The sequence below is a fragment of the Streptomyces sp. NPDC096013 genome, assembly GCF_044763565.1.
GTDB lineage: Bacteria > Actinomycetota > Actinomycetes > Streptomycetales > Streptomycetaceae > Streptomyces.
Genome location: NZ_JBIWGK010000020.1, coordinates 1 through 54788 on the forward strand (window position 1 = coordinate 1; position 54788 = coordinate 54788).

63 protein-coding genes and 1 pseudogene (1 of these 64 running past the window's edge) are annotated in these 54788 nt (G+C 68.5%); 44 read left to right on the forward strand and 20 right to left on the reverse strand.

Features of this window, described 5'->3' with window-relative positions:
* Nucleotides 1-466, forward strand: a 466-nt coding sequence (locus ACIRB1_RS40570; protein ID WP_403469033.1) for a GNAT family N-acetyltransferase, incomplete at its 5' end; no start/stop codon positions are given.
* Between the two features lie 37 nt (nucleotides 467-503).
* Here the strand turns inward: ACIRB1_RS40570 and ACIRB1_RS40575 are convergent.
* Complete coding sequence (locus tag ACIRB1_RS40575) at nucleotides 504-713, reverse strand: hypothetical protein (protein WP_403469034.1); 210 nt, start codon at nucleotides 711-713, stop codon at nucleotides 504-506.
* Between ACIRB1_RS40575 and ACIRB1_RS40580 the strand changes: the two genes are divergently transcribed.
* Complete coding sequence (locus ACIRB1_RS40580; RefSeq protein WP_403469035.1) at nucleotides 714-917, forward strand: hypothetical protein; 204 nt, start codon at nucleotides 714-716, stop codon at nucleotides 915-917. It abuts the gene before it with no gap.
* Nucleotides 918-974: 57 nt separating this feature from the next.
* Here the strand turns inward: ACIRB1_RS40580 and ACIRB1_RS40585 are convergent, their stop codons facing one another.
* Nucleotides 975-1490 (reverse strand): hypothetical protein, encoded by a 516-nt coding sequence (locus ACIRB1_RS40585; RefSeq protein WP_403469036.1) that lies wholly within the window; start codon nucleotides 1488-1490, stop codon nucleotides 975-977.
* A gap of 442 nt (nucleotides 1491-1932) precedes the next feature.
* Between ACIRB1_RS40585 and ACIRB1_RS40590 the strand changes: the two genes are divergently transcribed.
* On the forward strand, nucleotides 1933-2136 hold the full coding sequence (locus ACIRB1_RS40590) for a cold-shock protein (RefSeq protein WP_329240861.1): 204 nt from the start codon (nucleotides 1933-1935) through the stop codon (nucleotides 2134-2136).
* 492 nt (nucleotides 2137-2628) lie between these two features.
* On the forward strand, nucleotides 2629-3297 hold the full coding sequence (locus ACIRB1_RS40595; RefSeq protein WP_403469037.1) for a hypothetical protein: 669 nt from the start codon (nucleotides 2629-2631) through the stop codon (nucleotides 3295-3297).
* Nucleotides 3298-3538: 241 nt separating this feature from the next.
* Here the strand turns inward: ACIRB1_RS40595 and ACIRB1_RS40600 are convergent, their stop codons facing one another.
* From ACIRB1_RS40600 to ACIRB1_RS40620, 5 genes are all read right to left on the reverse strand, one after another.
* Entirely contained in the window at nucleotides 3539-4183 is a 645-nt protein-coding gene (locus ACIRB1_RS40600) for a hypothetical protein (protein ID WP_403469038.1), read from the reverse strand.
* A gap of 301 nt (nucleotides 4184-4484) precedes the next feature.
* Nucleotides 4485-4694: a hypothetical protein gene (locus ACIRB1_RS40605; RefSeq protein ID WP_403469039.1), complete on the reverse strand. Its 210-nt coding sequence runs from the start codon at nucleotides 4692-4694 to the stop codon at nucleotides 4485-4487.
* A 1132-nt stretch (nucleotides 4695-5826) separates the two neighbouring features.
* Complete coding sequence (locus ACIRB1_RS40610) at nucleotides 5827-6210, reverse strand: hypothetical protein (RefSeq protein ID WP_403469040.1); 384 nt, start codon at nucleotides 6208-6210, stop codon at nucleotides 5827-5829.
* Nucleotides 6207-6413 (reverse strand): hypothetical protein, encoded by a 207-nt coding sequence (locus ACIRB1_RS40615; RefSeq protein ID WP_403469041.1) that lies wholly within the window; start codon nucleotides 6411-6413, stop codon nucleotides 6207-6209. Before ACIRB1_RS40615 ends, ACIRB1_RS40610 begins: the two co-directional genes overlap by 4 nt.
* Before the next feature lie 717 nt (nucleotides 6414-7130).
* Entirely contained in the window at nucleotides 7131-7730 is a 600-nt protein-coding gene (locus ACIRB1_RS40620; protein WP_403469042.1) for a cation transporter, read from the reverse strand.
* Nucleotides 7731-8413: 683 nt separating this feature from the next.
* Between ACIRB1_RS40620 and ACIRB1_RS40625 the strand changes: the two genes are divergently transcribed.
* Together ACIRB1_RS40625 and ACIRB1_RS40630 are read left to right on the forward strand one after the other, a co-directional pair.
* Entirely contained in the window at nucleotides 8414-9604 is a 1191-nt protein-coding gene (locus ACIRB1_RS40625) for an FAD-dependent oxidoreductase (protein WP_403469043.1), read from the forward strand.
* Between the two features lie 112 nt (nucleotides 9605-9716).
* A complete protein-coding gene (locus ACIRB1_RS40630; protein ID WP_403469044.1) occupies nucleotides 9717-10022 on the forward strand; it encodes a PadR family transcriptional regulator in 306 nt (101 codons plus the stop codon).
* 17 nt (nucleotides 10023-10039) lie between these two features.
* Here ACIRB1_RS40630 and ACIRB1_RS40635 read toward each other — a convergent pair whose 3' ends face one another.
* On the reverse strand, nucleotides 10040-11317 hold the full coding sequence (locus ACIRB1_RS40635; protein ID WP_403469045.1) for an APC family permease: 1278 nt from the start codon (nucleotides 11315-11317) through the stop codon (nucleotides 10040-10042).
* Between the two features lie 313 nt (nucleotides 11318-11630).
* Here ACIRB1_RS40635 and ACIRB1_RS40640 point away from each other — a divergent pair, with 313 nt between their 5' ends.
* Nucleotides 11631-11879, forward strand: a complete 249-nt coding sequence (locus tag ACIRB1_RS40640) for a hypothetical protein (protein WP_403469046.1) — start codon at nucleotides 11631-11633, stop codon at nucleotides 11877-11879.
* Entirely contained in the window at nucleotides 11876-12277 is a 402-nt protein-coding gene (locus tag ACIRB1_RS40645; protein WP_403469047.1) for a DNA-binding protein, read from the forward strand. Before ACIRB1_RS40640 ends, ACIRB1_RS40645 begins: the two co-directional genes overlap by 4 nt.
* Nucleotides 12278-12730: 453 nt before the next feature.
* Here the strand turns inward: ACIRB1_RS40645 and ACIRB1_RS40650 are convergent, their stop codons facing one another.
* Together ACIRB1_RS40650 and ACIRB1_RS40655 are read right to left on the reverse strand one after the other, a co-directional pair.
* Entirely contained in the window at nucleotides 12731-12898 is a 168-nt protein-coding gene (locus tag ACIRB1_RS40650; RefSeq protein WP_403469048.1) for a hypothetical protein, read from the reverse strand.
* 255 nt (nucleotides 12899-13153) lie between these two features.
* Entirely contained in the window at nucleotides 13154-13837 is a 684-nt protein-coding gene (locus tag ACIRB1_RS40655) for a maleylpyruvate isomerase N-terminal domain-containing protein (RefSeq protein WP_403469049.1), read from the reverse strand.
* 232 nt (nucleotides 13838-14069) lie between these two features.
* On the opposite strand from ACIRB1_RS40655, the gene ACIRB1_RS40660 reads away from it, so the two are divergent.
* From ACIRB1_RS40660 to ACIRB1_RS40695, 8 genes are all read left to right on the forward strand, one after another.
* The gene (locus ACIRB1_RS40660) at nucleotides 14070-14213 is read left to right on the forward strand and encodes a hypothetical protein (RefSeq protein WP_403469050.1); all 144 of its coding nucleotides are present in this window, start codon (nucleotides 14070-14072) and stop codon (nucleotides 14211-14213) included.
* A 265-nt stretch (nucleotides 14214-14478) separates the two neighbouring features.
* Complete coding sequence (locus ACIRB1_RS40665; RefSeq protein ID WP_403469051.1) at nucleotides 14479-15090, forward strand: hypothetical protein; 612 nt, start codon at nucleotides 14479-14481, stop codon at nucleotides 15088-15090.
* A 144-nt stretch (nucleotides 15091-15234) separates the two neighbouring features.
* Nucleotides 15235-15453: a hypothetical protein gene (locus ACIRB1_RS40670; RefSeq protein ID WP_403469052.1), complete on the forward strand. Its 219-nt coding sequence runs from the start codon at nucleotides 15235-15237 to the stop codon at nucleotides 15451-15453.
* 1144 nt (nucleotides 15454-16597) lie between these two features.
* The gene (locus ACIRB1_RS40675; RefSeq protein ID WP_403469053.1) at nucleotides 16598-17056 is read left to right on the forward strand and encodes a spore-associated protein A; all 459 of its coding nucleotides are present in this window, start codon (nucleotides 16598-16600) and stop codon (nucleotides 17054-17056) included.
* Between the two features lie 586 nt (nucleotides 17057-17642).
* On the forward strand, nucleotides 17643-17798 hold the full coding sequence (locus ACIRB1_RS40680; protein ID WP_403469054.1) for a hypothetical protein: 156 nt from the start codon (nucleotides 17643-17645) through the stop codon (nucleotides 17796-17798).
* Nucleotides 17795-18175, forward strand: coding sequence for an RICIN domain-containing protein (locus tag ACIRB1_RS40685; RefSeq protein ID WP_403469055.1), 381 nt, complete (start codon nucleotides 17795-17797; stop codon nucleotides 18173-18175). The genes ACIRB1_RS40680 and ACIRB1_RS40685 overlap by 4 nt, the downstream gene beginning before the upstream one ends.
* Before the next feature lie 244 nt (nucleotides 18176-18419).
* Nucleotides 18420-18944, forward strand: a complete 525-nt coding sequence (mscL, locus tag ACIRB1_RS40690) for a large conductance mechanosensitive channel protein MscL (RefSeq protein WP_403469056.1) — start codon at nucleotides 18420-18422, stop codon at nucleotides 18942-18944.
* 24 nt (nucleotides 18945-18968) lie between these two features.
* Nucleotides 18969-19877, forward strand: coding sequence for an aminoglycoside phosphotransferase family protein (locus ACIRB1_RS40695; protein ID WP_403469058.1), 909 nt, complete (start codon nucleotides 18969-18971; stop codon nucleotides 19875-19877).
* On the opposite strand, the gene ACIRB1_RS40700 is transcribed toward ACIRB1_RS40695, so the two are convergent.
* A complete protein-coding gene (locus ACIRB1_RS40700; protein WP_403469179.1) occupies nucleotides 19866-20375 on the reverse strand; it encodes an NUDIX hydrolase in 510 nt (169 codons plus the stop codon). The two genes, ACIRB1_RS40695 and ACIRB1_RS40700, sit on opposite strands and share 12 nt — an antisense overlap.
* Nucleotides 20376-20657: 282 nt before the next feature.
* Nucleotides 20658-20909: pseudogene (locus ACIRB1_RS40705) on the reverse strand (phytanoyl-CoA dioxygenase family protein); the annotation flags it as partial.
* 58 nt (nucleotides 20910-20967) lie between these two features.
* On the opposite strand from ACIRB1_RS40705, the gene ACIRB1_RS40710 reads away from it, so the two are divergent.
* The 20 genes from ACIRB1_RS40710 to ACIRB1_RS40805 all read left to right on the forward strand — a co-directional run bounded on the left by ACIRB1_RS40710 (nucleotide 20968) and on the right by ACIRB1_RS40805 (nucleotide 38747).
* Complete coding sequence (locus ACIRB1_RS40710; protein ID WP_403469059.1) at nucleotides 20968-21351, forward strand: zinc ribbon domain-containing protein; 384 nt, start codon at nucleotides 20968-20970, stop codon at nucleotides 21349-21351.
* Between the two features lie 545 nt (nucleotides 21352-21896).
* Entirely contained in the window at nucleotides 21897-22895 is a 999-nt protein-coding gene (locus ACIRB1_RS40715) for a ParB/RepB/Spo0J family partition protein (protein ID WP_403469060.1), read from the forward strand.
* A 330-nt stretch (nucleotides 22896-23225) separates the two neighbouring features.
* Entirely contained in the window at nucleotides 23226-24392 is a 1167-nt protein-coding gene (locus tag ACIRB1_RS40720) for a beta-ketoacyl-[acyl-carrier-protein] synthase family protein (RefSeq protein WP_403469061.1), read from the forward strand.
* Complete coding sequence (locus ACIRB1_RS40725; protein ID WP_403469062.1) at nucleotides 24389-25090, forward strand: hypothetical protein; 702 nt, start codon at nucleotides 24389-24391, stop codon at nucleotides 25088-25090. Before ACIRB1_RS40720 ends, ACIRB1_RS40725 begins: the two co-directional genes overlap by 4 nt.
* A gap of 5 nt (nucleotides 25091-25095) precedes the next feature.
* The gene (locus tag ACIRB1_RS40730) at nucleotides 25096-25833 is read left to right on the forward strand and encodes an SDR family oxidoreductase (protein WP_403469063.1); all 738 of its coding nucleotides are present in this window, start codon (nucleotides 25096-25098) and stop codon (nucleotides 25831-25833) included.
* A complete protein-coding gene (locus ACIRB1_RS40735) occupies nucleotides 25830-26597 on the forward strand; it encodes an SDR family oxidoreductase (protein ID WP_403469064.1) in 768 nt (255 codons plus the stop codon). Before ACIRB1_RS40730 ends, ACIRB1_RS40735 begins: the two co-directional genes overlap by 4 nt.
* 122 nt (nucleotides 26598-26719) lie before the next feature.
* The gene (locus tag ACIRB1_RS40740) at nucleotides 26720-27529 is read left to right on the forward strand and encodes an ACP S-malonyltransferase (protein WP_403469065.1); all 810 of its coding nucleotides are present in this window, start codon (nucleotides 26720-26722) and stop codon (nucleotides 27527-27529) included.
* Nucleotides 27526-28431, forward strand: a complete 906-nt coding sequence (locus tag ACIRB1_RS40745) for an LLM class flavin-dependent oxidoreductase (RefSeq protein ID WP_403469066.1) — start codon at nucleotides 27526-27528, stop codon at nucleotides 28429-28431. Before ACIRB1_RS40740 ends, ACIRB1_RS40745 begins: the two co-directional genes overlap by 4 nt.
* A complete protein-coding gene (locus ACIRB1_RS40750) occupies nucleotides 28431-29516 on the forward strand; it encodes a Gfo/Idh/MocA family protein (protein ID WP_403469067.1) in 1086 nt (361 codons plus the stop codon). Before ACIRB1_RS40745 ends, ACIRB1_RS40750 begins: the two co-directional genes overlap by 1 nt.
* Complete coding sequence (locus ACIRB1_RS40755; protein ID WP_403469068.1) at nucleotides 29509-30759, forward strand: beta-ketoacyl synthase N-terminal-like domain-containing protein; 1251 nt, start codon at nucleotides 29509-29511, stop codon at nucleotides 30757-30759. The genes ACIRB1_RS40750 and ACIRB1_RS40755 overlap by 8 nt, the downstream gene beginning before the upstream one ends.
* Nucleotides 30760-30772: 13 nt before the next feature.
* The gene (locus ACIRB1_RS40760) at nucleotides 30773-31153 is read left to right on the forward strand and encodes a hypothetical protein (RefSeq protein WP_403469069.1); all 381 of its coding nucleotides are present in this window, start codon (nucleotides 30773-30775) and stop codon (nucleotides 31151-31153) included.
* Nucleotides 31150-31719, forward strand: coding sequence for a hypothetical protein (locus ACIRB1_RS40765; RefSeq protein ID WP_403469070.1), 570 nt, complete (start codon nucleotides 31150-31152; stop codon nucleotides 31717-31719). Before ACIRB1_RS40760 ends, ACIRB1_RS40765 begins: the two co-directional genes overlap by 4 nt.
* Nucleotides 31719-32651 (forward strand): NAD-dependent epimerase/dehydratase family protein, encoded by a 933-nt coding sequence (locus tag ACIRB1_RS40770; protein WP_403469071.1) that lies wholly within the window; start codon nucleotides 31719-31721, stop codon nucleotides 32649-32651. Before ACIRB1_RS40765 ends, ACIRB1_RS40770 begins: the two co-directional genes overlap by 1 nt.
* Before the next feature lie 67 nt (nucleotides 32652-32718).
* A complete protein-coding gene (locus ACIRB1_RS40775) occupies nucleotides 32719-33624 on the forward strand; it encodes a hypothetical protein (RefSeq protein ID WP_403469072.1) in 906 nt (301 codons plus the stop codon).
* Nucleotides 33617-34270 (forward strand): histidine phosphatase family protein, encoded by a 654-nt coding sequence (locus tag ACIRB1_RS40780; protein ID WP_403469073.1) that lies wholly within the window; start codon nucleotides 33617-33619, stop codon nucleotides 34268-34270. The genes ACIRB1_RS40775 and ACIRB1_RS40780 overlap by 8 nt, the downstream gene beginning before the upstream one ends.
* A complete protein-coding gene (locus tag ACIRB1_RS40785; protein ID WP_403469074.1) occupies nucleotides 34267-35775 on the forward strand; it encodes an alkaline phosphatase family protein in 1509 nt (502 codons plus the stop codon). Before ACIRB1_RS40780 ends, ACIRB1_RS40785 begins: the two co-directional genes overlap by 4 nt.
* Nucleotides 35772-36533 (forward strand): 3-oxoacyl-ACP reductase FabG, encoded by a 762-nt coding sequence (fabG, locus tag ACIRB1_RS40790; protein ID WP_403469075.1) that lies wholly within the window; start codon nucleotides 35772-35774, stop codon nucleotides 36531-36533. Before ACIRB1_RS40785 ends, fabG begins: the two co-directional genes overlap by 4 nt.
* Nucleotides 36523-37467: an ABC transporter ATP-binding protein gene (locus tag ACIRB1_RS40795; RefSeq protein ID WP_403469076.1), complete on the forward strand. Its 945-nt coding sequence runs from the start codon at nucleotides 36523-36525 to the stop codon at nucleotides 37465-37467. Before fabG ends, ACIRB1_RS40795 begins: the two co-directional genes overlap by 11 nt.
* Complete coding sequence (locus ACIRB1_RS40800; RefSeq protein WP_403469077.1) at nucleotides 37454-38218, forward strand: ABC transporter permease; 765 nt, start codon at nucleotides 37454-37456, stop codon at nucleotides 38216-38218. The genes ACIRB1_RS40795 and ACIRB1_RS40800 overlap by 14 nt, the downstream gene beginning before the upstream one ends.
* Before the next feature lie 85 nt (nucleotides 38219-38303).
* On the forward strand, nucleotides 38304-38747 hold the full coding sequence (locus tag ACIRB1_RS40805; protein ID WP_403469078.1) for a TIGR03618 family F420-dependent PPOX class oxidoreductase: 444 nt from the start codon (nucleotides 38304-38306) through the stop codon (nucleotides 38745-38747).
* Here the strand turns inward: ACIRB1_RS40805 and ACIRB1_RS40810 are convergent.
* From ACIRB1_RS40810 to ACIRB1_RS40830, 5 genes are read right to left on the reverse strand one after another with little or no spacing between them, the layout of a single operon-like run.
* Nucleotides 38706-39440, reverse strand: coding sequence for a PIG-L deacetylase family protein (locus tag ACIRB1_RS40810; protein ID WP_403469080.1), 735 nt, complete (start codon nucleotides 39438-39440; stop codon nucleotides 38706-38708). The two genes, ACIRB1_RS40805 and ACIRB1_RS40810, sit on opposite strands and share 42 nt — an antisense overlap.
* The gene (locus tag ACIRB1_RS40815) at nucleotides 39440-40813 is read right to left on the reverse strand and encodes a glycosyltransferase family 4 protein (protein ID WP_403469081.1); all 1374 of its coding nucleotides are present in this window, start codon (nucleotides 40811-40813) and stop codon (nucleotides 39440-39442) included. Before ACIRB1_RS40815 ends, ACIRB1_RS40810 begins: the two co-directional genes overlap by 1 nt.
* A gap of 9 nt (nucleotides 40814-40822) precedes the next feature.
* Nucleotides 40823-41842, reverse strand: a complete 1020-nt coding sequence (locus ACIRB1_RS40820; RefSeq protein ID WP_403469082.1) for a radical SAM/SPASM domain-containing protein — start codon at nucleotides 41840-41842, stop codon at nucleotides 40823-40825.
* 49 nt (nucleotides 41843-41891) lie between these two features.
* On the reverse strand, nucleotides 41892-42233 hold the full coding sequence (locus ACIRB1_RS40825; RefSeq protein WP_403469083.1) for an acyl carrier protein: 342 nt from the start codon (nucleotides 42231-42233) through the stop codon (nucleotides 41892-41894).
* Between the two features lie 30 nt (nucleotides 42234-42263).
* Nucleotides 42264-43127, reverse strand: a complete 864-nt coding sequence (locus tag ACIRB1_RS40830) for a phytanoyl-CoA dioxygenase family protein (protein WP_403469084.1) — start codon at nucleotides 43125-43127, stop codon at nucleotides 42264-42266.
* A gap of 247 nt (nucleotides 43128-43374) precedes the next feature.
* Between ACIRB1_RS40830 and ACIRB1_RS40835 the strand changes: the two genes are divergently transcribed.
* Complete coding sequence (locus ACIRB1_RS40835; protein WP_403469085.1) at nucleotides 43375-44313, forward strand: NAD-dependent epimerase/dehydratase family protein; 939 nt, start codon at nucleotides 43375-43377, stop codon at nucleotides 44311-44313.
* A gap of 8 nt (nucleotides 44314-44321) precedes the next feature.
* Here ACIRB1_RS40835 and ACIRB1_RS40840 read toward each other — a convergent pair whose 3' ends face one another.
* Nucleotides 44322-45116 (reverse strand): 4'-phosphopantetheinyl transferase family protein, encoded by a 795-nt coding sequence (locus ACIRB1_RS40840; RefSeq protein ID WP_403469086.1) that lies wholly within the window; start codon nucleotides 45114-45116, stop codon nucleotides 44322-44324.
* Between the two features lie 227 nt (nucleotides 45117-45343).
* On the opposite strand from ACIRB1_RS40840, the gene ACIRB1_RS40845 reads away from it, so the two are divergent.
* Nucleotides 45344-46282 carry a phytanoyl-CoA dioxygenase family protein gene (locus tag ACIRB1_RS40845; protein WP_403469087.1) on the forward strand — a complete coding sequence of 313 codons (939 nt, stop codon included), beginning with the start codon at nucleotides 45344-45346 and terminating at the stop codon, nucleotides 46280-46282.
* A gap of 506 nt (nucleotides 46283-46788) precedes the next feature.
* Nucleotides 46789-47736, forward strand: a complete 948-nt coding sequence (cysD, locus tag ACIRB1_RS40850; protein ID WP_403469088.1) for a sulfate adenylyltransferase subunit CysD — start codon at nucleotides 46789-46791, stop codon at nucleotides 47734-47736.
* A gap of 70 nt (nucleotides 47737-47806) precedes the next feature.
* On the opposite strand, the gene ACIRB1_RS40855 is transcribed toward cysD, so the two are convergent.
* Nucleotides 47807-49180 (reverse strand): arylsulfotransferase family protein, encoded by a 1374-nt coding sequence (locus ACIRB1_RS40855; protein ID WP_403469089.1) that lies wholly within the window; start codon nucleotides 49178-49180, stop codon nucleotides 47807-47809.
* A gap of 357 nt (nucleotides 49181-49537) precedes the next feature.
* On the opposite strand from ACIRB1_RS40855, the gene ACIRB1_RS40860 reads away from it, so the two are divergent.
* The 5 genes from ACIRB1_RS40860 (at nucleotide 49538) to ACIRB1_RS40880 (ending at nucleotide 54701) form a co-directional block, all read left to right on the forward strand.
* Nucleotides 49538-50587, forward strand: a complete 1050-nt coding sequence (locus tag ACIRB1_RS40860) for a PhlD (protein ID WP_403469090.1) — start codon at nucleotides 49538-49540, stop codon at nucleotides 50585-50587.
* 121 nt (nucleotides 50588-50708) lie between these two features.
* On the forward strand, nucleotides 50709-51350 hold the full coding sequence (locus ACIRB1_RS40865) for a sulfotransferase family protein (RefSeq protein WP_403469091.1): 642 nt from the start codon (nucleotides 50709-50711) through the stop codon (nucleotides 51348-51350).
* A 253-nt stretch (nucleotides 51351-51603) separates the two neighbouring features.
* Nucleotides 51604-52443, forward strand: a complete 840-nt coding sequence (locus ACIRB1_RS40870; RefSeq protein ID WP_403469092.1) for a helix-turn-helix transcriptional regulator — start codon at nucleotides 51604-51606, stop codon at nucleotides 52441-52443.
* 889 nt (nucleotides 52444-53332) lie between these two features.
* Complete coding sequence (locus tag ACIRB1_RS40875; protein ID WP_403469093.1) at nucleotides 53333-53902, forward strand: carboxymuconolactone decarboxylase family protein; 570 nt, start codon at nucleotides 53333-53335, stop codon at nucleotides 53900-53902.
* Nucleotides 53895-54701, forward strand: coding sequence for a helix-turn-helix domain-containing protein (locus ACIRB1_RS40880; protein WP_403469094.1), 807 nt, complete (start codon nucleotides 53895-53897; stop codon nucleotides 54699-54701). Before ACIRB1_RS40875 ends, ACIRB1_RS40880 begins: the two co-directional genes overlap by 8 nt.
* Nucleotides 54702-54714: 13 nt before the next feature.
* Here the strand turns inward: ACIRB1_RS40880 and ACIRB1_RS40885 are convergent, their stop codons facing one another.
* A protein-coding gene (locus tag ACIRB1_RS40885; RefSeq protein ID WP_403469095.1) for an STAS domain-containing protein crosses the window boundary here: on the reverse strand, nucleotides 54715-54788 show its 3' end. It continues 289 nt past the right edge of the window; the window shows 74 of its 363 coding nt (coding positions 290-363); its start codon lies off the right edge, out of view; it ends in the stop codon at nucleotides 54715-54717.

The following is a 54788-nucleotide window of genomic DNA, read 5'->3' on the forward strand; positions in this document are numbered from 1 at the left end:
CGGACAGGCTCGGCCACCGCGCCTCCAGCGATCGGATCGGACGTCACCCCACATCCAACCGCCACCCCGGCGAACCAACGCGGTCACAGCACTAGGCCTGTTCGCCGCGCACGAGAAGGACGACGGCGCGTTCGTCGGCTGGTTCTGCCTGCGTCCGCTCCGCAACGGCCCGCGTGAGGAGGCCGAACTCGGCTACCGCCTGCGCCAGGCGGCCTGGGGCCGGGGCTACGCCACGGAGGTCTCGCAGGCGCTGCTGGCGAAGGGGTTCGCCGAACTTGGCATCCGCATGGTCTGGGCCGAGACGATGACCGTGAACCGCCCTTCGCGCAACGTCATGGAGAAGCTCGGGATGACGCTCGCGGAGAGCATCCCCACGCCGGACGACATGATGGCGGTTGAGGGTTCCGAGCACGGGGGTGTGCGGTACGAGATCACGAAGGAGCAGTGGGAGCGGCGGCAGGCCTAGGCGGCGCGAGGCGCGGCGCCCCGTGGATATGAAGTCATCAGTCCGCGCGGCCTTGTCTCATCCTGCCCTGTCGGGCATATCCCGACAGCATCTTGCCGAACTCGTCGCTGAGCTCGCCCCGGCATGCGAGGCGTAGCAGGAGTCTGCGCTGCGGGAGCGGCGCGGCGATGATCGCCGCCGCGAGGCCGGCGCCGGCCCGAAGCATCGTCTGGGGCTCGTCGACCGGGTGCTGGTCACGCTGGCGCACTTGCGACACGATCTTCCGCACTCGGCCCTGGCTGTGCTGTTCGAAGTGGACCGCTCCACGGTGTCCACTGCGATCTGGCAGGTCTGGCCGCTGCTGGCGGCGCGCGGGTTCGCCGTGTCCGGCCAGCCCGCCATCCGGCTGCGCACCATGGACTGGAACGACGAGTTCGGCGTAGGCATGTTCCGCCCAGTCGGCGGTGAGTGATCGTGGCGGTGCCGGTGAGGTAGCTCCCGGGTATGTGCGCCGGGCACAGCCGCATCCTTACGCCGCCGCGTTGTAGGCGGCCCGCAGCCGGACGTCGCCGCCGCTCGGGCGCTGTGGGGTGTCCTCGGTGAACACCGCCAGGCGCAGTACGAGATAGCGGCCTGTTCCGACGAGCGCGGTGGCCGACAGGTACACCGTCTGCTGCAGGACGAGTCCGGCGCCGGGGCGGAGTGCGGTCAGCGCGCCGGCTGCGGCGGAGGTGACCAGCCAGCCGGCAGCGATGGTGGCCGCGCTCTTGAGGTGCCCGGCAAGGCCGGGCCGTCCGTGGCCGAAGGAGACGCGGGCGTGCAACTCGGTGGCGACCAGAGTGGAGGCGACGGTGGTCAGCGCGTTCGCCGCCATCCACGGAATCCACTGCGACAGCAGGACCAGGGCTGCCGAGGCCGCCAGGGTGACCCCGCCGCCCAGCCCGGCGAAGCGCCCGAAGGCCGCCGCGTGCCGACGGATCAGCCGCAGGCCGTTCATGGTGTTCCCCTCCCCGTCCGCTGCCCCTGACGGGGCCGTCGTCGTCATGCCGCAGAGCGTGACCGGCCCTCCCTTCAGAACGGTTTCAGCGCGGTCTCAGATACATAGACGGTGGTGGAACCGGTGCTGTGACACGCAGCCTGCCCCGACCGTGACCACCTGCCCAACGGGTCGGAGCTGGGCACGCACGCGCAGCGGGCCGGCCGTGCCCACGAGCTGAACCACCGTCACCGTCAAAGCCGCTCCGCAACGATGACGCCAGAGGAGTGAGGCGGCGGACCAGGGATCCTCTGGTGACGTGGCGCTGTGCAAGGCTGTCACTGTCTCTGGTGGGTGCTGGTTTCGCCGTGTAGCGTTACTGCCAGATGTCGTGGTTCGCAGTACCTGCCCGCGCTGCTGCGCGGGCGTTTTGCTGTGCGGTGGCCGGACCAGGACGATCACCTGCGGGGTCGCGCGGTGCGGCCCCTGATATCGACTGAGAGGCACCAGCATGGCCAGCGGAACCGTCAAGTGGTTCAACGCCGAAAAGGGTTTCGGCTTCATCCAGCAGGACGGCGGCGGGCCGGACGTCTTCGCGCACTACTCCAACATCAACGCCTCCGGCTTCCGCGAACTGCAGGAGGGCCAGACGGTCACCTTCGACATCACCCAGGGTCAGAAGGGCCCGCAGGCGGAGAACATCACCCCCGCCTGACCTCTCGTCACCAGGGCCCGGAAGCAGCTTTCCGGGCCCTGGCGCGTACGGACAGCACGATCGAGACGAAGCTGCCGACGGGTGAAGAACGGCGGACCGCCACATCCGAACCCCGGAGGGGCCGACTGCGTGGGCCGGACCCTCCTCGTTCTTGTGTGTTCCGCTGCAGGCTGTGCCAGCCGATTTTGCTCCACGTGCAGGTGGTTGAAGGCCCTGCCCAGTTTTTCAGGACGGACGGCGCAGCGCTATCACGCCGTAGGCCGGGCGCGGCACGGTCGTTGCCGCGCTCACGCGGTGGTGATGCGTCATGTCCCGCCCTCCCACGCGTGGTTCACGGGCAGGGGCAACATGCGGGGGGCGGTTCCTGTGCTGCGCGCCGATGGCGCTGGGCGTGCGGCATCCGTGCGTCCGTACGCCCTACCCCCGCGCGGTAGGCCGGCAGGCGGGTAGGGCAGCATCTGCTCAGCTTCCGCCTGCCCATGAGGGGTCATCATGCGTTCCATCCACCGTGTCGCATCATCCGTGCTGTTCACCTGTCTGGTGCTCGCGGGCTGCTCGCCTACGTCGCCCGGAAGCCCGGACGCGGGCGCGTCAGGGAGCGGGAGTTCTTCGGCGGGTCCCTCGGGCGCGGCCGGGGCCGGGCGGCCGATCGCGGTGGGGGCGGGGCCGCAGAGGACGTACACCGTGGAGAAGCAGCCGGCCGCGGGCAGTTGCCACTACCGGTATCTCAAGGGCGAGCCGTTGGAGGACCCGGCGTGCACGCCGGGCGCGATCTCCCCGGCGGTCACGCAGGCGAATCTGAAGTCGACGATCTGCCGCAAGGGCGGCTACACCTCCGGCATCCGGCCCTCCACGTCCGTCACTGGCAGGGAGAAGAGGCTGAATGCCGCCTCCTACGGGTTCACCGGCAGCATGCGCGATGCCGAGTACGACCACCTGATCAGCCTGCAGCTGGGCGGGGACCCGAATGACTACCGCAACTTGTGGGTGGAGCCGGCCGACCCTGGCCACAAGAAGGGTTCCGGGGTCAACAACGCGAAGGATCCGGTGGAGACGAAGCTGCACACCGCGGTCTGCAAGGGCCAAGTCACCCTCGCCGCCGCGCAGAAGGCCATCGTCACCGACTGGACCACGGCCCTCAGCCGCCTCGGGCTCGGCTGAGACACGGCATACAGCAACCGGCCAGGCATCGACGCCTCGATCGGCACCGCCGGCGATGCGCTCACGGAATCCCCCACAGGCATCCACGCGATGGAGCCGGTCAGGCTGCGCATGCCCTGGCACACCTTTTGCCGATGCCGGACTCGCTGCCGCGGAAGGGCGCGGGCGGCGGCGAGTACGTGCCGGACGTGCTGGTTCAGACCGTGGGTGGCTGCTGGTGTGCGGTTGCCGCCGTGTGGCTTCAGCGGCCGGTGTCGTCGGGCTTCTCCCCGGCCTGGGGCGCGGCCACCGGCTCTGGTGCGGCGGGGGCGGTGTAGAAGACGGAGGCGCCCTGCTTGGTGCGCTGGGCCTGGCTCTTGGCCACGAGGCCCTCGGTGGTGACGCGGACGACCTTGGTCTTGATGTTGCGCTCGGGGTGGGCCTGGCTGAGCGCGGTGGAGATCTCCGCGGCCGAGCGCGGCTCGCTCTGCTCGGCGAGGTGACGGCGGATGAGTTCCACCAGGGTGGGCCGGGCCGTCGGTGCATCAGCCTTGGATGCGGGCTTGCGGGCAGCCGGCTTCTTGGCCGTCGCGCTTTCCCGCGTAGCTGTGCTCTTCCGCGCCCGTCGCTTGCCGGGGGATGCGACTTCGGTCTTCTGCTGAGAAGAGGGCACCGTGGCGTTTTCGACTGCGGCCGACGGCTCATGCGGTTCGTGTGCGACGCCGAGTGCTTGCTGGATGTTGACCAGCACGCTGTGGTCCTGCTGCAGGGCAGTCAGCTGTTGCTGCAGGGCGGCGATGTCCGCGCCGATGCGTTCTTGCTCTTTGAGGTTGCTTTCGAGGTCGCCGGCCACCTGGGCGGTGTACTGGGATGTCAGTTCTGTGGCGGCGGTCGTGGTCTCGGACATGGTGCTTGCCTTCCCTCGGTGTGCGGTGATGATCCAGGCGAGAGGTCTCGAACCGGGCAGCGATCCTGCTGTGTTGTACCGGCGATGCAGCCGCCGTGACTGCCGCACAATGCCTTGGCGTCGTACACATACTACGGACAGGCGGAACCATTTGTTCCCTTCGAGTGGTGTCCGTTGTGTGGCGCGGACGTCAGGCCACGCTGTCTGACCCCTTTTGGGCCCGGTCCCCGGAGGGTTCGTGTGCGGAGGTGGGGCGGTTGCCAGACTGCCTCGTTGGTCTCGTGGTTATGGCGACAGGATGTCAGGGCGCCGGTTGCCACCAGCCGGTCGAGGGTTCCAGGTTGGTGCTGTGCCGGATGTCGACCGAGGCGTGTGCGGCCGGCATGAGGGCGGTCAGTGTCAGGGCGAGCGGTGCCACGGGCAGGGCCAGTGGGGCGGGGTGCGGCGTCCGATGAGCGGTGCACCAGCGGGGTGCGGCGGCCTGGCGCCTGGCCCAGGACCGCGGCGTCAAGCAGCTGCAGTTGCACGGGAGTAGATCCGGTGTCCGAGCGGCTTCAGTCAGGCGCACGCCGCGTCTTGGCTCCGTCGGACGAACGGTGCGCGGGTCGGTGTTCGCACCCAGTCACAGACCCTGTGGGTGCTGGGGTGAAAGGCAAGCTGGTGTTCGTCGACCGGCTCTTTGCCACTCTCATCCACCTCCGTCATGGCGCCCCCCTATGATGTCCTGGCCTGGTGGTTCGGTGTCGACCGCTTCACCATCACGTGCGCAATCGGCGCCAGCTACCTGCTGATCCCTCACGCCCGTGTCCTGGCCCGTACCGCCCGGCCGCCACGCGCACGCCGGACGGACGAAGGACGGACCGCGCCCCCAACTCCGGTGACAGCAGGGCATCCCCGGCGGCTTCTCCTCACCGGGCCAGCCCGCCGAAGCACCCTCCCGCCAACCCTGGCGCCCACGACGCACCCCACGCCCCCGCGCACCACCGCGGCCAGGGGCGCTGATTCCGGCGCGTACGGCCGGGGCACAGGACGACCGGAAGGACCCGACGGCGCCCGCCTGTACGAGGAGCCCGCCACCCGTCCGCACCGTGATCACGGTGACCGCCATCCGGCCACCGTGGGTGTGCAGAGCAGGTGTCGAGGGACGGCATCGCCCGGCGGCCTCCTATGGTGGACCAGCCGATGCTGTTCGCTGCCCAGCGAGTAGCCCCAGAGGGGCTCCAGGATTCCTGGGGCCCTTCTGGCGCCGCGCCCTGCCGACCGTCTGGGCGAGTGGGCCGGTCGTTGCGTGTGCCGGTGCAGGTTGTCCACGACTGCCTGCAGGAGAGCCTGCGCGACGTGAGCTGAGACGGGACACGGTCATGAACGGACAGAGCCTGGCGCCACAGAGGGTTTCGTCATGCCCGATTCCGGCATTGCTCCGGGTCTAGCGCCGCCGTGCGCGATCCCGTGGCGAGAAGGCAGGGGTGAGGGCGGCTTCGCTCAACGGACGCCCTGGCCAGGGGGGTGAGGACTCGGAGACGGAAGTCCCGCCGAGCCGGGCATACCACCCTCGGTCGCGTCGCAGCCGCCGAGCTCCTTCCGGAGACCGCCCGAGGCCTCGCTGAAGGCGCCGGTATCTGTCCGAGGCCGGCGCGGGCAGTTCACTCGCTGCGCCAGGACTCCAGGCGCTGCGCGACGGTGCGCAGATCGGCTTGCTGGGTACGGACGGCCTGGGCGAGTTCGTACAGGTCATCGTCCTTGGCCTGGAGGGGCTGGCCGGAGACGTGCATGTACTGGCTGGCGCAGGCCCAGCCGATGACCAGGTTGTAGTCGGTGAAGGGACGCAGCAGAAGCGCGGTGTGCAGGAAGGTCGCGGCCCGGGAGGCCGCCTCCTCGTAGTACAGGACGCCGCGCTCCCGCTCGAACGTGTGCCGGCCGGCCATAAACCCCAGGGCGCCCCAGTCCGCGATGGGCACGTTCAGCGGGGAGATCGCCGACTGGATCTGCAGGACCCAGCCGACATCGACACGGATGACCGCACTCACCGCTGTCCCTCGGGAAAGCGGGCCATAACGCCGGGCAGTACCCGGGCGGCTTCCTCCACAGCTCCCTCCACGAAGGTGATCCGGTCGGCCTCTTGCACGGTCACGTCGTGCACGTGCTGCTTCAGGCTCCGGCCCGCCAGGGCCGCCCGACCGCGCAGCCGTGTCAGTTCCTCTTCGGTGAATTCCACATTGAGTGCAGGCATAGACCCAAGGTACCCCGACAGGTACCGGATGCGGTACCAAACTTTGCGATGCAGGGAGAGGCATGAGGTCTCATCAATGCTGCTGCAGCATCCGGGGGCTGTGACCTGCGATCCTGCGGCCGTGCTGAGACCGCTTTGAGGGGCGATTCGGGGGAGGGAGCACGCCGGAACTGCGATCCTGCAAGCCGAACAGGACTGCCGCACGCGGATGGGGTCGTGGTTGGCAGACGGACATCCCCTCTGCCCCCCATCCACGCCCTGCAGCAGGAAAGAGAGTGGCGGCGGGTGGACAGGACGTGGGCGGCGGCGAGGGGATCGGACCTCCCGCCGCAGCGGCCAGCCCGCCCCTCGGGAAGCCACACGGGACTGACCGTCGGCGTCAAGGACAACGTCATCTCCTTGACCGGCTGCTCCGGCGCGAACGCGCGACCCCGAGCACCCCTTATCCACCGTCGTCGGCGCCTGTCGGCGTCGCGCAGCTGTGTGACCGCCCGCTGGAGATCATCGAACGCGCGCTGCTCTTCCTGCGGTAAGGGCCGGGCGGAGTCGAAAACGCTGTCGCGCCGTCCCCGCAGCCTGGCATAAGCGTCGAAGCGGGCGAGGACTTCCTGGACCAACGGCTCCTGCGACGGGGCGGGGGACCGCCGGGAAGGAGTGCTGCTGGGAGGCATCGGCGGCGCCTTCTCGGCTGCGGGGCTGTCGGAGCCTACTCGCATTTCAGTGGTCTCCGAAGAAGATCTTTTTCACTTCGCGGACCGCGTAGTACACGAGCACATAGCCAGCAGCCGGATCCGCCCACCACAGCCCGGCCACGGTGTTGAGGACCAGGCCGAGCAGCACCGCGGCGGCCAGCAGCCCATCGATCAGCGTGACCCGGCCCTCCGTCCTCAGCACCGGGTTGTCCAGCGCGGCACCGGTGCGGGCCTTGCCGAGGGCGAGGACGAACATCACCACCGCGGTCACCGCGGTCCACATGATCCCCAGTGGCGAGTGATGCGGACGGAAACCGCCGGCCAGCGCCCACGTCGACTGCACCAGCAGATACACAGCCAGCAGTGCGAAGCCCGCACCGATCATCCGCAGGGCACGGCGCTGCCGGTCCTCGCCCGTGCCGGACAACTCCCAGATCACCACCATAGAGGCGCCGATCTCGATCAGGGAGTCCAGGCCGAACCCGGCCAACGCCACCGACCTCGCGGCAACCGCCGCCACGGCCAGCACCACGATGCCGACCGCATTCCAGCCCAAGGTCACGTACTCCAGCACGAAACCCCGGCGCAGCACGGACCGGCGGGAGATCTCATTCACGTCGCTCACCAGGCGAGTCTCCCAGGGCCAGCGAAATCCCACCCCGGCCGGTCCCGCAACACCAGGACACTCTCCAACAAGCACATGAAACCAGCACCGTTCGATTCCTGAGCTGGGCAAACGCACGCCCGAGGTTCAGACATAGGTACTCAGGGTGATCGCGGGGGTGGAACAGAGCGAGTCGGCGTGTGTTCCGGGTGCCCAGGACGCGGTACGGGGTGGCGTACGGAAGGAAGGCCGTCCCGGACGGGGGCCTTTGCTGTACGCGAGGCGGCGGTCGGCGTACGGGCAGGCGATCCGGTCTTTCTGCCGCCGCCGGGTTGCAGCGTTCCTCCGGCCCGGACCGGAGGAACGCACTGAGCGGCGCCCCGCTGTCCGCCGTCCGTCCCGGGGGAAAGGCCGCGTCCCGTGGGTACCGGGTGCCTGGTGGGAAAGCCCGCTCCACGGTTGGGTCCTAATTCAGTCAACATATGCCGATATCGTCGACCGATACCGGCTGACCCGTCACACTGGCCTGCGGAGGGGGGACGGGTGCGCCGGGCTGGTGACGGTGCGCCATCCCGCAGTGTCGCGCTGCCTTGGGGAAGGCGGCGAGCGGAGCGGTGGGGGGATGTATGGCGCAGTCGCTTCCGGGGCAACGCCCTGCGCAGAGGCGGGCGTTGAGGGGGAGTGGGGGGCTTCCGGTCGTCGTGGTGGGCGCCGGGCCGTACGGGTTGTCGGTGGCCGCGCATCTGCGGGGCGCCGGGGTGCCGGTGCGGGTCTTCGGTGAGGTGCTGGGCAGTTGGCGGCACGCCATGGCGACGGGCATGTTCCTCAAGTCGACTCCGGCCGCCACCGATCTGTCCGCGCCGGAGCCCGGCGGCCGGCTGGCCGACTTCCGCCGGGTGCACGGCGAGCCGGAGCTGACCGAGCTGACCCCGATCCCGTGCGAGGTGTTCGTGCGCTACGGGCAGTGGTTCCAGAAGCAGTACGTCGGCGAGGTCGACCCCGCGCGGGTGGTGGCCGTCGTCCGTGACGGTGCCGCCTTCGCCGTCCATCTGGACGACGGGCAGCAGCTCACCGCCGCGGCCGTCGTGGTGGCCACCGGCCTGAACGGACTGGCCCATATTCCGGGGCAGTTGAGGGCCCTGGCCCCCCAGGAGCCGGGACCTGACGCTCTGGTGTCGCACACCAGCCACCACACCGACCTCTCCCGCTACGCCGGCCGCCGGGTCGCGGTCATCGGGGGCGGCCAGTCGGCCCTGGAGAGCGCCGCGCTGCTGCACGAGGCCGGCGCCGCGGTGCAGGTGCTGGTCAGGGAGCGGCGCGTGCTGTGGGGCAGGACGCCGGACCTGGCCCGGCCCTGGATCCAGCGGCTCGCCCAGCCCGCCTCTCCGCTGGGCACGGGCTGGATCCTGGCCGCGGTGTGCACGGCGCCGGGCGGGGTCCGGCAGCTGCCCGCGTCCGCCCGGCTGCTGCTGTTCACCCGGGCGTTGGGGCCGTCGGGCGGGTGGTGGCTGCGGGAGAGGGTCGAGGGCGTCGTACCGGTCCGCACCTCGTGCCGGGTGACCGGTGCGGTGGCGGACGCGGGCGCTGTGCGGCTGGAACTCGGCGGTCCGGCGGGCGGTCCGCAGACCCTCGCCGTCGATCATGTACTGGCGGCCACCGGCTACCGTCTCGACCTGGACGCCGTGCCCTTCCTGAGCGACGCGGTGCGTACGGCCGTGGCGTGCGTGCCGGGCACGAAGGCACCCCACCTCAGTGGCGCGTTCGAGTCCTCGGTGCCCGGCCTCTACTTCACCGGATCGCTCGCTGCCCCGATGTTCGGGCCGATGATGCGCTTCGTGGCCGGCACGCAGTACGCCGCCACCCGCATCGCCCGGCATGCCGCCACCGCGCCCTGACCGCCCCCGATCCGCCCGTCGCCAACCGCCCGCCCTCCACCGTGGCGTGGCATAGGATCGGGAGCCGATATCGGTTTCGTGACAGTCGCCCTGACGCGCGGAGGTGGACGGGGTGCGGGAGTTCCAGCGCGGCGCGGTACGGCTGCACATCCTGCACCACGCGGCCGAGGGCGAGATCCACGGCGCCTGGATGACGGAGGAACTTGCCCACCACGGCTACGGCATCAGCCCCGGCACCCTGTATCCCACGCTGCACCGGCTGGAGGCCGAAGGTCTGCTCGTCTCCGAACAGCGGGTGGTGGACGGCCGTACCCGCCGCGTCTACACGGCGACGAAGGCGGGCACGGAAGCCCTGGCCGAGGACCGCAGAGCGCTGGCAGAACTGGCCCGCGAGATCCTCGGCGCCGACACCCTCTGAGCAAAAGGGGGGCGGGACTACGGCGCCGCACGGCGCGCCGACAGACCGCGCCGCACCCCGTACACCGCGGCACCCGCCGCCAGCACGGCCGCACCCCACACCACCGACGCGGCCGGCAGCGTGAAAGCCAGCACCAGGCACCCGGCCAGCCCGAGAACCGGGATGACGCGCAGCGGCCGGTTCTCTTCCGGCGTCAGCGTCCACGCGGAGGCGTTGGCGACGGCGTAGTAGACCAGCACCCCGAAGGAGGAGAAGCCGATCGCACCGCGCACGTCGGCCGTCGCGGCCAGCACGGCGACCACGGCGCCGACGAGAAGTCCAGCACGGTGCGGGACACGGAAGCGGGGGTGGACGGCGGACAGCGCATGCGGCAGATGCCGGTCGCGGGACATCGCCAGCATGGTGCGTGAGACACCGAGGACCAGGGCGAGCAGAGAGCCGAGCGCCGCCACAGCCGCACCCACCCGTACCACCGGTGCCAGTCCCGGCACCCCGGCCTGCCGGACCGCCCCGGCCAGCGGCGCCGCATCGCCCGCCAGCCCCCTCGGGCCAAGCACCGCGAGCACGGCCACGGCAACCACCGCGTACACCACCAAGGTGATGCCCAGCGCGAGCGCAACGGCCCGGGGAATCGTGCGCGCCGGATCGCGCACCTCCTCACCCAGCGTGGCGATCCGGGCGTAGCCGGCGAAGGCGAAGAACAGCAGACCGGCCGCCTGCAGCACCCCGCTCACGGACGCGTCCGACCCCACGTCCAGCCGCCCGGCATCCGCCACACCCGAGGTCAGACAGGTCACCGCCACGGCCGCCAGCACCGCGAGCACCACGGCGACGATCGCCCTGGTCAGCCAGGCCGCCTTCTGCACCCCCACGACGTTGACGGCGGTCAGGGCCACCACGGCGGCCACCGCGACGGCATGCGCATGCCCCGGCCAGACATACGACCCGACGGTGAGCGCCATCGCCGCGCACGACGCGGTCTTGCCGGCCACGAAGCCCCACCCGGCGAGGTACCCCCAGAACGCGCCCAGCCGCTCACGGCCGTACACATACGTCCCACCGGACTGCGGATACCGCGCGGCCAGCCGGGCCGAGGAGGTGGCGTTGCAGTACGCCACGACGGCAGCGACACCCAGCCCCACCAGCAGCCCGGAACCCGCGGCCCGGGCCGCGGGCGCCAGCGCGGCGAAGATTCCCGCACCGATCATCGAGCCCAGGCCGACGACCACGGCGTCGAACACCCCCAGCCGCCGCTCCAGCACAGCCGGTTCGCCGCTCTGTATCTGCCCGCCCATGCCCGCACCATCCGTTTATCGTCATCCGATATCGGATGACGATATCTGGCGGATGTGAACGACAGATGGAGTGCAGCGCTGCGTTGCGGACGGCGAGGGCGGCTCTCCTCCTGAGGGTGAGGTCAGGCGGAACCCGCCCCCGAGGGATGGCATTGGATCGAGGCATACCGCCACTGGACTCGCTGAACTGCCGCGTCGTACAACTGCCTCGCTGAGCCCCTGCTCGACGGACAGGCGCCCCGACTGCCGCTGACCGGACCGACTGCGGGAAACAAAGAGCACGTGGTGCGCATACCGCGGTATGCTTGTCACTATGGCTGACACCACGCGCATCACGGTGACACTCCCCACCGAGCAGGTGGCGGAGCTGAAGAAGATCACGGACAACATCTCCGGCTACGTGGCCGAAGCGGTCGCCAGACAGATCCGGCACCAGCTTCTGGGGGCCGACCTGCGCAGCCACACAGACGAGCACGGGGCCTTCAGTGAGGAAGAGCTGACCGATGCGCGGGCGCGGATCTTCGGTCCGACGTCGGCCGCCGGCGGCGCGAGCGCCGCGTGAGCGGGCACATCGAGACTGTCGTCCTGGACAGTGAGGGGCTGTCGGCCTGGGTGGCGCAGGACCGGAAGGTTCTGGCGATGTTCCAGGTGTTCCACGACATGGGAGCGGACCTTGTCGTCAGCGCCAACACCATCGTGGAGGCGAGCCACGCCAGGGTGAACCTGCCCCGACTGCAATGGGCGCTCTCCCGGATCAAGGTGGAGCCGGTCACGGAGGCAGCCGCCAAGGCTGCGGCACAACTGCTCAAGGGCGCCGGTCTGCACGGACACAAGTACGCGATCGACGCCACCGTTGCGGAAGCGGCCTTGCGCCAGCCTGACCCGGTCGCCATCCTCACGTCGGATGTCGATGACATGACCCGGCTGTGCGGCAGCAGGGTCCGGATGATCGGACTCTGACCGCGACCTCGTCCCGGGACCATGGACAGATCCGCGTGGATCCGACGAGACCACAGTCGCCGCAGGCCAACCCGTGAGGGGACGCCTGCTGGCGGCTTGGGGCGGCGACTGCCTCTTCGTCTATGCCGGTGAGGACGGCCAACTCGTCGTGTGGGTCCTGGCGGCCGGTAACCGTCGTGACGTATCCGTCAGATGGTTTGGCTCCCCGCAGTCTGCGCCGGTCACCCCCAGGACGTGAGCGTGCGCCATCCTGCTTGAAGCAAATGCCCTGAATGTCGCCTATAGATGCAACCCTGTGGTGGTGGGGTCCCGGGCTGTGTACGGGGGCGTTCACCCGGGTTCATCGGCGGCTCGTCACCAGGCTGGGATCGGTGCCGGGTCTTGGCTGAACGCCGGTGAACCGTGCTGAATGAGACGGAAACTGAGACGGGCAGCAGCGGCGTTGGCCGATGCTCACCAGCCACGCTCGCGGGCCATGGTGATGAGCGTTTCGGCCTCGGAAGAACGGTCGGCCAGTTCGCCAGCGTTGCGGATCTGCTCTTCGCTCATGCCGCGCTTCACCAGTTGGATCGCTTCGTGGATCCCGTTGCCGCTGTCGAGCATGGCCAGGAACCAGCGCACGGCCTGGACTGGGTCCGGCGCTGCGCCCAGGCCGTCTCGGTACCGGCAAGCGGCGGCGAACATCGCATCCGCGTGGCCTCGCTCCGCGGCATGCAGGTATCAGCTCAGCGCTTCGGTGTCTTCATCGATCGCGGCGAGGCGATCGCCGAGTACGGCAGCGGCCTGTGTCACGCCTCCATCGACTGCTTGGCGCAGCAGACGTAGGCACTTGTCGTGGAGTGTTGGACCTTTCGGCGAGGGCAGTCGGTGGCTGGTCTATGCGAACAGGGGGAAGCGATCGGCGTCCGCGCCCAAGCGGTCTCGGTCGGCATCGGACAGCGGTGCGCGCCCGGTCGCGGCGCGCGCGTACTGCGCGTCGTCCCACGGCACTGGGACTGGGCGGCCGAGTAGCCCGTCCAGCGTGCGGCGCACTTGGCCGAGTCCTTCTGGTGAGGGGCCTGGCGCATCGGGAAGAGACACGACGAGGTCGAGATGGTGGATCGTCGCCTCGACAGCCAGCGTGCAGATCAGATCGCCGGCGTTCAACACGTGGCCTTGGGTGGCGACCGGCTGGTCGACCGCAGCGCTGGCCGCGGCGTTCACCACTGCGGCAGCGGTCTCTGAATACAATTCGCATAGTTGGTCCACGCGCAGGAACATGCTGGCGACGACCCGGGTGAACCTCCGGCCGTTGGCCGCGCCCACGGGGTCCGGGCGCCAATCCTCCCAGTAGGTGACCGCGTCACGGTCCTGCGTCCGTTCGGCAGGCGTGTGCAGTGCCACCAGGCCGCGTTGCGCGTCGCCGAGGCAGTGGAAGACAAGGTCGCGCACCGACCAGCCGGCACAGCCGGTCGGCAGCCAGGACTGCTCATCCGTGATGGTCATGACGACGGCGTCGAAGGCACCGTAGGCTGCGCGCAATACGTCGGCCGGCTGTGGCACTTCCTTGTCCTGAGGCATGCTGGCGAGGGTAAGGCGGTTGCCCGTTCACGGACAATCACCGATGGGGCGTACACACCGAGACGGCAGAGGGACCCGGCACGTCGTCATGGCTGCCGACTTCCGCTGATGCGACGTCATGACCGCGGGCCGTCCCTGCGGGGCTGGGGAAGTGCGGGCTCGCGTGGCGCACTGGCGTGATGCTCTGCCCACCTTCAAAAGCTCCTGCTCAGCGGCCGTGAACTCGCCTTCGATGTCGACCCACATGCTCGAACTCCTCCGGCTGTTCTTCATCATCCTGCTCGGCGAAACCGTCCTCACTGCCGGCCGCACCATGTCCGAAGCCCCCGTCGACATCCCCACATGTGCCTGCGACCGCGGTTTCGCCGTCCCCTGAACCTCGGTTACATCCCCTGGGGGCCGGCGTGAGTGGTGAAATGCCCCCGATCCCGCTCGTACGTTCCAGCCCTGGCACAACCAGCCCATCCACCCCGAGTCCTGCTCCGCTTCGGCGGTGACGACCTGTGCTCCGCCTACGACTCGGACCCGGGCCACGACGACTGGCGCCCGAGAGGCACCCAGGACGTGGACCCATGGGGCGCGCCGACAGGTCTCGGGGCGGCCGACGAGTAACCGGGGTGCGGTCTGCACAGACAGTAGGTGTGACCGGTTCTCTGCTCCTCTCGTTCATGGGAATGTTCGGAACCCTGATCGGCAGTGGTCTGACGGGTTTCCTCGCTTTGCGATCGGAGCGTGCCAATCAACGGGCTCTGGAACAACAGGAGGAACGCCAGTCACGTCGGCGGGAAAGGCTTCAGGACCTCGATCTCCGCCTGGAGCACCATCGGTGGCGTCGCGAGCATCGCAGGGCGATCTACGAGGAGTTCGCCGTGAAGTCCCAGACAGCCCGGATCGCCGCTCTCGACTATCACCGTTGCTGCCTGCCCGGTGCTCCGGAGGCCGCGCAGCGGGAGGAGATCCGGCTGCGCGCCAGAATGGCGTACCGGGAGGCACTGCAGACGTCGTACGCCGTCGAGTTGCAGGGCCCCGAGGAGGTGGGCGCGCGCGTGGATGACTGTCTAGCCAGCCTCCGGGACCTGCTGAACTGCGCTGAGGAGCATGAGGCAAGGGCGACGGCGGGGCCACTGAACAGTGCTGATGCCGTGGACATCGGCGAGCAGATCACGGCGTGCTTCGACGACGCACAGCGCGTGCTGCGGCTCTTCATCCGGGCTGGACGCGAGGCTCTGGACCGGCCCACACCGCCCGGCTGAATCCGGCGCCCAGGGCTCCTGGGACAGCCGTCCATGGCGGCTTCCCTCTCCGCGCCGCTGCCGTTGGCTGGAGCGCTCCACAGGCGCACTCCTGTCGCGCGGTCGGGGCGGGACGGGGGCTGCTGTTGGTGGGGACAGCCGCCGATGGCCCGCCGTATACCGCCTGCGGTCGACGGATTCCGTGTCTGCGGTCCGGTCCCGGAGAACGCTGCGGGGACGTTCCCTGAGCTGGACGCCGTGATGCTGGGCAGACAGACGGTCTTCTACGGCACCGTCATCGAGGAGGCGCGTCTGTTCGGCCTGCTGGCCCGCTTTCGCATGCGGGGACTGCTGGTCACGGACATGCGACCGCAGCCGCATTGATCCCGTGGACGGGCGGGGTGGTGGCGGCGCGGATGCGGCGGGGATAGGGACACGCGCACACCGTGTTGCGCGTCGGCTCCCCGCGGCCCCACGTGAAGAGGAACGTGCCCGCGCCGGGCGTCGACCCACCACGCCCCAGCGACGGCCGTGAGGTCTTTTTTTCTTAGCCCGGCGGTGACATTGAGAATGCGATACGGGGGCACAGGAATCCGGCACGGTCCATGCGTCCGGCAGGAGGAACCAGTGGCCGGTCATGAGATGTACGCCGCCAGCGCGTTGTCTGCGGTGGCAGCGGTTCTGCTCGCGCGATGGTGCCTGGCGGGCCGAAACAGCAGCCCCCGTACTGCCGCTGCATACCGCCGTGCCTCACGTCGGGCGACGCTGAGGGCTGCCTGGCGCATGGGTTCCGCCGCCGCCCAGGTCGGGCAGGGTCTGCCGACGGACGCGCCGTGCGCTCAGCGCGCGGTGCAGGAGGCCGAAGGCCTCGTGCACGGCTACTGGCGTCAGATCAGCCCCCTCTACCCGTCCCAGCACGATCGCCATCATCACTGAACTCGTTTCGGAGTGCAGCTCGGGCTGAGTGCCTGATTGGAATCCTCAGAAGCGCAGGTCAAAGCAGTTTTGTGATCCGTGGGGGCAGAAGTTGCCGTTCCGAAGAAGCGTCACGGTGACGGCAGTTCCGAACGGCTCGCGCATCCAGAATGAGCGCTTTGCCGGGAAGGTCGATGATCACGGTGGCGCTTCTGCTCCTCCAGGCCGATTGTCCTGTCCCGCGCAAGTCCGGGCTGTCTCAGTTAAGTCGAGGCATCTGCCCTGGATGACTCGACTTAACTGAGACAGCGCAGGTCGCAGAGCTGGGCGAGTAGCCGGACCGGCAGAGCCGCCTCGGGTTGAGTGAGACTTTCCGCCCGACGGCGTCTCACTCAACCCGAGGCACCGCAGGTTGGACGGCCGCCGTGGGCGGCGCCACCTGCCGTTCATCGTGCTGTTTCACGTTGATGACATGTGGCACGGAGCCGTTGCAGTGAGGCGTACAACGGGTGGGGTGGCCGGGTGGTCGTACTAGGCATCGGAAGCGGTGTCCGATCGGACGATGACCAAGTCCGCGGACTGAACCAACTTGAGCTCTGAAACGGGGAGAAACATGTCAAGGACGAAGCGTGTGCTGCAGGGCATGATGGTTGCCGGCGCGGGTGCTGTCGCCCTCACGACTCTCGCGCCGACGGCGTCGGCTGCGCCCGCCACCACGAAGACCGCGGCGGCTACGGCGACGACGACTGCGGCGGCGTACAACGGTGCCTGCGGCAGCGGCTACAAGGTCGTCAACTCCACGCCGATCGGCGACATCGGCACGGCCTACCTCACCTACAGCTCCGCCACCGGCAAGAACTGTGCGGTGGCCATCCGGAACGTCGCGGGTGACCCGGTGTACATGGACCTGCTCATCCGGCGCAGCAGCACCGAGATCTTCGACGACCAGGACGGCGGCAACTTCCGTTCCTACGTGGGCCCGGTCTATGTCAAGGCCGCTGGGTCCTGTGTCGACTGGTGGGGTTCGATGGGCGGGGTGTACTTCGGGGAATACGGCACCAACTGCGGCTGATCCTGGCCGACGTCCCTCCGTTTCGAGCGGCTCCGACCGCAACGACTGCGACGATCTCCTGACCGGCCTTGCCCAGGTCGGCCGCGGAACCGCCGCCGACGTCCTGACCGAGGCCGGCTTCAACCCGGCCGCCCTCGACGCCACAACTGCCGACGCCTCAGCCCATCACGACCCCGACGACCACTGCCCCCGGACAGCGAGAGAACGGCTCACTGCCCGGACTTGAGCGAGACACAGCGACGACTCCCGTCTCACTCAAGTCCGGGCGCCGCAGGTCAGCGGGGCGCGATGCCCGGGCTTATCCGAGACAGGACACCGATCCGGCGACCAGTACAGCCCCTCCCGTGCGCGCTCCGGCAAGAATGCGGCCGCACTGCGGCGGAGGTTATCCAATCAGGTCCGTACATGCGTCACGGTGATGGCAGGTCGCAACCATCACCCGTACGCAAGCATGACCCACATAGCCCGAATGCTACGTGTTGCGAGTTTGTGCAACGTTCTGATCCCCTCCTGCCGCATGATCATTTCGTAAATGATCATGCGGCAGGAGGGGATTGCTCCGCTGCCGCTGGCGCAAGGAGCGTGTATGACCGGCAGGATCGCCATCGAACTACTGAGGCGCCCGGCACAGGTCGCGGCCATCGTGACCATCGCCCTGGCCCCCTGGCGGGGGCAGCTCAGGCCACTGCGGCGCCGGCGTCCGGCGCCGAGCAGGCGCCAGAGCACAGCCTCCGTATCATGACCAGGTACCACCAATGTCTGACCATCGATCACGAACGGATCCGGCAGGCCGGGTGCGGACGCGAGAACCAGGTCTTCACCGTCAGCAGAGCCGCAGATGGAACCTTCGAATTCCGGGCCTCTGGCGACAAGTGCCTCACAGCGGCAGACCAGCGCTCTACCTGGGTCGGGATGGCGGCCTGCGGGAATATTTCCGCCCAGAAGATCGAGCTCGGCCCGGCTCCCATGCTCGACGGCCAGCCGGCGTACCAGCTCAAGACCGACACGGGCCGGTGCCTGACCGTGCAGGGGCGCGACGACAGCAAGGACATCGCGCAGGCAGAGTGCGAGACGGACAACCGAGACCAGCACTTCGTACTGGACCGCCAGAACAGCTGATCCTGGCGTGAGGACGCGGCGGGGCGGGCACAGTGCCCGCCGCGTCCTCCAGATCTCAAACACACACTGAGCGACGGTTGCGATGGCGTGCTGGCGCACGTGGCGTCGGTGGCCGGCACATCACCGTGCCGCGCGGCGCAGCCGGCATGGGGGAGGGGCGGCAGGGCATCCGAGGCGAAGGGAGCGGGCTGACCACGCTTTCGGTGCCGCCCCTTGACGTCAAGAACCTCTTAGGAGTGAGAAGGTGAAGGGCTTCCGCAGCTTCATCCTGCGCGGCAACGTGGTCGACCTGGCCGTCGGCATCGTCATCGGGGCAGCGTTCACCGCCGTGGTGAACGGCTTTGTCAGCGCCTTCCTGACGCCACTCGTCGGGTTGGCCACCGGCGCCACCGGCGACATGAGCCGCAAGGCCTTCACCGTAGGCGCCATCAAGTTCCCCTACGGCGCCTTCATCAACGCGGCGATCAGCTTCCTTCTCCTCGCCGGCGCCCTGTACTTCCTGGTCGTGCCCCCGGTCAACAAGCTCCACGAACGCCTTGAGCAGCTCGCCGCCCTGCCCACCGTGCGTTCGTCCGGGCCACAGACGGTCGGCGGCGTGTCGGCCACTCGGCAGGCCACAGAGTGTCGACGGAGCCAGCCGAAACCGGCAGGTAGCCGTCCCACCCCTTCGGGCCGGTCACGCCGCTGGGAACTGCGAGGTCACCGGATTGCCGATGGCTGGGTTCTGGGAGGCCGCGGTTCCCCACCTGGTGAACCGACCGGCCCATGAACGAATCGACGCTAGGGTGCTCCGGTGATCCAGATCCCGGAGACATTCGCGCGACGCACCATCGACCGAGAGGCGGATGAGGGGCGGGCCTGGCTCGCATGTCTGCCGCATCTTGTTGATGAGATTCTGGAGCGTTGGAGTTGCAGGCCCACCGGGCCGGTCAGGCATGGTCAGGTAGGGGTGATCATCCCGGTGCAGTCCGTGCAGGGCACAGACCGAGCGTCCGCGGTGCTCAAGGTGTCGTTCCCCCACCCCGGTAACGTTCATGAACCAGACGCACTCGATGTCTGGGGCGGGCGAGGCGCTGTCCGGCTGCACAAGCGGGACGACTCGTGCTTTGCCCTCTTGTTGGAGCGGGCCGGAGACGGCACCCTGGCCGATCTCGACGACATCGACGAGGCCATGGCCATGGCGGGCGGACTCTCCCGCAGGCTCGCCGTTCAGGCTCCTCCGGGTCTGCCGCGTCTCGGTGATCGGACCGCGGAATGGGAGGACGACCTTCGGAAGGACGCTGAGCGGTTGCCGCGCTCGCTGCCACCCCGGGTGATCCAGGCTGCGATCGCAACCGTCCGTGAGCTGGGCCGTGACCACCCGGACACGCTGGTCCACGGCGACCTGCACCTCGGTAATGTGCTGCGGGCCGAGAGGGAGCCGTGGCTGGCCATCGATCCCAAGGGATATGTGGGCGACCCGTCCTACGACGCGATCACGCTCGTGCGCAGCCGATGGGACGCTCTGTCGGGCGCCCTCGACCTGAAGGCAGCGCTGCTGCGGCGACTGACGATTTTCGCCGACGCGGCGGAACTGGACCGGGAGCGCGTCCGCCGCTGGACGCAGGCGCGGGCGGTCATGGAGGCCTATTGGGGCCGAGACCACGGTGATCCAGCATGGCTCGTCCAGGCATCCGACCACATCGCGGAGTCACTGACCTGAGTGAATCCTGTCGCCGTGGTCCCCGCCGGTCGGCGGACTAGCGAACCAAGGAGTCATCTCCTCCCGTGCTTTGCTGAGCAACAGTTGGTCGTTTCGGCGCAGTTCAGGAAGCGAGTCCAAGGGGAACCAGCGGACTTCGAGCGATTCGTCGTCGTTGACGCGGGCGTGGCCGGCGACCGGACGACACTGGAAGGCGATGTTGAGGTACTGCACCTGGTCCCCGTTGGCGCACACCCCAGGGGGCAGAGTGTAGACACTGGTGATCCGCTCGGGCACGACGAGGACGCCGGTCTCTTCTCGTACTTCACGCACCGCGGTCTCGGCAGGCTGCTCGCCCGGTTCCATCACTCCGTGCAGAAGTGCCCATGCACCGTTGTCCGAACGGCGGTTGAGCAGGACCTGACCTTCGTGCAACACGACGGCGGTGACGCCGGAGAGCCACAAGGGGTCGTGGCCGATAAACTTCCTCAGGCGCAGGATGAATTCAGGCGTCGGCATGGTGCCACCTCGGCGCGTTGTCGCGGAACAAAACACCACGGGATCATGCCATGCGCCGCGGCGTGCCCCTCGCGTGGAGACGACGCTCCGACCGTGGCGTAAAAGCCTAACTCCTGCGGGGTGCGCTGACGAAGGGGGCGCGCATGAGGCTGTGCTGCTCCGGCGTGAAGCGCTCGCCGGGCGCCACGCCCGGCGACGACCGCTCCCACTGAATGTAACTGGGGCAGTACTTGTACAGCAGTGCGCGACGCTCGCCGCGCCCCTGCCAGAGGGGAAGGCGCCGTGGGTGGTGGCCTCGGTGAAGATCACTGCATCCCCGGCATCCAGGGGCACATGCGCCACGAGCCAGGCGGCCGCCGCCTCCTGGACGGGCGGGCGCAGCGGAAGGTTCGCTTTGTGGCTACCGGGCATTACGCAGAACCCTCCATCGCCGGGTGCCACCGGGGGGAGTGCGTAGGGACCGCCACAGTCCGTCGTACATGACGCCGTCGCGCAAGTGGTAGGACTGCGACGGGTCGTGGGGTGTGCCGCCATGGCGGAGCGACATGCATCTCGCGTTGGTCGAGTCGGCCCGGCAGAACACTCCGTAAGCGTGGTCGAAGCGGACTTCCGGCCGAAGGAGTTCCTTGAGGTGCGGGAGGATCCGCTGATGGCCGATCATGCGGCGGAACTCCGGCCCCCAGTCCAGCAGGCTTCCGTCGGCGTGGTCAACCGGGCCTGCAGCGGGGACGTCGTTTCCCAGTATGACGGCGGGAAAGCCAGTTGGGAGTGGGCCGTGGAATCCATCCCTGATCTTGCGTGGGTGTCCCCGGCTTCAGTCGGGGAGGGAAACGCATCTCACGTCAGCGCGGAGAACCGGCCCACCCAGGAGAAGTTCCACTGCGTTAGCTGCGGCCACCTGGCGCACGCCGACACGGTGGGCGCCCTGAACGTTCTACGGGCCGGGCTGGTCCGTCGCGAAGCCGCACCGGCATAGCGAGGAGCCCCCTCGTTCACGAGGGGGAGGAGTCACGATCCGGCCCGTGCTCCGTGAGTCCACGGCGTCGTTGAGGCGTGCGTCCTCCTCCTCGTCGAGTGCTCGTTTGACGACCAGATAGCCAGTCAGGTCGAGCAGTAGTTCTCATGATCACGCCCAGCGATGGCACGAGCCTCTGAGACCAGGGGTCGACAACGGGCCCTCCCGCGTCGTTGCCCCAGAGCCCCAGGGGCCGGGTGAGGTACCCAAGTCGGCACCTATGAGGGAGAGTTGTTGAACAGTCCAGGGCGCCCCGGTGAGGGGTGCAGCAGCGGCAGCGCCCTCCGCATAACCCCCGTAACGGCCCAAAACGGCCGAAATGCTGATACATGCAGACTTGATGGGTGTGTCACTCTGTCAACCTCACGCGACTTGAGCGTCGCTGACAAACCTCCTCGGTCGGCCGAGTGGCGGGGCGGGGGACGGCCGCCCACGGTACATGCGCGCGGCGGCCCGCTATCGGGAACGCGGCACAGCATAAAAGTCCATTCGGGAGGCGTTCGGTCTTGCGGTCACAGGAAACCACAGGCACGGGCACGGGCACGCCAAACATCGAGGATGTAAAACGATTACCCGTAACCAGAGTCCCCATCGCCACGCTGCTGGCGGGCAATACTCCCCGACTCTCCGGCGAAAGCGAAGAGCACATCCGTTCCCTCGCCCAGTCCGAGGAAATGTTGCCGCCCATTATCGTGCACCGCTCCACCATGCGCATCATCGACGGTATGCACCGGGTCCGTGCCGCCCAGCTGCGGGGCCAGAAGCACATCGACATCCGGTTGTACGACGGTGATCAAGCGAGCTGTTTCGTCCTGGCGGTACGGGCGAACGTTGCCCACGGACTGCCGCTGTCCCTGTCCGACCGCAAAGCGGCGGCAGCTCGGATCATCGACCTGCGTCCTGAGTGGTCGAACCGGGCGATCGCCGAGATGAGCGGCCTGGCGGCGAAGACCGTCGCGGCCATGCGTAACTGTCCGACCGGGGAGAAGAACCAGTTGGACACCCGGATCGGACGTGACGGCCGGTCCCGGCCGGTGAACCCGGAAGACCGCCGCAAAAAAGCCGCTGAACTGCTCGCCGCCAAACCGGAGGCATCGCTGCGCGAAATCGCCAGAGAAGTAGGCATGTCACCTGAGACGGTGCGCGACGTTCGCTCCTGCATGGCGCAGGCCGGCCAGCCGGCCACGCGTCCTCGGCAGACTGCGGACAACGCTGTCGCAACGGGCTCCGAGGCGGGTCAGGGTCAGAACGGTGAGGACCGGACAGTCGCCGACGATCAGGCCTCGGCCGTGTACGCGCTCCGGGCGGATCCGGCCTTCCGGTCCTCCGAACGGGGGCGGTCGATGCTGCGCATGCTCGCGGCATGCCAGGTGATCCGTCGGCACGGCAACCGATTGATCGAAGCGGTACCCCAGCACTGCCGGCCCACTCTGGCCAAGGCCGCACACTCCTGCGCCAGTGTGTGGGAAGAGTTCGCCACCCAGGTGGAACGCTCCACGAGCTAATGCGCGCCGACGCCTCGACAGGTGTGGTCCAGGCTCCGGGCCGCCTGGACCACACCTGTCGAGGCTCATTTCCCCCGCGCCGCCGGCAGCCTGTGGACAAAGCGAATCCACGGATATAGGAATGTGAGTTGGGCGGCCTTTGCTTCGGCCGAATTCGATGGGCAGAGGCGAACTTGCAGGGGGCGCGCCTGAAAAGTCCACGAACCGGGTGAACGGCGCGGCGTGCTCATTCTTGTTCGCCCAGGTGAATTCTTTGCAATGCCCGTTTACCTACCCTTCGCAGGGCGCCTGGTACGCATTCGGAAGATTTCGTGGTGGGAAGGGGCTGTCATGGTGCAGCATCGGCGAGTCGTCATTACGGGAATGGGTGCTGTCTGCCCCGGCGGCCTCGATTCCGAAGCGACCTGGAAGACCGTCGCGGCGGGCATCTCGGTCGTGCGGCCGATCGAGCGATTCCGCCCCCTCGCGGCGGCCAAGGCGGGAGCAACGGTCCCCGGCTTCGAAGGGCCGGTGGACCAGGACCGTTCCCTGGCCGCGGAGTTCGGCGCGACGGCCCTGCGGGAAGCGCTGGGCGACGCCGGACTGAGCACCGGCGCCACCGTCGACTTCGTAGCCGTCGCCCACCACGGTGAACGCACGCTGCGCTCCCACGGCGGCCGCAACGGCGTTTACGGGATAGCCGAACTGGTGCGCATGCTGGCCGACATGGCGGGCGCCGCCCGTTCCGCGGCGGTGTACGGAGCGTGTGCGGGGGGCGGGCTGGCGATCGGTGGGGCCTACGAGTTCGTACGCTCCGGACGCGCCGACGTGGCGGTGGCGGGTGGGGTGGACTGCCTGCTGCGGGAGTTCGACTACGCCCAGTTCTCCAGCCTCTACGCCATGAGCACGCGTGACTGCCCCCCGGCCGAGGCGTCCTGCCCATTCGATAAACGCCGTGACGGATTCGTCATGGGTGAGGGAGCCGCGTTCCTCGTCGTCGAGGCGGAGGAGCATGCCCTGGCGCGGGGCGCCGTCCCCCGAGCCGTGCTCGAAGGGTACGGCTCCAGCCAGAACGCGTACGACCTGATCGCCTCGCCACCCGACGCCCGCGGCCCCTCGCTCGCGATGCAGGCCGCGCTGGCGGACGCCGGCGTCCAGCCCGAGAGCGTCGACTACATCAACGCGCACGGCACCAGCACCCGCGACAACGACTGGTGCGAGACGCTCGCCGTCCGGCAGGCCTTCGGCCCGTGTGCGGACGTGATCCCGATGAGCAGCTCCAAGAGCATCCTCGGCCACGCCATGGGCGCCGCCGGTGCCATCGAAGCGGTGATCTCCGTGAAGGCGCTGGAGGAAGGACTCATCCCTCCGACGATCAATCTCAAGGAGCCCGATCCCATGTGCGACCTCGACTACGTACCCGACACGGCGCGCCGGGCCGAGCTGCGACGGGTGATGTCCAACAGCTTCGGGTTCGGGGGGCACAACACCGCTGTGATCCTGGGCAGGGCCTCGTGAGCCCGGCGCTGCTCGGCGCCCGTACGGTCAGCGGCAGCTCCGCCGAACTGCGCTCCCGGGCCAGCTCGTTCACCACGCGCAAGGTGCTGCGGCTGCTCGCCCCCTGGTCCTTGGCGCCGTTCGTGACGGTGATGGAGCTCAAGGCGGCATGGCCCACGGGGTGGAACGGGGACCGTACGGGACTGATCACGATCAGTGGATTGGAGCCGGGCTTCGGCGTGTTGGTACCGGCGCGGGACGCCGGGCCCGCCACCGTGGAGGAACACCTGGCCCAGGTCCTGGAGCGCAAACCGACCGAGTGGCTGAGCGAGATGGTCAACAATCCGGCTTGCCAGGCGTCGATCGTTTCCCAGCTCCACGGTCCGTCCCTGCACTATGTCGGAGATGCCGACACATGCAGGCTGGCGCTCCTGGAGGCCGCGGCCTGGCTGGAGTCGGAAACGGTCGACGGCGTCGTCGTCGTCGCCTTCGACGACGGGGACCACCCGACGGACACGGCCACGGACGCAGCCACGGCCGATGCGACCGAGCCGCCGCTGCGGCAGTCGGCCGGCGTGGCCCTGGGCCGCGGCGACCTCGCTGCGATGAACGACATCGACCGTCTCACCGGCGGCCGCGGCGCCCCGGGCACCGCCATCGAAGCGATGACCGCCCTCATCAGCGCTCTCGAAGCGACCTCACCCCGACAGACGGATTGACCGCCGTGACCGACAGGGATACGACACGACGCCGTGTGGCACTGGTGACCGGAGCCTCCGGCGCACTGGGCGGGGAGATAGCTCGATCCCTCGATGCCAAGGGGTTCAGCCTCGCCCTGCACTTCCACCAGAACGCCGACCCGGCCGAGCGGCTGCGGTCCACGCTGCACCACCCCGCGGTACTCGTCCGCGCCGACGTTACGCAATGGGAGCAGGCCAAGGCGGCCGTGGAGGAGGCGCAACGCCTGGGCCCGGTGGACGTCCTCGTCAACTGCGCCGGAGCGCGCTCCGACGGACTCATGGCCACGCAGAACACCAAGGAGTGGCGGGAGGTCGTCGAGGTCAACCTCTTCGGCACCTTCCACATGTGCCGGGCCGCCGTACCGCAGATGCTACGGGGGCGCTGGGGACGGATCATCAACGTGGTGTCGCCCGCCGCACTGGTCGCATCCCGCGGCCAGACGGCCTACGCCGCGGCCAAGGCCGGCGTCGTCGGACTGACCCGGACCCTGGCACGGGAGTGCGGGCGCCGCGGCGTCACGGTCAACGCCCTGTCCCCGGGTTTCATGCGTACCGCAATGACCCGGGACGTCGAACCGGAGGACATCAAGGACCTCTGGCTGCGCCTGGCCGTGCCCCGGGAGACCGAGCCCTCCGAAGTGGCCCCGGCCATCGGATTCCTCATCGACAACGCGTATGTGACGGGCCAGACGATCAGCGTCGACGGAGGTATCTCGCTATGAAGGCCAGTTGTCTCGTCATCGGCGGCAGCGGAGGCATCGGCTCGATGCTCGTACGGCGATTCGCCGAACAAGGCAGGGACGTTGCCTTTACCTACTTCAGGGCAGCCGACTCCGCCCAGCGGCTGGAGGAGAGTTGTACGGGCCTGCGTGGCACCGTCTACGCCCACCGTCTCGACGTGCGCGACACGGCCCGCGTCCAGGAAGTCGTCACCGAGTGCGGCCCCGACTTGTCCGCCGTCGTCTTTTGCGCCGCGTCGGGCGTGGCGCGCCGGGTCAGCGACCACCGCCCGCGCCACGTCGACTTCACCCTCGACATCAACCTCAAGGGCTACGTGACCACTTACCAGGCCGCCCTGGCACCGCTGTCCCGCAACCGCGGCTGCCTGGTCGCCTTCACCTCGCTCGGCAGCCGACGAGCCCTGCCCGGCTACGGGTTGATCGGCGCGAGCAAGGCAGCTCTGGAGTCCCTGACGCGCTACATGGCCATCGAGAGCGCCGACCAGGGAATGCGCGTCAACGTGGTCAGTGCCGGCGCTGTGGACACCAAGGCGCTGAGGTCCAAGGTGGCGGGTGGTGACGAGGGCGTCGACGCGATCACCCGGACCCCGCTCGGCCGGCCCCTGCAGCCCGACGACGTCGCCGATGTCGTCGGCTGGCTGCTCAGCGACGCCGCGAGCATGGTGACCGGTCAGGTCGTCACCGTCGACGGAGGGATGGGCATCGGCGTCAGCGCCAGCCCGCTGACCGCGGGGATGAGGACATGAGCAGCGAAGCCCAGGAACTTGCCCGGTCCGGCCTCCCTGCCCCGGATGCCGGCCCCCCAACAACCGGGACAGCCCTGCTCTTCCCTGGTCAGGGGGTGCCGCCGGAGACGGTCGCTGAGACCTTGAGCGCCCGCACGACGGACCCATTGGCGGTCCGGCTCGCCCGCCACATCGGCGGGAACGACTGGAACGGCCACGACTACGCCGACCCGCGGGTGTTCCAGCCGGCCCTGTTCGTGGCGAGCCTCCTGAGGGCCCGGCACGTCGACCCGGGACGAGTAGCGGTCGTCCTGGGCCACAGCATGGGTGAGCTGGCCGCGATGACGTATGCAGGCGCACTGCCCGACGAGGACGCCCTGGAGGTGGTCGTCCGCCGCGCGCACCTGTGTCACGAACAGAACGCCAGGCGGCCCGGCGCCATGGTCGTCCTCATCGGAGCCGACCCGGCCCGGGCGGAGTGGCTGCGACGCAGCGCGGTCGCCCGCACCGGCGGAGTCCTGGAGATCGCGGCCTGGAACAACGCCCGGCAGGTCACACTGGCTGGCGACCTGGACTCCATCACCGACGTCACCACACGCGCCGACAAGGACGGGCTGGCCGTCGTGCCACTGGCCATCGCCGGCGCCTACCACTCGCCGCTGATGGCGGAGGCAGCCGACCGGTTCGCCGCATACCTGGCTGATATCCCGCTGCGGCCGCCCAAGGTGGAGGTGATCTCCACGATCCTGTGCCGAACCGCCAGCACGCCTGCCGAACTGCGCTCGGTACTGGCGATGGGCCTCGTGGCCCCGGTCCGTTGGATGGAGTCCCTGACCGCCGCGCACGCCCGCGGTATCACCCAGGGCTACGACGTCGGGCCCGGCACGATCCTCGCCAAGCTCTCCCGACGTCACGGCCCCACCCGCGTCCACCCCCTGAAAGGTGTGTCATGACGGTCTCCGCCCCCGGCATGAAGGTCGGGCTGATCCTCCCGATGACCGAACACGACGACGGTGGCATGCGGCCGTACCGGGAGGTGCGGGAGCTGGCCCGTCATGGCGAGGCAGCGGGACTTGACTCCCTCTGGGTGTGCGACCACATGCTCTTCCGGCACCCGGACAGCCCGACACGAGGCACCTGGGAGGCGGCCACATTCGCCGCCGCAGTGTGCGAGGCAACCTCGCAGGCACAGGTCGGGACGCTGGTGATGTGCACCGCGTTCCGCAACCCGGTGCTGCTCGCGAAGACCGCGGTCACCCTCGACGAGATCAGCGACGGTCGGCTCATCCTCGGTCTGGGTGCAGGCTGGCACACCCCCGAGATGACCGCCCTCGGACTGCCCACCGAGGAACTGGTCTCCCGCTTCGAGGAGTCCGTCACCGTCACCCTCGCCCTGCTGCGGGACGGTCATGTGGACTTCCGCGGCCGGTACTTCACCATCCCCGACTGCGAACTGCGCCCGCGCGGCCCGCGCCCTGGGCAGATCCCCGTCCTGATCGGCGGGGAGGGGCCGCGTCTGATGCGCGTGGCCGCCCGGCTCGCGGACGGGTGGAACACCGCCTGGCACAAGGACACCAGCCGGCTGGACGAACGTCTGGAGACATTTGCTTCCCAATGCCGACGGACCGGACGCGACACCGCGGCCATCGACGCCACGGTCGGACTCGACGTCACCCGAGAACTGCCGGACGACACCCGCTCCACCGAGGACCTGCTGCGCGTCCTGTCAGGACTGCGCCAGCGCGGTGTGCGGCATGTGGTGTGCGATCTGAAGCCGCTGACTCCCGACACCGTGGCATGGCTCGCCGACACGGTCGCGAGCGACAGGAAGAACGCCGTCAAGGAGGACGCGTGATGCCAGACCCGCTGCTGCGCGCCGAGGACTACCGCCCCCAATACACGTCTCCGCACGCGGACGAACTGGGCATCGCCGTCGTCGGCTGCGGGAACATCGCCGTCGAGGCACATCTGCCCGCTTACGCCCGTTACGGCTACCGCGTGGTGGCCGTCTGCGACATCGTGCCGGAGAAGGCGCGTGCGGCGGCGGAGCGCTTCGGTGTCCCGGTATGGACCGACGACCTCGACGTAGTCCTGGCCGATCCCGCGGTCCACGTCGTCGATCTGACGGTCCAGCCCCACCAGCGCCTGGATCCGATCAAGCGTGCCGCTGCGGCAGGCAAACACGTGCTGACCCAAAAGCCCCTTGCCGTCTCCTTCGACGAAGCGCAGGCCGCGGTAGAGCTCTGCGAGAGCGCGGGCGTGGTCCTCATGGTCAACCAGCAGGCCCGATGGGCGGCACCGCACCGGGCGCTGCGGGTGCTCGTCGAGCGGGGCATGCTCGGCCACCTGTACTCGGTGCTGCACTTCTACCGCGACTTCCAGGACTTCACCGGCTCGTGGTTCGTCCGGATGCCGTACGCCACCACCCTCGAACACGGCATTCACTACTTCGACCTGACACGCTACTTCACCGGACGGATGCCGGTGCGGGTCAAGGCCGCGATGACGATGACACCGGGTCAGCTGGCCGTGACACCGATGATCCACACGGTGCTGTGCGAGTACGAACCGGACGCCGACCTGGTCGCCACCCTGCACTTCAACAACATCGTGCGGGCGGCCGCCTCACACCGCTACGAATGGCACCTGGACGGCACCCACGGCTCGGCCAGCGCAACCTTGGACGAACTGCGCTTCACCCGGGCGGACGCCCCCGACGTCCAGCACGTGGTGCCGATCGAGGGACGCTGGTACATCGACGCCTTCGCGGCCTCCATGGCCGAGATGCTCGACGCCGTAGCCACCGGCCGGCCTCCGGTCACCTCCGGACGCGATCACCTGCAGTCGCTGCGCCTGGCCTTCTCGGCGATCCGCTCCTTCGAGTCCGGCGCCGCGGTGGAACCCCTCCCAGGCGGATCCGAGGGCGATCGGGATGCCTGAACTGCGCACGCGCGTCCTTGCCCAGGGGATCGTCGCCCCCGGTGCGGCCGACGCCGATGAACTGGCGCGGCTGATCGCCGGGGGACCGGCCGCCGGGCCGACGTTGATCGACCGCTTCCCCGTTGAGGGTGGCCGCTGCGACCGCGCGTTCCAGACAGACGCCCAGCTCAGGGACCCCGCCCGGGCGCAGCGGGCCGTCGAACGCCTCGCCGCCCACGTCGGCGCCGCCACCGGATGCACCTTCCACGTCGACATCGACCCCGTCGACCACGCCACTCGCATGCTCTTCGCATGCTGCGATCAGGTCGAGAACGAGCTGGGAGGCCCGCTGCCGCAGCTGCTGGGTGACCGCGTCGGCATCTTCCTCGGCACCTGCTCGGCACACCTGCCCAGCGCCGGCTACATGTTGACGCACGCGGTGCGGGACGCGGACGACCGGTCCGTGCGGATCCTGCTGGGCATCCCGGAGTACACCGGGGTCCTCGCCAAGCTCTACTTCGGCTGGGAGCCGGACGACCCGGTGTCCGCGCACGTCACCACCACCGGGTGCTCCGCAAGTCTGGACGCCATCGGCCGGGCCGCGGCGGCGGTGGCCTCCGGACGGGTCACCCATGCCGTCGCCGGCGGCATGGACGTCGTCAACGAGCCTCTGCTGCGCGGCTTCGAGGCACTGCAGAGCATGACGAACGCCGCCTGCCGCCCCTATGACACCGCGCGTCAAGGCTTCCAGCTCGGGGAGGGCGCTGGGCTCGTGCTCCTGGGGGCCGCCGTGCCCGGCCGTAGCGGCCCAGGGGTGTCGGCATTCGGCACAGGGCTGGACGGGTACCGCCTGACCGTGCCGCATCCGGACGGGGCCGGGTTGCGCACGGCTCTGATTCGGGCCGTGGACCAGGCCGGTGCCCCGCCGGGCGGCGTCATCGGCCACGGCACCGCCGTGCCAGGCAACGATGAAACCGAACTCGGCGCGTACGCCGCCGAGTTGACGCCGGACACCCCGGTGACGTCACTGAAGAGCCTGTTCGGGCACTCACTCGGCGCGGCAGGCGCGCACAACGTACTCGCCGGTCTCCAAGCACTGCGCATCGGCGCTTTGCCCGGCACCCGCAATCTGGAGAATCCGCTGAAGACCCCGCTGCGGCTCTCCGCGGATCCCCTGCCATTGCGCGGCCCGAGCGTGGCGGTGTGCTCTCCCGCCTTCGGGGGCAACAACGCCGTCCTCGTGCTCGGCACAACGGGTTCCTGACGCTGGAGGAACGATGACGACCACCGACGAAGACCTCATCCGACGACTGACGGACCTGATCAAGGAGCGCATCGCGCAGACAGCGGGCATCGACGCCGGGAACCTGGAGGACGAAGTACTGCTCTTCCCCGACCTGGCACCCGATCTGGGTATCGACATCGACGCGCCAGACATCCACACCGACCCGCAGGTCTCGCTCGACTCGCTGGACATCCTCGACATGCTGGTCGCCTTCGAGGAGTCCTTCGGCGTCCGGTACCGCGTCGCCGGAGACGGGGCCGAGGCCGTCTCTCCCGGGCTGATCGCCACCCCGCGGCGAATCGCGAGCTTCATCCTCTCCACCGTCCCGCGGGAGCAGGTGGCGGCCGGCCTGCGGGCCCGGAGGCCGGGATGAACCTGCGGCACCAGGAGCAGACCGGCCACCGCCTCGACTGGCGGGGACCACAGCTGGCCGCCCTCGACGAACGGCCGGAGGGCCTTGCCCGTGACGTGCGCTGGACCCGGATGACCCGGCTCGACCGGTATGTGCTCGCGGCGGCCTGCGCCATCGACCAAGCCGCCGGGGGCGCGCTCCGCTCCGGCGGCCCGCGGGCGGCCGCTGTCGTCCAGGTGAACTGGGCCGCCCTGGACGGAGCGCGCAGCTGCCTGGAGCGCATCGCACGGCACCACGGGGGAATGGCCCGCGATTTCGCCCAGATGGGCGGCACCTCCACCTGCCACTATCTGGCGACCTGCCTGGGCATCAAGGGGTACGCCACCGTCCTGTTCGACGACTCCACCGGGCAGGCGGCGGACACGCTCACCGACGACGTGGCCGCACTGCCCTACCTCGACCTGCTCTGCCGGATCTCCGTCCGGCTGAGGCTAGACGTCGGCAACCGTCTCATGGGGGCCCTCGCCCCGGTCACCGAAGAAGTGAGCGCACATCTGACACGGATCGCACCGAGGGAGACTGACTGATGCCGTCAACGCCAGCCCGCACAGGCCGCGCCCGGGAAGGAAGGATCCTGGTCACCGGAGCAGCGGGCTTCCTGGGTCGCCATCTCGTACGCGCTCTGCGCGGCCAGGACCTCGACGTCCTGGCCGTCGACAACTTATGCGTGCCGCCCATGGAAGCGCCGCCCGACGACCTGCTGTGCGCCTCCGTACTCGACCTCACGGCCGAGGACCTGCGCGGCGTCTCCTGCATCTACCATCTCAGCGCCTGGAAGAGCGTCCCGGACTCGTTCTCGCACCCCTACCGGTGCGTGGAAAACGTGCGGGCGGGAGAGCATGTGCTGCGCTTGGCGCGCACCGCCGGGGTGGCGCGGGTCGTGGTGGCCAGTTCCTGCGAGGTCTACGGCACCACGCAGACCCCCACCCGAGAGGACGCGCCGCTGGCCCCCCGGTCCGCGTACGCGATGTCGAAGGCCGCCGTCGACTGCCTGGCCGCCGTGGTACGGCGCAGCGGTCAGGACGTGACGGTGGCCCGCCTGTTCAACACCTACGGACCCGGTGAACGCCCCGACGCGGTGATCCCCGCCTTTTGCCAAGGCGCCCTGGTCAAGGGAGAGATCGTCGTGGAGGGCTCCGGGCGCCAGCGCCGTGACTTCTCCTACGTCACCGACATCGTCGCCAAACTCGCCGAGCTGTCCCTGCTCGACACCTGCCCCGGCATCGTGAACCTCGGGTCCGGCACCTCGCACACGATCTTGGAGCTCACCTCCTGGATGACCCGGCGCCGCCCCGAGACCACCATCACCTTCGGCCCCGAACGGCCCATGGAGATCGAGGAGTTCCGCGCCGACACCGCTCTCGCGGACGAACTCTTCACGGTCTCGGACCCGGTCGGCCTAGAGGCCGGTCTGGAAGAAACCTTCTCCTGGTGGGAGCGGTATGCCGACCGAGTCTGACCTCATGCCGGCGCGGACCTTGATCCGCCTGTACGACGTGCCGCCACCTGAACCCGGAGGGCAAGCCGTGTGCCGGCAAGCACGGCGCACGGACGTCTCCGATGCCCTCGCCCTGGTGACCGACGCCCCCGCCGCCGAGCAGATCCGCTTCGCCCTTGCCGCGGATTCGGTCCGTGCGGCCGTCACCGTCCAGGACGGCAAGGTGCTGGGCTGCTGTCTGTACGACGCCATGGGCAAGGGGACGGTCGGCCCGCTGTACGTCGAGCCCGGCGCGGAGGACATCGTGCGGCCGCAGTTGCTGCGCAGCGCGTGCCGGGCGATGCTGCGCGCCGGATACTGGTACGCCCTCGCCGAGGGCCCTGGGCTGGCCGACTGCCCCGCGCTCGTCCCCGATGCCGCCGTGCCGGTTCCCGTTGTTCCTGCCCCGCAGCCCAGTGAGCGGGACGTGCCGGGTCCGTGGGCCGATCTGTACCTGCCACTCGGCGAGGAGCTGGAACAGGAAGCAGCCGATCATGTTCAGGCCGGCCGGCGCACGGTGCACATCTTGCGTCCCCTGGCGAGCCACCGGATCCCCTTGATCCGCTGGGTCGCCGAGGAATTCGGCGAGGGCTGGGCCAGCGAGGTGGAAGCCGCTTTCGAACGGCAGCCGGTGAGCGTGCTGTTCGCCACTGACAACGGGCGCCTAGACCAGTCGCAGGCCCTCCTGGGTTTCACGGCCTGGGGGGTCTCGGCGCTCGGCATGACCGGACCCACCGCACTGCGTCCTTCCGCCCGCGGTACTCAGCTGGCCATGGTCCTGACCGACCGCTGCCTTCGTGAACTGCGCCGCGACGGATACCCGTACGCGATCCTGGGGGGCTTCGGTAAACGTCGAGGAGCCCTGCGTGAACTGCCCAGCGCCTGGGCCATCCCCGGTTCGTACCCGGCTCTGTTCCCCCGGGACCCGCAGGAGGTGGCAGGCGTCGATGACTGACCACCACGCGCATCTGCTGCTGGTCCGGCACGCGGAGGCCGAACGCTACTCGGCCGCCTGCCCCGATCCCGGCCTGACGGCCCGTGGCCGAGGTCAGTCGCAGCTGCTCGCGGACTGGCTGGGCAAGAACGCGCCCGACATCCTGCTCAGCAGCACCTTACGCAGGGCCGCCGACACGGCACGGGCGGTCGCCGAACGCACCGGACTGCCAGTCGGTTGGGACGCGCGGCTGCGGGAGGTCGGAACCTGTCGGCCCGACGGACAGCCCCTGGAGGGGGCAGGTTCGGGTGGTGTTGGTCTGCCGCCCCGGGAGCGCCCGCTGGAAAGCGTGTTCCCCGGCGCGGAGAGCTGGGTCCATTTCCGCGTTCGGGTGAGCCTCGCCATGAACAGCGTCCTCGCTGCGACTGCCGCGGCCGGCGGCAGGGCGGCCGTCGTCTGCCACGGCGGCGTACTGGACGCCCTGCTCGACAACATCGTGGACGCGGACGCGTGCAGCCCCGTGGAGGTCGCGTGGGCGAACACGGCTGTGACCCACCTCGAACACCGCCCCCGCGAGACCGGCTCCCCGTGGATCCTGCACAGCCACAACGCACGCCCCCACCTCAAGGACCAGGACCTTGACGCGTGGACGGAGGCGTCGAGATGAGCAGGGCACGACCCACACTCGTGGTGATCAGTGTCGACGGAGCCACTCCGGCCTTCGCCAGACGGTTCGGTCTGTTCCGGTCCGCTGCCGGGCACCCAGTGGCCGCCCTGCGCAGCGTCTACCCCTCCTCCACGGCGCCGTCCCACGCCTCCATCCTCACGGGTGCGCCGCCCGCCCGGCACGGCGTGGTGGCCAACCGTTACTGGGAGAACGAGAACGTCGCAGAGATCCGCGCCCGGCAGGAGGCGCTGGCGTCCCTGCACCCGTACGACCGTCTCTCCCTGCGCTGCCCGTCGCTGCTCGACGACCTCCTGAACCGGGGCTTGTCGGTCGGGGCGGTGCTCTTCCCGCACACGTTCTCACGTGACGCCCACCACTCCGCCCTGGAGAGCTGTTACTGCCTGTATGCGCCTGGACGCCGGTGGACGGTGCCGTGGGAGTCGGGCGGGCGCCAGGCCCAGTTGGTCATTTCGTGCTTCGGCGAGGACCTGGCTTTCCGCCTGATCCCGCAGGACAACGGCGAGTGGCTGCTCGTACACGCGCGCCAGCACTGGCCGCTGAGCCCCGGAACGCTGGCGGACGTTCTCGTGACCGTCGGTCGGGAGAAGGCGGTCTCGTTCACTCTGGCACTGGAGGAGGCCACGGCACGGGAGGTCGTGCTGCGCCAGACGACTGCGGTGCTGGTTCTGGCCGCAGGGACCCGGTCGGCGAGTGACTGGGCGTGCGGCCCGGTGGTACCCCATTCCCGTACGGTCGAGTACACGGCCAACCCGGCGCACGACTTCCACGAATCACCGTCCGTGGCATGGGTCACCCAGGCCGCCCTCGAAATCGTGTCCGAGGGACCGGACGTCGTGTTCATCCGGTACAACCAGGTCGACCACGCACAGGAGTTCCTCTACTGGCAGGCCACCCACGGCGACAGGGACACGGCGGCCACGGCCCGGAGTCAGATCGAGACCGTCTACCGCCAGGTGGCCGCTGGGGTCGACACCGTTCGCGCGGCCGTCCCTGCCGCGTGCCCGGTCGTCGTCCTCTCCGACCACGGCATCGACTGGGTGGACACCCATGTGATGCCCAACCGCATCCTCGCCGAGCTGGGCCTCACCGAAGACCTGGTGTTCCAGGGCGACTCCAACGTCTGCTACCTGTACGGCAAGCGCGGCCTGTCGTCCGCGGAACGCAACGCGCTCGAGCGGCTCGCGGGCCCTGCCCGGATCCGCGTGCTGTCCCCCGCCGAACTGCAGGCCCACGGCACCTGGCACGCAGGGCGCTGCGGCACCCTGGCCCTGCAGTCCGGGCCCCACGCCGAGTTCCAGTACCACGAAGGCGAACTCGTCGAGCAGGTACGCTCCGCCTCGCACGGCTTCGACCCCCGGCTGCACGTCATGGACGGCATCTGGCAGGTCCTCCAGGGACCCGACCTGCCCACGCCCTCCTCCGTCGTCGACGTCGCGGATGTGCTGCGCACGGCCCTCACACGGGCAGGGGGGTGGAACCGGTGACCGCATCCGCCGACCCGGCCGGCGCCGAGGGCGGTCTTGCCGTCGTCACCGGAGGATCGGGAGCCATCGGGGCCGCGATCGCGCGTGCCCTTGCCCGGGACGGCCTGGACGTCGTCCTCACCTTCGCGACCCAGAAGGCCCGAGCGGCGGAGACGGCGGCCGGGCTGCGGGCGGCGGGGCACCGGGCCTGGGCACACCACCTCGACGTCACCGACCCCAGCGAAGTGAGCCATTTTTTCGAGCAGTTGGCGGACACGACAGGAACGCCCGGCGTAGTAGTGAACAATGCTGGTGTGATCCGCCCGAATCCGACCTTGCGGGCCACCGCAGCCGACTGGGAGGACCCGCTCGCGGTCAATCTCTCGGGCACCTATCACGTCATCCGCGGCACCCTGGGAGCCATGGTCTCCTCGCGATTCGGCAGAATCGTCAACGTCGGCTCCGCGGCCGGGACATCCGGGTCGCTCGCACACGCGGGCTACGCGGCCTCCAAAGCCGGACTCATCGGGCTGACACGCTCGGTCGCGCGCGAGGTGGCCCCGCACGGGATCACCTGCAACATAGTGGCGCCGGGGTACGTCGACACGGAGATGACGCACGGTCCGTGGAGAGGAGCACTGATGAGGCAGATCCCCCTGCGAAGGCTTGGCACACCGGAAGAGGTCGCCGACGTCGTGGCCTTCCTGGCCTCGCGGCGGGCGGGGTATGTGACGGGAGCCGTGTTCATGGTCGATGGCGGTGTCGGCATTGGCTACTGAACACTCCGGCCGCGAGGAGGCCGACGGAAACGAGCCGGTGTTCGATGTCGTCGGACTCACCAAGACCTACGGCCGAGAGCAGCGACGGGCGAACGACGCCCTGACCCTGTCCATCGCGCCCGGCGAGATCTTCGGCATCCTTGGCGACAACGGAGCCGGCAAGACGACCCTCGTACGGCAGATGGCGGGGCTCGTCGCACCGACCGACGGCACCGTCCGGTTCCTGGGCACACCTGTCGGCCAGGCCGCGGAACAGTTGACCCGGCAGGTCGGCTACATGCCGCAGTCCGCCTTCGCGCTCAACAACCTGAAAGTCCGCGAGGCGATCCACTTCACGGCCCGCTTCCGCGGCCTCAGCCGGCGTGATGCCCGCGCCGAGGTGGTGCGGCTGCTCGACGAGTGGGGCATTGGGGATCTCGCCGACCGGGCGGCCGCCCAGCTGTCGGGAGGCCAGCGACGACTGCTCCAGCTCGCCGTCACCATGGCTGGCCGGCCCGAAGTGCTGATCCTCGATGAGCCCACCAACGACCTGGATCCGGTTAACCGCAAACGCGTGTGGCAGCTCCTGCGTAACGCCAACCAGCAGGGTGCCACCATCATCTTCGTCACCCATGAGGCGATCGAGGCCGAGAAGGTCGTACATCGCGTGGCCATCATGCGGGCGGGCCGCGTCGTCGCCCTCGGGCGGCCGCTGGAACTCAAACGGGAGATCGGACATCAGTTCCGGCTCGAACTCATCGGCACCCCGGGCCGCCCGCCCATCCTGCCTGGCTGGGTGCCCTGCACCGAGGTCGAACCCGGCCGATGGCTGGCGACCCTCGACAAAGGCAACGTCGGCGACATCATGACCGCCCTGGACGTGGAGCAGTTCGACGACGTCCGACTCAGCTCGTCCACCCTAGAGGACCTCTACATCCACTATGTCCACGCATAGCAGCACACAGAGTGCCCCCGCCCAGCTGGTCGACCTCCTCCTGGTCCAGCTCTCCAACTGGCGCTGGGCCTGGCCTCAGCTCGTCCTGACCGGACTGATCACCCCGGTGATCAGCATGCTCGCCCTGGCGACCGTCTCCGGCAACGACGACCAGACCGTCAAGGCCCACATCCTCACAGGCACGTTGATGCTCGCCCTGCTGTTCCAGAACCAGAACCAGGTCGCCGGAAACTTCTCCTTCATGAAGGCCAACGGCACCCTCGACTTCTTCGCCGCGCTGCCCGTCAACCGGGTTCTGCTGGCGATCGCCACGGTGGGCGCCTTCTTCCTGCTGTCCGTGCCCGCCCTGATCCTGACGGTGGTGATCGGCGCCCTCTTCCTTGACATCCCGCTGTCGCCGAGTCTCTGGCTGCTCCTGGTCGTCCCGCTGTGTGTGCTGCCCGCCGCCGGCATCGGCGCACTCATCGGCAGCGTCACCAACTCCATCGAGGAGAGCACCTCGCTGAGCCTGGTCGTCACCTTCCTGATGACCGGCTGCGGAGCGGTCGTGATCCCCGCGGATCAGCTGCCCGGGTGGCTCAACACCCTCGGCGCGGTGAACCCCGCCACGTATGCTGCGGCGGCCCTGCGGGCGGCCCTGACGGGGACGGACACCGCGTCCCTGCCGGGGGACGCCGCTGTGCTCGCGCTGTTCGCCCTGGTGATCGTCCTGCTGGTGGTGACCCGGATGCCGTGGCGGATGCGGCGGTGAGCCGTACGTCGTACCGGATCCGGCCGACGACGTACCAGTGGTGACGCAAGGACCCGTGACGAGTGCCCCCATGAGGGAGGAACCGATGACCGGTACGCACGAGAGCACCTGGACACCTCCGGCCGTGCGAGCTCCGCAGCGGATTCCGGACGAGGTAGTCCGCTGGCTGGATGAGGGCGCATGTGTGGCGTTGACCACCGTGGAGCGGGACGGGCGGCCCCAGACGTCGATGATGTGGGCCCGGGCCGAGGAGGACGTCCTGCTGATGGCGACCGTGGTGGGACGCCGCAAGCATCGCAACCTTCTGCGTGACCCTCGTGCCACGGTGCTGGTGACGCCGCTGGGCAGCCACGATCACTACGTCGAGATACGTGGGACCGTCGAGATGCTCCCCGAGGGCGGCCGGACTCTCATCGACGATCTGCACGAGCACTACCGTGGTACGCGTCCCTACCCGTGGGACGGGGCGGACGACGTCCGTGTCGTCCTAGCCCTGCGTCCTGAGCGGATCCTGGTGTTCCACGGCTGACCTGGCGTCTTCCCGCCGCTTGAGGGTGCGCAGCTGGCGCCCGCAACTGAAGGCCTCGGCGTGGCCCACGCCCACCTCGCCGCCGCGCATGGCGGCGAGGTTGCGTACGCCTTCCAGTGAGCGCGGATGCGGCGCGGCGAACAGCTCCAGCGGGTAGCAGGCCAGTGCGGCGCACTTGGTCTCGATCAGGCCGGAGACGTCGTAATAGACGTTCGGCACGAACTGCAGGGACGGCGCGAGCTGTTGCTCGGTCGACGACAGCGTCTCGAAGAAGAGGACCTCGCGCAGCGGCCCGAGACCCATGACACGGGCCGCATAGGTCACACTGGCCGCGATCACCCGGTGGTCGATGTGGATGTCGCCGGGATGGTGGGTGAGGACGGTGTCGGGTGCCACGTCCTCGACGACCTGGGTGACGGCCCGGACTACGGGGGCCTGCGGCCCTTCCCCGAGCAGCCGTCCCTCGGTGCCGAAGCCGCCGAACCGCAGGTCGTGGACGCCGAGTTCGGCCGCCGCATGGGAGCAGTACGTTCGGGCGTCGGACAGTGTCACGTCGGCGTGCCGCAGGGTGACGCCTTCCGACATGATGAACACCGTCACATGGTGGCCGGGAGTGCGGGCGAGCGCCGCGATCGTGGCGCCGGGACCGAGGACCTCGTCGTCGGGATGGGCGGCGATGACCAGTGTCCTCATCAAACCGCTCCGGCGGGGACTGCCCGGCCCAGCGCCCCCATGCGGTAGAGGGTCGTGACGACCTCGCTGCGCAGCGGGTCGTCGAGACGTGCCAGCAGTGCCGGCTGTTCGTGCGCCACCGCATCACCTACCGTCTCGGCCGCGGTCGGCGGCAGCTCGGTGATCTGTGAGGTGCCGGGTACGAACAGATAGGTGAAGCGGGCCTCGTCGCGCAGTCGCACGGCGTTCCAGCGCAGCTCGCGCAGGGCCGCTTCGGGGTCCGTGCCCAGCACCAGCAGGTCCAGCAGCCACGCCAGGTGTTCGACGCGTCGTTCCAGACGGTGCGCGGTGCGGACGGTGCGGGCTGCGGCCCTGCCCAGGATCCCGCCGAGGTCCTCCTGTTCGTAGAGCCTGAGCATCAGAGCCGTGAGCGACTCCGTCCGGCCGGGCTCGTAGAGCAGGCCGTCGTGCTCGTGCCGCACGAACTCTGGGATGCCGCCCAGGGCGGGGGCGATGACGGGCACGCCTGCGGCCATCGCCTCCTTCAGCGCCAGCGGACCGGTCTCCGGGACGCTGCTGGTCAGTACGACCGCGCCGGCCACGCTCAGGAGTTCGTCGACGGCGTCGACATGGCCGAGGAACAGGATCCGCTCGCCGGCGCCGGAGGCCCGGGCCTGGTCCCGCAGGGCCTCGTGTTCCGGTCCCTCGCCGGCGATGAGGAGCACCGCGTCCTCCACGGGCAGGGCCGCGAAGGCCTCGATGGCTCGGCCGATGTCCTTCTCCCAGGACAGGCGTGCCGGAACGAGGAAGACGCTCAGGTCCGCGCCGATGCCGAGCCTTCTGCGTACCTCCCTCTCGTCGTGCCCGGCGACGCGTTGCCCCCAGGCGGCTGAGACGCCGCTGGGGATCAACACCAGGCGGGCCTCGGGAATCGTCCCCGTCACCACGAGCGGCATGAACTGTTGTTCGATCTGCTGTCGTGATGTACCCACGATCCGGGTGATCCCGGCCAGTACGTCGGGGGCAGATTCCTGTTCGGACAGGGGGAACGCCGAATGGCGGAAGAACACGAACGGCTGCGTGAGGCCGAGCGTGGCACGGGCGCGGTGCACGGCCATGAGGTCCCTGCGCCCCGAGGCGATCAGGACATCGGGCGGCTCACGGCGCACCGTCTGTGCGACGACCGCGTCCGCAGGGCCGGGACCCGAGGTGAAAGGGGGCACATCGACAACGTCGAGGACACCTGCGGCCTTGCACCGGGCCGCCATACGGCCGCCTTGCTCGGCGTGCACAACGACCTGGTGCCCCAGCGCGGACAGTCCGGACAGTACGTCGTGCATGTAGCGGTGCTTGCCGCCCCATGCCTGGTCGGAGACCGTTGCGAAGATGCGCATGACCCCAGGTCACCTCACTTCGTAGCCTTCGAATATCTGACGGTCCAGCAGCGAGGTGAGGGGGATGACGGTGTCGTCCCCGTCAGCCGCGGCGAAGTCCCAGAAGATCTCCCGCAGCCGTGCGTCGTCGAACTCTTCCTGCTCCTTCGCCAGTTGTTCCTGTCCGGTGCGCCAGATGTCGGCGAAGGGATGCTCCTTCACGTTGCCCAGAGGCTGGGGGCTGTACAGGCGGCTCATGGTCACGTCGCCGGTGGCGGACACGGCCACACTGGTGTCCTTGACCAAATACGGGTACATGACGACGTCCTGGAAGGGTGGGACCGGTGCACCGGGGATCAGGTATGGCGCGTTGAGGCGCAGGTCGAAGTCCGCCGTCGGTACGTCACGACGGAAGCGCTCCACCCGCTGGTACAGGTCCAGGGTCTCCTGCTCGGTCAACAGCAGGCGGTTGCGCCCGCCGCGGCCGTGGGCGCGCACCAGAATCAGGTCCTGGCGCCGGAAGCCCGCTGCCCGCAAGTGGTCGGTGAGCTCCAGGACGTTCGCCAGGTTGGTCTTCATCACCGTGGTGAGGATCTTGAAGCTGGACACCCGTTTCTGGAGGTAGAGCGAGTTCTCGATGACCTGGTCGAACACGTCGAGCTTGCGGACCTTCGCGAAGGTGTCGCGGGTGCCGTCGATGCTCACTCGGATCGAGGAGATGCCGCTGGCGACGATGCGGTCCATGTCGGCGCGGTCGAGGTTGGCGGCGTTGGTGATGAGCGTGACGGTGGAGAACGTCAGGCGCGGGACGATCTCGATGAGGTCCCAAAAGCCCTTGCGGATGGTCGGCTCCCCGCCGGTGAGGGTGATCTCGAAGGTCCGCTGTTCGTCCAACTGCTGTAACAGATCTCCCAGTTGCTCGATGGTCATCATCTTGCGGCGGATCGCCGCGGGGATCTCACCGGTGTTGGTACGGCAGTGGATGCAGCGCAGGTCGCAGGCGTACGTGACGTCAACACTGGCGCGGACAGGCGCCGAAACCGAGTTCACGGGGTTTCTCCCTGTGCCAAGCGGCCGGGGGTGTGAGGGCTGGTAGGGGTCATGCGTCTGCCGGCAGACGATCGTTGATGAAATCGATCATCGTCCCGACCGTCAGTTTGGAGGCCACCTCGGCGAGCTGCTCGTCGGTGAGGCTTCCGTCGCTCTGGAAGGACTTGTCCGGGACGAACCTCGCCAGTTCGGCCAGGAAGACCTTGGCCTCGCCGTCGGAGACGGAGACGCTGTACTGCTCCTTCAACGCGACGATGATTTCGAGGATGTCGAGGGAGTCTGCGTCGAGGTCGTCGAACAGCCGGCTGCTCTCCGTGATGTCCGCCGGCTCCTTCTCCAGCAGGGAGCCCAATTGGCCGGAGAGCCAGGAATGGATCTCGGAACGGTCCATTGTGCGCCTTTCTGTCGCCGCTGTAGGAAATCAGCCGAGCCCGGCCGGTGCATGGGGCCCGGTGCTGTGCTGCTCGACGGGCTTTCCGCCGCGCAACACGGGAAAGCGCCAGCTCGGATTGTCCAGAGGGGTCTTTTTCGCGGGAACGTCGCTGTGCGGGTCGCCCACGAGAAGATGCGCACCCTGCGGGGCGTATTCGACGAGATAGGCTTTCCTGGTGCCGCCGCTGCGGTTTTCACCGCTTTTGTGAGGAGTGAGCGAGGAAAAGACGACGAGGCTTCCTGCTCGCGTGGGAACCGGCACCTTTTCCGGGTGGTCGTCGAAGCACTGGATCCATATCGGGGAGAGCGGCTCGTGCCACAGCACGCCGTGTTTGTGCAGACCCGGTGCCATCCACAGACAGCCGCTGTCCTCCTCCGTGTCGGTGAGGGCGATCCAGACCGTCAGGTACTGCTCGGGTACGACGAAGCTGTACCCGTTGTCCTGGTGCCACGGAAAGAGCTGCGGCTTGTCGGACATCTTGTAGACGGCCTGGTCCCAGTGGAGATTGACGTCCGGACCGATGAGGTCGGCCGCGATGCCCGTCAGCCGCGGGTCCCTCGCCAGCGCGCGCAGGGCCAGCGACTTCTTGACGAGGTGCTGAGCGAAGGTGATGGCGCCCTCTTCCGACGAGTGCAGCCGACCGCCCGGCAGTCGGGAAAGGTAGCGTCGTACGGCTTCCTGGCAGCGATCCGTCTCGCGCGTAATCGCCGCGACTTCGTCCGAGGCGAAGAAGTCTTCGATGACGAAGAAGCCGCGCTCTTCGAACTCGTCCCGGCGTTCTCGCCCTATGTGCGAACACGCGGTACCGGCAACCCACCGGAAATTACGGCTCCAGGGATGTATGTCGAACATTGCGGCCCTCACGTCGGATTGATGGCGCTCAGTTCTCGCCGTGAACGTAACATGCGAATCCAGCACTGTAAACGCACATTTCGACTGGCCGTACCGATATGGCAGTGTCCAACTGCTGCCTTTTCCGGGTTGGACACCGAGGATGCGGTGTCGACCGGATAATGCCGCGTGAAGTGATCAGCGATGAGCGATGAGCGATCGGCTGTACACGAGCGGGACACCGTAGGCCCATTTCTGGAGGTGCGGAGTGAAGGTCCTGGTCACGGGTGGCGCGGGCTTCATCGGAACACATGTGTGCCGACATCTGGCAGCCCAGCCCGCCGTGTCGGAGGTGGTGGCTCTCGATGACCTGTCCACCGGTCACCGTGACGGAATCGACGCTCTACGGGGTGTTCGCCTGGTGCGGGGATCGGTCCTGGACACCATGGTGCTGCGGGAGGCGATGGCGGACGCGTCGTCCGTGGTGCACCTGGCGGCCCGCGCCTCGGTGCAGGCGTCGGTCACGGATCCGCGGACGGTTCACGACGTCAACGCGACAGGCACCGTGCTCGTACTGGAGAGCGCACGGCGCCTGGGTGTTCCCCATGTGGTCGTCGCTTCGTCGTCGGCGGTCTACGGGACGGCTCCCTCGGTCGCGGCCGAGGAGTCGCTCCTCGACCCGCTGAGTCCGTATGCCGCGGGCAAGGTGGCTGCGGAGGCGTACACCACCTCTTTTGCGCGCAGTTACGGGCTTTCCGCCCTGACGTTGCGGTTCTTCAACGTCTTCGGCCCCCGGCAGGCGCCCACGGGCTCCTACGCCGCCGTCGTCCCGGCGTTCATCTCGGCCGCGCTCGCCGGCCGCCCGCTGACGATCTACGGCGACGGAAGGCAGACCCGGGACTTCGTCCACGTGGACTACGTCGCCCGGACCCTCGTGGCGGCCGTGCTGGAGCGGGTGGTCAGCGACCGGCCCGTCAACCTCGCCAGCGGCCGGGGCACCTCCCTGCTGGAACTGGTGGCGTGCCTGGAGAAGCTGCTCGGCAGGGAGTTGCCGGTGGTGCATGCGCCCACCCGGCCGGGCGAGGTACGTCACTCCCGGGCGGACACACGGCGGCTGCGAGAACTCTTCGGCACCTTGGAGCTGGAAGACCTCGCCACTGGTCTCGCCCACACCCTCGACTGGTATCGCGCAACCTCGCCGCGTTGAGCGGGTCCTCAGCCCGCGGGCCCGCTCGCGTCCGGTGTCAGGGAGAAGAGGCGCACGACCGCCTGCCCCGCGCTCCCGGCCGGCTGGGCCAGAGCGGCGGTACGGTCCGCACCGCAGTTCAGGTCCTGCACCAGCCAATCGCTCGCGCAACCGCACGTGTTCTGGATGACGTGTGCGACGGGACTGGAGTGCGGGCGTACGTCTAACGCGGCCAGATCGGCGGCCAGTCCCACACCGCAGCCTTTGAGGACCGCCTCCTTGCGGGTCCAGCACCTGAGGAACGCTGCCGTCCGCCCCGGTTCCTCGGCGTCCGCCACGTACGCGCGCTCGGGGCTGGTGAGACAGGCCGGCGCCAGCCTGGACACCTCGATGGCGCGGTGGCATTCGACGTCCACACCGACGGGCCGTCCGGCCGCGAGTGCCATCAGCCAGTACGGGCCGGAATGGGAGACATTGATCTGGAGGGTGGTCGAGGGCCAGATGATCCGGGGCCGGCCGTGCCGATGACTGCCGCACCGGCAGCATGGCGAGGGAGCGAACCGGATCCGAGCGGGATCGACGCCGAGGTATGTGTGAAGCAGCTCGCGAACCGCCAGGCGCACGGCCGCGTAACGAGCTCCGGCAGCCGGGTCCTTGGCGAGGGCATACCGTGCCCGTTCCTGCGCGGAGAGCAGGGCGAGCCGGGAGGCTGGCACACCCCGTAGGCCCATCGGCAGTCTTCCGTGCCACACGTGCACCGCGTCGCCGAGGCGAGGCGGCGCCGCGAGCGCGGCATATGTCTGTGATCCCGTTCCGGCCGTCATGGGTCCTCCTCAACGGCATGGCGCCGGACGCGGAAGGGAGCCAATACCGGCCTGCCATGTCTGCGCGCCCATGGAAACATGCCGGGCGCGCAGACATGGCCCGTGACCATGTGCTGTCCCCGTCGGGGACTTTCTTGACGGCCTGGCCCCCCTCATCAATCCTGGCAACTCCAACGCACCGTTCCGGCAGGAGCCTCGCTGCCTGCCGAGCAGGGAAGGGGGCAAGGATGCCCAGGAACGGATTCTTCCAGCACGGTGAGCAGGACCCGGAATCCTCTGAACGGCTCTTGACGTTCATGGAGTTACGCCGCGAACGCACCCTCGCGGCCGGGCGGCCCGAGCGGGTTCCCGCGGGGGAGATCAACGGGAACAAGACGCTGTGGGACCGCCTCGGCGAGGGATTGCCGACGGAGCAGCGGATCCACCTCGACACCCACGGCTACGTCGTGGTCCCGGACGTGCTGTCGTCATCGGAGGTACAGGCGCTGCTGGACGCGACGCACGCCCTGGAGGACGACCACCGGGCGGGCCGGCCGATTCCGGATCCCTGTTGGGTGGAGAGCGATGCCCACGAGTACTTCCGTGCCAACAACATCATTCATGTGAATCCCGCGTTCTTCGACTACGTGTCGAAGCCCGCCATCGTGTCGATGGCCGACCACGCCATCGGCCTGCGGCCGCGCCTGGTGGAATCGGAAGTCCACATCCGCCGGCAGCCGACCGTCGGTTCGGATTCCTACGACTTCCACCGTGGCACCTGGTTCGACGGGACCGTTGTCGACGGCTGGTACCACTACCCCATGATCAAGGCGCTCACCTTCCTCACCGACGTCGGTCCCGACGACGGCGGTACCGCGGTTGTACCGGGCTCGCACAAATTCCGGGCCGATTCCGACCTCCAGTCGGTGGTGGACGCTGCCCTGCGCTCACCTTCGTTGATCGACACGGTCTGCGCCTCGGCGGGCTCGACCCTGCTGTTCTTCGAGTCGCTAGTCCACTCCAACGGCGTCATCCGGTCCGGCCGTGAACGCGTCGTCGTCATCTCCGCCTACGGGCCAATGATGTTCCAGCCGGTCTCGGGCCACGAGCCGCAGGGCGAACTCCTGTCCCGACTCCCGTCTGACTATTACGAATTCATCGACGGCGCCCGCACCTACATGCCATGAGACGTCGGCCCGCGGTGTCGTGTCGAGTGGGACCTGGCGAGTGAGGCTCGGCGCGCGGCAGATCCGCTCTGATCCGAGGCCGGAAAAATGCACAGTATAGGCATATGCACCTGTTATCCGGGGTGCACGGTCTGGCTCACGGCACCATCAACACACAGGACATACCTCAACGCCGTTGCGTTCCTCCTCGCCGAACGGCTGCGGGCGGACGGGCGCCGGGCCGAGATTCTGAGCACCGCAGCACCGGCCGCGGCAGGACCTCAGTCCGGCCCGGCGCCCTTGAGCGGACGCGCGCGCCCCGACCTGCTGCGTGTCGGTATCGCGGCGGAAGTTCTCGCCCGCAACGGCGTTGTCGCCATCATCCTGGCTACCGAGACACCCGAGGCGGTGCGCGAGCGGCACACAACCAGTGGCACACCGCTGGTGGAGATTCCCCTCGTCACTGGTCAGAGTCCCGAACAGTCGACACGCTCGGTCCACACTCAGCTCGTCGCTCGGGGACTCGCATGACAGCCAAGCATTGCGTGCGGGCGGGTGCTGCGGGCCACCCCGAGGGCCTGTCGGCGCTCGACCATGTGCCGTTGCTCGAAGCCGAAGCGGTGCACATCATCCGTGAGGCGGCGGGTGAGTTTGAGCGGCCGCTGATCCTCTTTTCCGGCGGCAAGGACTCCGCTGTGATGCTCCATCTGGCGGTCAAGGCATTTGTCCCGGCACTGCCCCCGTTCGAGCTGTTACACGTGGACACCGGGCACAACTTCCCCGAAGTGCTCGCCTACAGGGACGCCGTCGTGGCGCACCACGGCTTGCGGATGCGAGTGGCAAGTGTGCAGGAGTACCTCGACGACGGCCGGCTGCGTGAACGCGCCGACGGCACGCGCAACCCCCTCCAGACCCTGCCGCTCCTCGACGCCATCGCCGACGGACGCAACGACGCCCTCCTCGGAGGCGGGCGCCGGGACGAGGAGAAGGCACGGGCGAAGGAGCGGGTGTTCTCCCTGCGCGACGAGTTCGGAGCCTGGAACCCCCGTCGGCAGCGCCCCGAGATCTGGCAGATGTACAACGGGCGGCACGCGCCCGGTGAGCACATGCGTGTCTTCCCGCTGTCCAACTGGACCGAACTGGATGTGTGGCAGTACGTGGCGCGGGAGAACGTGCGTTTGCCGTCCCTCTACTTCGCCCATCGGCGCGATGTTTTCGAGCGTGCTGGCATGCTGCTGGCCGCCGGGCGGTGGGGCGGGCTGAACGGCAGCGAAACCGTGCGGAAGCTGACGGTCCGCTACCGCACGGTCGGCGACATGTCCTGCACCGGCGCGATCGAGTCCGAGGCGGCCACGGTGGATGAGGTCATCGCCGAGCTCATGGCGTCCCGGGTCACCGAACGGGGCGCCTCGCGGGCTGATGACCGGCTCTCGGAGGCGGCGATGGAGGACCGCAAGCGCGAGGGCTATTTCTGAGACGCGGGCAGATGACGAGCGGCCCATGCCACATCATGCCCATGGCCCGCTCGATCACCGCACGAGGTCGTCAGAGCACCGGAGCCGCCTTGGAGGTGCCGATCACCTGCCCACCGCCGTCGAGTGCCTGCACTGCGACATACGGTGTTCTGTCCGGCAGCGCGATCGACGTCTCGAAGGCATCCTTGTCGACTTCCTCCACCACGCTCAGGTGCTGCGGACTGTCACCCGCCAGAACTCTCCAGGAGACTACGTCGGTCGCACCGTTCCAACTCGCGTAGACGGTCATCCCATCGCTGCTGGTCCGTCCGGCGACCGCGGGACTGTCTGTCGGCCTGCCACGCCAGGGGAAGCGGAAGGCGCGATAGGAGTTGACCACCGGGTCTTCGAAGGAAGAGTTCATGAGCACATCGCCCGAGTGTGCATACTCGGTGTAATAGCCGTGAGCCCCCCATCCTACGAACACGTTCCCGTTCGGCAGAAGTTGCGTGCTGCCCTGGCTGGTGGACAGCAGCCCGTCCGGACTGGTGTAGGACCGGACGAGGTCGGCAGTCTTCGACGCGGTGTCGACCGAGAGGAAAATGGCACGGGAGACCGTGTCCGACGGAACACCGCCACCCGTTTCGGCGGCGTCGGCAGAGGTGTTGTCGAAGATGGACAGGGTGCCGTCCGATTCCCGACTCACATCGTGCTGCCAGGAGAAAGAGGCTCCTTGACCGAAGGTGAAGTCACTCTTCTTGCCGCCGAGACGCCAGAGGATTTTTCCGTTCTGCCGGTCGACTTTGTAGACGGTGTGGGTGTTCCGCCCGCTGACGAGCAGATTTCCATCTGCGTCGAGCGACACGGAATTCAGGTGGAGATAGTCGTAAGGCAGGAGAGGGCTGGGGGACAGGTAGGACTCGCTGACGGGCACGTGCTCGAGGCTGTCCCATTCGTGGAGCACTTTTCCGGACTCCACGTCGACTTCCTGGATCACGTAGTCCATCACCAGCCGGGGAATGCCTTCGACGCGGTGCAGTTTTGGCTGGGCAATGGTAAGCAGAGCGGTGTTGTCCGGGGTGATCTGCATGTCGTGGAGATCCGCTCCCGCATAGCCTTTGCCTGCGGTGATACGTGCGATCTCCTTATATGACTGGTCCATGACAACCCAGTAGCCGACTCCGAAACCTGTCGGAATCGGGGCGCCCTCCCACCAGGTGAGGACGGGAAGCCCGCGATACGTCTGCTCCTGGAACGCCGTGGCGTAGTTCAGGGCGCCCGTGCCCCGAGGTAGGAACCATACGGGTTCGCCCTCATTGTCCACGATCATCGGCCCGGACTGGAGTGTGCCCGGCGCCTGCAGCAGGCTGGCGGTCTTGGGCGCGAGGAAGACGTAACCGGGCGCCGTGCTTTTCGCCGACTTGCGTACGGTGATGGCCGGCGGGAGGAGATCAGGGCGGGTCACCAGTAACAAGGGGTGACCGGGGAGTGAGGAGTGCGATTCTGCTGACGCTCCCGGAGCGCTGCCGAATGTCAGGGCCAGTACGGCCACTACGCAAAGGACTAAGGAGCGCATTGCTTTTTCTTTGCACTGAGGCATGGATCTTGTCCTCGCTCGGGTCAAGACAGTCATCTCCTTCGGGCGGATGGAGGCCACATTCTGAAAACGAGGCACATGTCGAGAGAAGCACATCAGGGCACTCCAGTGGCTTCCTCCGGGCTCATGGCAAGTTGGCGCGTGAGGCCAATTGACCGGTCGCGCAACGTCAATGACGGCGTGCTGCGCCCGAGCCAGGATGGGGCGACTGCTCCTGGAGGAGGAATGCGCGCATACGTCACAAAGCCGGTCACGGTGGTAGCCGGCAACAAGGTCACCACTGCCGAGATCTGTGCCGAGGTCCGCGACCGTATGCCCGAGCACCCGCGACTCGGGGCGTTCCTGCGTTCGATGAGTGGCTGCGGCGTGGCCACACGGTACTTCAGCCGTCCCTTGGCGGAGATCGTCGAGGACGCCGGAGTGGCGCACCGCAGCCGAACGGCATTCACGGACGCCTGCGGCATGGCCGTCGACGCAGCCCGCCGCACGCTGGCGGCGACCGGCCTCGCCACCGGCGACGTCGATGCCGTGGTCACCAGCCATACGACTTCCTGGACGGTGCCGAGCCTGGACGTCCACCTCGTCGAAGAGCTGGGACTGCGCCCGGACGTGTCCCGCGTCGCACTCACCTCATCGGCGTGCGCCGGCGGCGCCCAGGCCCTCGCCAGGGCGGCGGAACAACTCGGCGTATGGCCCGGCCGCAAGGTCCTCGTAGTCGTGGCGGAAGTGCTCTCCACGACCTACCACGCGCACGAGGACAGCATCGAGAGCATGATCTACAAAGCCCTGTTCGGTGATTCCGCAGGTGCCTGCGTGGTGAGCGGCGAACAACTGGAGCCAGGCTTCGCCATCGAATCCACCTTCGAATATGTTCTGCCCGACTCACTGGACCGCTACTGGGGTGAGGTGGACTCCGCCGGGGCCCACTTCAGATCGACGAGGAAAGCACTCGCCGCACCGAGAGAAGTGCTCCCGGCGGTCCTGGGATGGCTGGGACCGGGCCCCTTCGAGTTCGCGGTGGTACACCCCGGCGGCCCGCGCGTCATCTCCGAGACCGCCACCGCGTTGGGACTCGGCGCGCATGAGACCAGGCACGCGCTCGCCTCACTGGAGGAGAACGGGAACCTTGGGGGCAACGCCGTGCTGGACGTCCTCCGCCGAAGCCATGCCACACCACCGCCCGATGGAGCCGCGGGGCTCATCGTCGCTTTCGGCCCCGGCTTCTCCGCCGTATGCGCTCGTGGCGCGTGGTGTGCTCCGAGCGGAGAGATGTAATCCGGATGGCCGCTCCTCCGTGACCAGCCCCGTGCCCGGCTGCCGGATGTGATGGTGTGTCGGCCTGATACGGGGACCGCCTCCTCGCACTGATCCCGTCCATCGCGACAGTCGAAGGGACATGATGAAGATCATTGGAGCCGGCTTCGGCCGCACCGGCACCCTGTCGGTGAAGGCAGCCCTGGAAACCCTGGATCTCGGCCCGTGCTACCACATGATGACCGCCATCGAGGAGCCTGAGCACCTACGTCTGTGGAACGCAATCTGCCGGGGAGAGAGGGCCGACTGGGCGCGCATCTTCGACGGATACCAGTCCACCGTGGACTGGCCGGCATGCGACCACTGGGAGAGGCTGGCCCAGGAGTATCCGGATGCGAAGGTACTGCTGACGGTGCGGGATCCTGCCCGGTGGTACGACAGCTTCCACGAGACGCTGGCGCCGTTGTGGGCGGCGGAGTCAGACGACCCCGAGTTTCGCGAGTACTTGACGTTGGTCCGGCACATTGCAGCGCACACCTTCGGCGGACGTCTCAATGATCGTGCGCATGCCATCGCCGTATTCGAGGAACACTCCCGGAAGGTGTGCGCCGCGATTCCGGCCGAGCGGCTGCTCGTCTACGACGTCCGGGAGGGTTGGGCGCCGTTGTGCGAGTTCTTCGGCAGGCCGGTGCCGGCGGACACAGAGTTTCCGCATCTCAACGACCGGGCGAAATTTCAGGAGTTGCTCCAGGTGCGCCTCGCCCACCGCGAGGAACCGGCATGACGCGAAGCAGCCCGGCAGGCTGCTCCGCGCAAGGGGCGGCGGCCACCGTTTCGCCATGATGCCCAGCGGCGGGAGCGACGCCCCGGCGCAGTGCCGGAACGGGAGATTCCCAGCATTGCGAAACCACGAGACGGTGCCGTCAGGTGGTCTGAGCCACTGGGCAGATACAGCGGCCGAGGGGTCCGTGCGCCTGTCGCCGCGGCGCCCTGGTGAACTCAGGTATCAGGACATGACATTGCCGCGAGCTCGACCGGTGCTGCAGACCACCGAGCTGGGCAGCGTCACGGTGCATCGGGTCGCTTTCGGCGCGGCCGGCTCCGGCCCGCAGGTGTTCGACGCCGCGCCGGGTATGCACGCCCTGGTACTGAGCCTGTTCGGCGAGATCAGTGTCGCCCGAGCTGAGTGCGAACTCGTCGTCCGGGACGAGGCCGTGGCCCTGTGCGACACGCGCATCCCCTTACGCGTCGGTCCTTCGACACCGGACCAGGCGTCCGAAGCGGTCGTCATGAGCTTCCCTGGCTCTGCGGTCCCGACAGCGCCGCCAGACACCGACACAGTGCGCTACCAGGCGTGCGACGCCGCAGGCTCGGGACCGTTGCTCCGGTCGTTTCTCGTCGAGGCTGCCGCCAGAGCATCCGGACTGGCCGCGGTGGAGGTGGCCCGCTTCGGCGACGCCGCTCTTCACCTGGCCGCCGCGGTGCTGGAGCGGCACTTCGTGGGTGGCGTCGATATGTGTCCGCAGAGCCAGCAGCCCGAACTGATGACATGCGTTCGAGGGTTCATCGACCGCAATCTCGGCAATCCCAGCCTCACGCCGAGCCTGGTCGCCTCGGTACACCACATCTCGATCCGGAACCTGCAACGCCTGTTCAAGGAGGAGGGCACCACACCGTCGGACTGGATCCGACAGCGGCGTTTGGAGAACAGCCGACGCGAACTCTGCGACACCGAACTGCGGTCGGCGTCGATCCGCGAGATCGGCCTGCGCAACGGGTTTGCCCAGCCGTCCGATTTCAGTCGGGTCTTCCGCGCCAGATACGGCGTTCCGCCGGGCAGATTCCGCCACGCCTGGTTCCGCCGCGCGGATGACTGACAGATCAACGCACCGTCCGGAATATGCGAAACCCTCGAACTGGCAAGGCAGTTGATGCCCGAGCTCCGCCTCTGACCGGAGTCGAGTCCCAGGCGGGAATCAGGTTTGTTAGGGGCCAGTGTCGGTGCTGGTCAGGACGTCGCGCACGGTGATGACCGCATTGAGGGCCGACTGAAGTTCGCACCCGACCAGTGCGACCAGTGCGACCAGGGTGGCGAGGGTGATGAGTTGCCGGTCTCGAGGGGCGAGCCGGGCCGTGGGTCGGGGCCGCCGTAGAGGAATTCGACGACGTAGCGGCCGAGGTCGTGAGCGATACCGACCAAGGCGTCCAGGAGCTCGGCGGTGGCCTGAGCACCGCCCATGCAAAAGCCGGAAATGGCTGATTCCGTCACTCCCTGCCCGTGGACCTACCAGTACGCCTTTCGACGCCCCGGAGTAGACCTCCACGTCACCGCTAACGGATCGCCCTGGTGAAGCCCTCACCCGCACCCCTCACGGCTGCGACGACCGCGCCTGCCCACGACCCGGCCGTCGACGCGCCCCGGCCGCCCCGACCAGCGCACCGCATGGCCTGAACTCCCCTCAAGTGAGGGGCAATTGAGCACGTTCCACTGATCGACTGTCAGTGCCCGGCCCCACGATGACTGCAACGCGGAGACCCCAACCCATAACTGGAGGACCACATGCCCTTTGTCCGTCCGTACGTGCGCTCCGAGACCCGGCCAAGGGTCATCGAGGTGCTGGGTGAGTGCGGGTTCGGCGCAGAACACAACGCGCGATCAGCTGCCGACCTCGTCGCACTGCTGCGGTGACCACGCGCGAGCGGTATCACGCGCATTTACCTCCGAGGGAATTGGTTCCAAGTCCTGGCTGCCGCAGACTCCGGGACATGACCCGTTACCAGATTCACACCGCCGACACCGTGTCCGAAGCCGCGAAGGAGCCGCTGACGGTCTTGCAGGGGGCATTCGGGTTCGTTCCGGCCGCGGCCGGGCTCATGGCGAACTCGCCCGCGTTGTTGAGTACCTTCTTCTCCGCGTTCGGGCACTTCCGGGGTGAGGGAACGTTCGGCCCGGACGAACGGCAGGTCCTGCTGCTGTCCAACGCGGTCGCCAACGGCAGCGAATGGGCGGTCGCGTTCCACACGCTGGAAGCGCTCGCGGACGGGGTGGAACCGGCCGTGGTCGAGGCCCTGCGCCGCGGCGATCTTCCCACCGACTCGCGGATGGCGGCGCTGTCGGCGCTCACCCGCGCGTTCATCGACAAGCGGGGCCTGCTCGAGGAGGCGGACGTGGCCGCGTTCACAGCGGCCGGCTTCACCGAGGAACAACTATTCGAAGTGATCATCGGGGTGGCGATCTCCGCGATGACGAACTACACCGCGAACGTCGCCCGGCCGCCGCTGGAGGCGGCAGTGCAGCCGCACGCGTGGACTGCGGGATACTCCAGCGGTGTCTGAGGTCGGTCCGCTGCTGAAACACTGGAGGAGCGCCCGGCGGCTGAGCCAACTGGCTCTGGCCGCTGAGGCCGCGGTGTCGGTCCGCCATCTGTGTTTCCTCGAGACCGGCCGCGCGAACCCCAGCCGGGCCATGGTCCTGAAGCTCGCCGAGGTGCTCGACGTACCCCTGCGCGAACGCAACACCCTGCTGCTCAAGGCCGGGTTCGCGCCCCAATACCCGGAGTCCGAACTGGACGCGCCGTCGCTCGCCGCCGTCCGCGGCGCGCTCGACACCATCCTGATGCAGCAGGAGCCCTTCCCCGCCCTGGTGATGGACCGGAGCTGGGACATCCGGCACACGAACGCTGCCGCCCGCCGCTTCTTCGCTTTCCTCCAGGACGGGCAGGCGAAGACAGCGCCTGGACCGGCGAACGTGCTGCGCCGGATGTTCCACCCCGACGGCGTCCGTCGGCACGTGACGAACTGGCCGGACGTTGCCGAGGCGCTTATCCGGCGCGTGCGCCGGGAGGCGATCGGGGGTGTCACCGACGAGCGTGCCCAGCGGATCCTCGACGAGGTGCTGGACTACCCGGGGGTGCCGGCCTCGCTGCGGTCGCTCGATGCGGCCACGCCGGTGCTGCCGATCGTGCCGATCCGGTACGTGCAGGGTGGCCGGCGGTTCGACTTCTTCTCCACCGTGACGACGCTCGGGACACCGCAGGACGTGACGGTGCAGGAGTTGCGCATCGAGTGCTTCTTCCCGATGAACGACGAAACTCGGTTGCACGCACGTCAACTCGCCGAGGCAGCGCAGCTTTGACTCAGCGGCGCGGTCAGGCGGTGAGTGCCTCGCGCAGGGTGGTGTGGCAGGCGAGGACGGTGTGAAGGCCGACGAGTTTGATGACGA

Excerpts from the sequence above, each read along its gene's own strand:
- ACIRB1_RS40785 (WP_403469074.1), top strand. The coding sequence starts at position 34,267 with ATGAGCAGGGCACGACCCACACTCGTGGTGATCAGTGTCGACGGAGCC.
- ACIRB1_RS40735 (WP_403469064.1), top strand. The coding sequence starts at position 25,830 with ATGAAGGCCAGTTGTCTCGTCATCGGCGGCAGCGGAGGCATCGGCTCG.
- ACIRB1_RS40655 (WP_403469049.1), bottom strand. The coding sequence starts at position 13,837 with ATGCCTCAGGACAAGGAAGTGCCACAGCCGGCCGACGTATTGCGCGCA.
- ACIRB1_RS40590 (WP_329240861.1), top strand. The coding sequence starts at position 1,933 with ATGGCCAGCGGAACCGTCAAGTGGTTCAACGCCGAAAAGGGTTTCGGC.
- ACIRB1_RS40840 (WP_403469086.1), bottom strand. The coding sequence starts at position 45,116 with ATGACGGCCGGAACGGGATCACAGACATATGCCGCGCTCGCGGCGCCG.
- ACIRB1_RS40600 (WP_403469038.1), bottom strand. The coding sequence starts at position 4,183 with ATGTCCGAGACCACGACCGCCGCCACAGAACTGACATCCCAGTACACC.
- ACIRB1_RS40700 (WP_403469179.1), bottom strand. The coding sequence starts at position 20,375 with ATGCCGACGCCTGAATTCATCCTGCGCCTGAGGAAGTTTATCGGCCAC.
- ACIRB1_RS40680 (WP_403469054.1), top strand. The coding sequence starts at position 17,643 with ATGACCGGCAGGATCGCCATCGAACTACTGAGGCGCCCGGCACAGGTC.
- ACIRB1_RS40810 (WP_403469080.1), bottom strand. The coding sequence starts at position 39,440 with ATGAGGACACTGGTCATCGCCGCCCATCCCGACGACGAGGTCCTCGGT.
- ACIRB1_RS40825 (WP_403469083.1), bottom strand. The coding sequence starts at position 42,233 with ATGGACCGTTCCGAGATCCATTCCTGGCTCTCCGGCCAATTGGGCTCC.
- ACIRB1_RS40865 (WP_403469091.1), top strand. The coding sequence starts at position 50,709 with ATGATGAAGATCATTGGAGCCGGCTTCGGCCGCACCGGCACCCTGTCG.
- ACIRB1_RS40685 (WP_403469055.1), top strand. The coding sequence starts at position 17,795 with ATGACCAGGTACCACCAATGTCTGACCATCGATCACGAACGGATCCGG.
- ACIRB1_RS40720 (WP_403469061.1), top strand. The coding sequence starts at position 23,226 with ATGGTGCAGCATCGGCGAGTCGTCATTACGGGAATGGGTGCTGTCTGC.
- ACIRB1_RS40635 (WP_403469045.1), bottom strand. The coding sequence starts at position 11,317 with ATGGGCGGGCAGATACAGAGCGGCGAACCGGCTGTGCTGGAGCGGCGG.
- ACIRB1_RS40745 (WP_403469066.1), top strand. The coding sequence starts at position 27,526 with ATGACGGTCTCCGCCCCCGGCATGAAGGTCGGGCTGATCCTCCCGATG.
- ACIRB1_RS40615 (WP_403469041.1), bottom strand. The coding sequence starts at position 6,413 with ATGCCTGCACTCAATGTGGAATTCACCGAAGAGGAACTGACACGGCTG.
- cysD (WP_403469088.1), top strand. The coding sequence starts at position 46,789 with ATGACAGCCAAGCATTGCGTGCGGGCGGGTGCTGCGGGCCACCCCGAG.
- ACIRB1_RS40595 (WP_403469037.1), top strand. The coding sequence starts at position 2,629 with ATGCGTTCCATCCACCGTGTCGCATCATCCGTGCTGTTCACCTGTCTG.
- ACIRB1_RS40845 (WP_403469087.1), top strand. The coding sequence starts at position 45,344 with ATGCCCAGGAACGGATTCTTCCAGCACGGTGAGCAGGACCCGGAATCC.
- ACIRB1_RS40800 (WP_403469077.1), top strand. The coding sequence starts at position 37,454 with ATGTCCACGCATAGCAGCACACAGAGTGCCCCCGCCCAGCTGGTCGAC.
- ACIRB1_RS40675 (WP_403469053.1), top strand. The coding sequence starts at position 16,598 with ATGTCAAGGACGAAGCGTGTGCTGCAGGGCATGATGGTTGCCGGCGCG.
- ACIRB1_RS40860 (WP_403469090.1), top strand. The coding sequence starts at position 49,538 with ATGCGCGCATACGTCACAAAGCCGGTCACGGTGGTAGCCGGCAACAAG.
- ACIRB1_RS40755 (WP_403469068.1), top strand. The coding sequence starts at position 29,509 with ATGCCTGAACTGCGCACGCGCGTCCTTGCCCAGGGGATCGTCGCCCCC.
- ACIRB1_RS40765 (WP_403469070.1), top strand. The coding sequence starts at position 31,150 with ATGAACCTGCGGCACCAGGAGCAGACCGGCCACCGCCTCGACTGGCGG.
- ACIRB1_RS40780 (WP_403469073.1), top strand. The coding sequence starts at position 33,617 with ATGACTGACCACCACGCGCATCTGCTGCTGGTCCGGCACGCGGAGGCC.
- ACIRB1_RS40805 (WP_403469078.1), top strand. The coding sequence starts at position 38,304 with ATGACCGGTACGCACGAGAGCACCTGGACACCTCCGGCCGTGCGAGCT.
- ACIRB1_RS40660 (WP_403469050.1), top strand. The coding sequence starts at position 14,070 with ATGTCGACCCACATGCTCGAACTCCTCCGGCTGTTCTTCATCATCCTG.
- ACIRB1_RS40670 (WP_403469052.1), top strand. The coding sequence starts at position 15,235 with ATGGCCCGCCGTATACCGCCTGCGGTCGACGGATTCCGTGTCTGCGGT.
- ACIRB1_RS40750 (WP_403469067.1), top strand. The coding sequence starts at position 28,431 with ATGCCAGACCCGCTGCTGCGCGCCGAGGACTACCGCCCCCAATACACG.
- ACIRB1_RS40830 (WP_403469084.1), bottom strand. The coding sequence starts at position 43,127 with ATGTTCGACATACATCCCTGGAGCCGTAATTTCCGGTGGGTTGCCGGT.
- ACIRB1_RS40770 (WP_403469071.1), top strand. The coding sequence starts at position 31,719 with ATGCCGTCAACGCCAGCCCGCACAGGCCGCGCCCGGGAAGGAAGGATC.
- ACIRB1_RS40875 (WP_403469093.1), top strand. The coding sequence starts at position 53,333 with ATGACCCGTTACCAGATTCACACCGCCGACACCGTGTCCGAAGCCGCG.
- ACIRB1_RS40640 (WP_403469046.1), top strand. The coding sequence starts at position 11,631 with ATGGCTGACACCACGCGCATCACGGTGACACTCCCCACCGAGCAGGTG.
- ACIRB1_RS40585 (WP_403469036.1), bottom strand. The coding sequence starts at position 1,490 with ATGACGACGACGGCCCCGTCAGGGGCAGCGGACGGGGAGGGGAACACC.
- ACIRB1_RS40760 (WP_403469069.1), top strand. The coding sequence starts at position 30,773 with ATGACGACCACCGACGAAGACCTCATCCGACGACTGACGGACCTGATC.
- ACIRB1_RS40815 (WP_403469081.1), bottom strand. The coding sequence starts at position 40,813 with ATGCGCATCTTCGCAACGGTCTCCGACCAGGCATGGGGCGGCAAGCAC.